The sequence below is a fragment of the Streptomyces sp. NPDC003077 genome (assembly GCF_040611095.1).
Classification (GTDB): Bacteria; Actinomycetota; Actinomycetes; order Streptomycetales; family Streptomycetaceae; genus Streptomyces.
In genome coordinates, this window is the sequence record NZ_JBEXNM010000039.1 from 1 (window position 1) to 56908 (window position 56908).

The following is a 56908-nucleotide window of genomic DNA, read 5'->3' on the forward strand; positions in this document are numbered from 1 at the left end:
CGGCCGGGGCGCGTTCCGTAGGCGCCCCGGCCGCGGTACCGCCCGTACGGCCCGCACCGATGGGCGGCGGGCCGGGCAAAACAAGCCTGTCTGGCCCGCACCGATGGGCGGCAGGCCGGGCAAAACAAGCCTGTCTGGCCCGCACCGATGGGCGGCAGGCCGGGCAAAATCAAGCCCGTCCGGCCTGCGCTGTTGGGTGGCGGGCCCGGCAAAAACAAGCCCGTCCGGCGATTGAGGACAACGCCCCCGGCGTTCACCGGTTCCAGGAATCACCCGCCACCCACCCCGATCCCGTACCCGCGCTCACCGGGGGTCCGCAAACGCCGGACGAGCTGGAACGGACCGCCGTGCCGACGTCGCCACGATGTGGGCGTCACCACGATGTGGGCGTCACCACGATGTGGGCGTCACCACGATGCGGGCGTCGCCACGATGCGGGCGTCGCCACCTGAGCGGGCCTCCGCGCATGGAGTGGCCGGTGAGACGTCAAGCGGCCGTCAAGGAACGCCGGTCCACCGCAAAGTGCACGTATGTGTCACGTCCACGCAGCACGCGCTTAACACGGGACCGGCACAGTGAAGGAGTGCGGCGATACGGACCTCCGGAGCGGCTCCCGGACTCCCACGGTCGCCCGGACGCGTTCGACCGGCCCTGACACGGTCCGCGTCCCGTGCGGGGACCGCCGTCGTCCCGACTCCGGCCACGGCCGGGGTACGGCGGTCCCCGCCACCTTTTGGCCGGACTTTTGGCCGGACGGGGCGCGGTCCCCGGGCGGCACGGCATGTTCCCGGCGCATGTTCCGCGCGCGGTCCGCTCCGGCGCACTTCCCGCTCCCGCGCGCGGCGCGCTCCGGGCACACTCTCCTTCCGGCCGAATGCTCTTCGTTCAAGGCTGGAACACCACCGCGCGTCGGCCCACGATGCCTTCATGGACACCAACACGACGATGGCGGGCCCCGTCCATCTCCGGCTCCCCGACGAGGAGCCGCGGCCGGAGGCGGGGTGTGAGGTGTGCGCGGCCCTCGCCGAGGAGCGCGCCGCGGCCCGTACGGCGGGCGATCTGGCGAAGGTGACCGACTGCAACGTGCGGATGCGACGCCATCCGCACGCGGCGGCGAAGGAGAGCTGAGGGGCCGAGGGGCTGAGGGGCCGACGGGCCGGGGAGGCGTCACGACCGGCCGGCGGGCAGCGAACCGCCGCGGCGGGGCAGCGGGCCGCCCTGCCCGGGCGGCGGGGCCCGCCCCGCTCACGGCCGGGGCGCATGCTCGCTCACCTCCGGAGTGCCCGGGCGCTCACCGCCGGCCGGTCGCGCGCGTACCGCCTGGCGCCCGCATACCGCCGGGGCCGGTGCTCACTTCCACTCGTCCCTGTCCCCGCCCCCGTCCCCGGAGCCCGTACGCCGCCAGGGGAGGACGTGGGACGCCTGGACCACGTTGACGCCGAGGATTCCCGCCCACGTCACCAGCAGGCCGACGAGGCCCTCGTTGCCCGCCGCTATCGCGGACAGCGGTATGGCCAGGACCAGCGAGAGTCCGGCGAAGCCGAACCGTTCGCCGAAGCCGCGCCCGCCCGCCGATGTCTTGGGCGGACGGTATGTGCCGCGGGCCACCTGCATCTGGCGTTCGGCGAGTTGCCGGCGCACGCGTTGGTCGACGGCCGTGTCAAGTTTATCCAAAAAGGACTCCACCAATTCGGATTCGTACTCCTCACCCAGCTCTTTACGGGTCTGGAGGGTCGCGTCGAGTTCTTTCTTCAGTTCCGGGTCGTGGGTCGCCATATTCGCGAGATTACGGAGTTCCGGCCCGGCGGTCAGTAGGGATAGCCCCCGGATCGTCGCCGTCCGCCCGGCCCCCGGTCGGGTCGGTCGGGTCGGTCGGGTCGTGGGGAACGGCGGCCGGTGTGGTGGCCGGGAGGCGGGCGGTGTCGCGGCGGGTGACGGCCCAGTACAGGACGGCGGGCACGGCCAGGCCGACGATCCAGGAGACGTCGGCGCCCCCGAGCGGGGCGACCAGGGGGCCCGTGTAGAAGTGCGTCGCGAGGAAGGGGAGTTGGGCCAGTACGCCGAGGACGTAGACGGCCAGGGTCCGGATGTTCCAGGCGCCGTAACGGCCGTGCGGGTCGCTGAGGGCCGGAATGTCGTACCGCTCTTTGGAGATCAGGTAGTAATCGACGAGATTGATCGCCGACCAGGGCGTGAAAAAGGTCAGCAGGAAGAGCAGGAAATCCTTGAACGCGCTCAGGAAACCGTCTTTCCCCAGCAGCGCCACGGCGGTACCCGCCACCATGATTCCGGCGATGTAGGCGGCCCGCCCGGCCGGTGACAGCGTGCGCCGCCCGCGGAAACCGCTGACGCTGGTGACCAGCGACATGAAGCCGCCGTAGGTGTTGAGGATGTTGATCGTCAGCTTGCCCAGGGCGATGACGAAGTAGAGGGCCGAACCGATCAGTCCGGCGCCGCCCAGGCCGACCACGTACGCCACCTCGTGCCCGACGAAGGCGGCCGGGGCGGCAGCGGCGGCGAGCGCGCCGAAGGCCATCGACCACTGCGCGCCGAGGACCGAACCGGACAGCGTCCACCAGAAGGTGGCCCGGGCGGAGGTGTGCCGCGGCAGATAACGGGAGTAGTCCGCGACGTACGGGCCGAACGCGAGCTGCCAGGACGCGGAGAGCGAGACCGCCAGCAGGAACACCGGCAGCGCGAAGGAGCGGTCGTGCAGCAGCGCCCCCAGGTCCGCGCGCTCCAGCAGCCGGACGCCGAGATAGACGAAGGCCAGGGCGCACACGGCGCTCGCGATCCGCCCCAGGAGGTGGATCAGGCGGTAGCCGATCGCCGCCGCGAGGGCCGTCACCGCCGCGAAGATCACGATCCCGGCGGTGTCCCCCAGGTGCGTCAGCTCGCCCACCGCCTGCCCCGCCAGCACGCTCCCGCTGGCGAAGAACCCGACGTACATGACGATGACGAGCAGCAGCGGCACGGCCGCGCCCCGCACCCCGAACTGGGCGCGCGAGGAGATCATCTGCGGCAGCCCGAGCCGCGGCCCCTGCGCGGAGTGCAGCGCCATCACCGCGCCCCCGAGCAGGTTGCCGATCAGCAGGCCGATCAGCGCCCAGAAGGCGCCCGCCCCGAAGACCACGGCCAGGGCGCCGGTGACGACGGCGGTGATCTGGAGGTTGGCGCCCAGCCAGAGTGTGAACTGGCTGAAGGCGGTGCCGTGCCGTTCGGAGTCCGGGACGACGTCGATCGAGCGCTGTTCCATGAGTGCCGCCATCCGGGGCCTTCTTCCGGTAGTGCCTGCGTGGTCCATTCGTGCCGGGGTGCGGGGGGCGCCGATGTGCCTGCCTTGTGGGCCGGGGCGGCGCGCGGGTCGGGCTCCAGAGGCGCGGGTTCCCGGCGGGCGCCGCCAGGTGCCGCGCACGGTTCGGCGGGGGTGGTGCCACTCCGTGTCGGCTGTATGAATTCATGCAGGATCGGGTCTGCGTGAATGGAAGGTCAATACCTTGGGGTAAAAAGAGGGGACGGAAGCCCGGGGCAGGGCCGTGACGACCGGGACGGCGTACGGCGGCGCGCCCGGCGGTTCCGTACAGTCGAGCGATCGCGGCGGCAGGCCAGCGGTCGGGATGTCCCGAAGGCCGGGGCGTACGGGCAGCCGGGAGGGCACAGGGAATGAACGGGGACAGCGGGGACACCACGGACGGCGTCCGGAGCGGCGACGCCGCCGGCCCGCCGCACGCCGTGGGGACGGTGGAGGGGGCGGGGCATGGCCCTTCGGCAGGTGCTTCCTCCGTCGACGGCCCTGACGCCGAGGTCGCCGGTGCGGGCTCCGCGCCCGGCATCGCCGCGCGGCTCCAGAAGCTCTTCGAGGGCCACCGGCTGACGCCCACCCAGCGCCGCATCGCGCACTGCATGGTGCGCCGGGCCGCCGACGCGCCGTTCCTCTCCAGCGTGGAACTGGCCGAGCTGGCAGGGGTGAGCCAACCGTCCGTGACGCGGTTCGCGGTGGCGCTCGGCTTCGACGGTTACCCCGGACTGCGCAAGCACCTGAGGGAGGTCACCCCCGCCCCGGCCGTGCCCGCCGAAGGCTCGTACAACGCCTACCAGCAGGCCGTACAGGCGGAGATCGACAACCTGCGGCACCTCGCCGCCGCGCTGGCCGACCCGGAACCGGTCGCGCGCGCCGGACGCCTCTTCGCCGCCTCCCGCCCGCTGCCGGTGCTCGGGCTGCGGGCCGCCTCCGCGCAGGCGGCCGGGTTCGCGTACTTCGCGCGGAAGGTGCACCCGGACGTCCGGGTGCTGGACGAGGGCGGCACGATGCTCGCCGACCGCATCGACGCGGCGGTGCGCGCGGGCGCGACCGCGCTGCTGTGCTTCGCGCTGCCGCGCCACCCGCGCGAGGTCGTGGACGCGCTGGAGTACGCCCGCGCGGCCGGGCTGACCGTTGTCACCGTCGCGGACAGCGCCTTCGCGCCCGTCGCCCGGCACACGGACCTGCTGCTGCCCGCCCCGGTCGGCACCGGCCTGGCCTTCGACACCGTGTGCGCGCCGATGCTGCTGGGGCGGGTGTTGCTGGAGGCGATGTGCGACGCGCTGCCGGACGCGCAGGCGCGGCTGGAGGAGTTCGACGTCCGGGCGGCGGAACGCGGGCTGTTCGTGGAGTGAGTGCGGGGGCGCGTCCTGGAGTCGATCAGAGCCCGTCCAGCGCGTCCCGGTGTGCGCCGCCGCTCTCGGCCGTCAGCTCCTCCAGCGTCTGCGGCGTACGGATCACCGCGAACCGTGGCGCGTCCCCGTCCCCCGGCGCGTAGCCGTACACCCCGGGCCTCGGCAGGGAGTTGTAGGCGTAGTGGGTCGAGAAGTAGTACGCGCCGGTGTCCAGCAGGGCGACGTGGTCCCCGGCCCGGAGGAGGGGAAGCGGGCGGTTCTCGGCGACCAGGTCGCCCGCGAAGCAGCACGGACCGGCCACGTCCTGCGCGACGGGCGCGCCGCTCCTCGGCCGTCCCCCCTCGTCGTACGCCGTCACGCGCAGCGGCCAGGCGGCCGGGACGTAGACGGTCCGCGCGGCCACCTGCGCGCCCGCGTGGGTCACGGCGATCGGGCGGCCCCCGGCGGTCTTGGCGTATTCGACGCGGGCCAGCACCGTCCCGTGCTTGGCCAGCAGCGACCGGCCGAACTCCGTGACCAGCCCGTAGCGGCCGGAGAACAGCCCGGGGACGGTGGCGCGCAGCAGCGCCGCGTACTCCCGGTAGGTCGGCGTGACCTCGTCCGACGAGAAATTGACGGGCAGGCCGCCGCCGATGTCCAGCGTGGTGACCTGGGGGCGCCCGGCCTTCTCGTTGATCTCCTCGGCGAGTTCGTACAGCGCCTGCGCGCCCTGCGCCATGACGGAGGTCGGCATGCCCTGGGACCCGACGTGGCCGTGCAACCGGTTCAGCCACGGCCGGTCGAGGAACGCCTGCACGACCCAGTCGCGGGCCCCCTCGTCGCGCAGCGCCACGCCGAACTTCGAGGTTCGGGTGGCGGTGCTCGTCGCGTCGATGTCACCCCCGCCGAGCTGGGCGTTCACGCGCAGGCCGAGGGGTGAGGCGGTGCCAACGGACGCGCCGACCAACGCGTCCACACGGGCCAGTTCCTCCCGGTTGTCGACATTGACGGCGATGCCGAGGGCGAGCGCCGTGCGCAGCTCGTCCGGCGTCTTGGCGGGGGAGTCCAGCACGATCCGCTCCGGCCCGACCCCGGCCGCCCGCGCCAGCGCCAGTTCGCCCGGGCTCGCCACCTCGCACCCCAGCCCCTCGCGCGCGAGCAGCCGCAGGACGGGGACGAGGGAGGCGGCCTTGACGGCGAAGGCGTGCAGGACGGGGGTTCCCGGGGGCAGCAATTCGCGGAACGCGGCGTGCAGTTCGGCTACGGTCCGGCGAATCCCGGCGACGTCCAGGAGACCGATGACGGGTGCGTCGGGAGTGATCAGCCCTTGCTCGACGGCTGCTCGCACGGCGCGGTCGCGGTCTCCGGCCGAACGGGCGGCCGTGAGGGAGGAGGGGGCGGGGGAGGGAGCGGTGGACGCGGCTGACTCGGCAGGCGTGGGGCTCATGCTTGCCACTTCACCATTTTGGGCGGCCGGTACGCCATGGTCGCGGAGGAAGGGTCGGGGGCGGGCCCGGGGCGCGCTCAGCCCGTCGCCCACTCCGCCCAGATCTCCTTGCCGCCGGTCGTACGCCGGCCGTTGATGATCACGTAGTGACCCCAGTTGTCGGCACACATGCGCAGGAACCACAGGCCACGGCCGTGTTCCGCGTCGAGGCGGTCCGGGATGCGACCGGGGATGGGGACGGGGAGCTTCGGGTTGTCGTCCCAGACGGCGAGGCGCAAGAGGTGCTTGGTGGCGGTGTGACTGAGGTGCACATCGACGGGTCCGGAGGAGTGCTGGAGGGAGTTCGTCGTCAGCTCCGAGACCAGCAGTTCGGCGTTGTCGGTGATCGTGGTCGTGATGCCGTGGCGGCCGAGCACGGTGCGGACGTGCGCGCGGGCGATGCCCGGCCCGAAGGGGCGGCGGGCGATGCGGAGGGCGTACTCCCAGTCGTCGGAGGGGTCGGACGGGGACGGGGCGGGAATCGCAAGGGCGTGACCGGTCATGGCTGGCTCCTCGGAGGGGTTGCGGCGGTCGTGGGATGCCGGAGAACTGCGCACGAGAGGCCGACGCGATTTTTCGTCTACGGCCCCACTCGCGCACTGACAGGGAGTACGTTGACCGTCGCTCACCGTAAGTGAGGTGAGTACAGTGCTGCTACGACGTCGGGCAACAAACTGCTCTTTCGAGGGACGGTGAGCCAGGCGTTGACGGGAGGAGAAGACGTGCCGCCGAGGTCAACGGCAACCGCACGACAACAGCGACTCGGCGCCGAATTGCGCAAGTTGCGAGAACGCGCGGGCCTGTCCACGCGGGAAGCGGGCCAGAAGCTGGGCGTTGATCCGGCAAGGATCAGCAATATCGAATCGGGGCGCTTCGGCGTGAGCGCCGACCGGGTGCGGACTTTCGCGCTGGGGTACGACTGCACGGACAGCGTGTTCGTGGACGCGCTGGCGGAGATGGTGTCGGCGCGCGGTCGGAACTGGTGGGACGACTACCAAGGCGTGCTGCCTTCCGTACTCCTCGACCTGGCCGAAATGGAGCATCACGCCACGTCCATTCGGACCGCCCAATTCACGCACCTGCCGGGGCTGCTCCAGACTGCCGACTACGCTCGGCTGATTTTCCAGCAGAACGTGCCCACGCTTCCTCAACCGATGGTCGAGCACCGGGTGTCGCATCGGCTCAAGCGGCAGGGGGTGTTGTTTCGGGACGCTCCGGTGCCGTTCGCCACGATCATTCACGAAGCCGCGCTGCGGATGCGGTTCGGCGACCCGAAACTCATGCGTGACCAGCTCGCCTACATCGTCGAAATGAGTGAACGCCCCATGGTGGACGTGCTGGTGCTGCCCTTCGCCGCCGGGGTGTTTCCGGGAGCCGGGCAAACCGTTGTCTTCGCCACCGGGCCCGTGCGGCAGCTTGACACCGTCCAGTTGGACACCGAGCACGGTGGCGAATTTCTCCACGCGGAGGCGCAATTGGTGAAGTACCGCACCATCCTTGAGCGGTTTCAGGCGCTGTGCCTGGATGAGGAGGAGTCTCGTGCATTCGTCCGGCAAGTTATCGCGAGCCTATGAAAGGTCATGGGATGCCTGGTACGGCATGGCAGAAATCGTCATACAGCAGCGAGGCCAGTAGTTGCCTGGAAATCGCCGCCGCCCATGACGGCCTGCTCTGCTTCCGCGAGTCCGACATCCCGGACGTCATTCTGGTGGCAAGACCCGACGTGCTGAAGGGCTTACTCGCCACCTTGAAGATCGACGCCGTGCTGCCCTGATTCGAGCTATGGCGCCACGAAAGCCGAGTCCCCGTAACGTCATCCGTGAACTGTGAAAGGTATCCGACATGTCCCCCCTGATCTGGCAGAAGTCATCCCACAGCAGTGAAGGCAACAACTGCCTCGAAGTGGCCACGGCCCAAGACGACCGCACGCGACTGCTGCGCGAGTCCGACGCCCCGGCCACCGTCCTGACGGCAGGCCCGGCCGCTCTGGCCGCCCTGCTCGCCGCCGTGAAAGCCGGGGGCCTGCACCCCCGGTGAGCGCGGGTACGGGCTCGTGGGGGTGTGGCTGTTTTGGGACCGGTAAACGCCGGGGGCGTTGTCCTCAATCGCCGGACGGGCTTGAAATGGCGGACCCGCCGCCCATCAGCCGGGCTGGACGGGACCACCCGCAACCCACCCTCCCCACCTGTTGACTGACTGTATTCACCAACCCCAGTATGTGAATACATCGATCCAGTCGACAGTCAGGGAGGCACGGCCCATGTCAGGACCGCGACCCGTGCGGGCGCCGCGCGGTACGGAGCTGAGCGCGCTGGGGTGGCAGCAGGAAGCCGCGTTGCGGATGCTGCAGAACAACCTGGACCCGGAGGTGGCCGAGCACCCGGACCAGCTCGTCGTCTACGGCGGGACCGGCAAGGCGGCCCGGGACTGGCGGTCGTTCGACGCGATGGTGCGGACGCTGACGACGCTGCGGCAGGACGAGACGATGCTCGTCCAGTCGGGGCGGCCGGTCGGCGTCATGCAGACGCACGAGTGGGCGCCGCGCGTCCTGATCGCCAACTCCAACCTCGTGGGGGACTGGGCGAACTGGGAGGAGTTCCGGCGGCTGGAGGCGCTGGGGCTGACCATGTACGGGCAGATGACGGCCGGTTCGTGGATCTACATCGGGACGCAGGGCATCCTCCAGGGCACGTACGAGACGTTCGCGGCCGTCGCCGCGAAGCGGTTCGGCGGCACGCTCGCCGGGACGATCACGCTGACCGCCGGGCTCGGCGGCATGGGCGGCGCCCAGCCGCTCGCCGTCACCATGAACGACGGCGTGGCGATCTGTATCGACTGCGACCCGCGCGCCATCGAGCGCCGCATCGAGCACCGTTACCTGGACGTGCGGGCGGACAGCCTGGAGCACGCCCTCCAGCTCGCCACCGAGGCCCGGGACCAGCGCAAGCCGCTGTCCATCGGGCTCCTCGGCAACGCGGCCGAGCTGCTGCCCCGGATGCTGGCCGAGGGCGCCCCGATCGACATCGTCACGGACCAGACCTCCGCCCACGACCCGCTGAGCTACCTGCCGCTCGGCGTGGACTTCGCCGACATGGCCGCGTACGCCGCCGAGAAGCCCGCCGACTTCACGGCCCGGGCCCGGGAGTCGATGGCCCGGCACGTGGAGGCGATGGTGGGCTTCATGGACGCCGGGGCCGAGGTGTTCGACTACGGCAACTCGATCCGGGGCGAGGCGAAGCTCGCCGGGTACGAGCGGGCCTTCGCCTTCCCCGGCTTCGTACCGGCCTACATCCGGCCGCTGTTCGCCGAGGGCAAGGGCCCGTTCCGCTGGGCGGCGCTGTCCGGCGACCCGAAGGACATCGCGGCGACCGACAAGGCGATCCTCGACCTCTTCCCGGAGAACGCCTCGCTGGCCCGCTGGATCAAGCTCGCCGGAGAGCGGGTGCACTTCCAGGGGCTGCCGGCCCGCATCTGCTGGCTCGGGTACGGCGAGCGCGACAAGGCGGGCGAGCGGTTCAACGAGATGGTCGCCGACGGCACGCTTCAGGCGCCGCTGGCCATCGGCCGCGACCACCTCGACTGCGGCTCGGTGGCCTCCCCGTACCGCGAGACCGAGGCGATGCGCGACGGCTCGGACGCCATCGCGGACTGGCCGCTGCTCAACGCCATGGTCAACGTCGCCTCCGGCGCGTCCTGGGTGTCCATCCACCACGGCGGCGGCGTCGGGATGGGCCGCTCCCTGCACGCGGGCCAGGTCACCGTCGCGGACGGCACGCCGCTGGCCGGCGAGAAGATCCGCCGGGTGCTGACGAACGACCCGGGCATGGGCGTCATCCGCCACGTCGACGCCGGGTACGAGCGGGCCGAGGAGGTGGCGGCCGAGCGCGGCGTGCGGGTGCCGATGCGCGAGGGGGAGCCGGGCACGGACGGCCGGACCGAGGGCGGGCACGCGTGAGCCGCTCGTTCCACGAGATGTGGGCGGAGCTGCGGCCGATCGGCCGCGCCGCCTGCTCCGGCGGATACCGCCGGTTCGCCTGGACGGGCGCGGACGCCGACTGCCGCGCGTGGTTCGAGGACCAGGCGCGCTCGCGCAACCTGGCGTACGAGGTGGACCGCAACGGCAACCAGTGGGCCTGGCTCGGGGCCACGTCGTACCAGGACGTGGCGCCTGGAGAGGCGGTCGTCACCGGCTCGCACCTGGACTCCGTGCCGGACGGCGGAGCCTTCGACGGCCCGCTCGGCGTCGTCTCCTCCTTCGCCGCGCTGGACGAGCTGCGCGAGCGGGGCGCGCGGCCCGGCAAGCCGCTGGCCGTCGTCAACTTCGGTGACGAGGAGGGCGCCCGCTTCGGCCTGGCCTGCGTCGGCTCCCGGCTCACCGCCGGGCACCTGACCCCCGAGCAGGCGCACGACCTGCGCGACGCGGACGGCGTGTCGCTGCCGCAGGCGATGGAGCGCGCCGGATACGACCCGGAGGCCATCGGGCCCGACCCGGACCGGCTGGCCCGCATCGGCGCGTTCGTCGAACTGCACGTCGAGCAGGGACGGGCGCTGGCGCTGACCGACGACCCGGTGGGCATCGCGTCCGCCATCTGGCCGCACGGCCGGTGGCGGTTCGACTTCCACGGACAGGCCAACCACGCGGGCACCACCCGTCTCGTGGACCGCCGCGACCCCATGCTCACGTACGCGGCGACGGTGCTCGCCGCCCGGGAGCGCGCGGCGGCGGCGGGCGCCCTGGCGACCTTCGGCAAGGTCGCCGTGGAGCCGAACGGCGTCAACGCCATCCCCTCCCTGGTGCGCGGCTGGCTGGACTCCCGCGCGCCCGACCAGGACACCCTGGACGCCGTGGTGACCGCGATCGAGGCGGCGGCGCGGGAGCGCGGCGGACACGACGGTGTGGAGGTCGTGCTCACCCGGGAGTCCTTCACCCCGGTGGTGGAGTTCGGGCATGCGCTGCGGAACGAGCTGGGCCGCATCCTGGCGGGCGGGGAGCCGGAGGACGGGCTCGTGGGCGCGCCGGAGGACGAGCTCGCGGGCGCGGCGTCCGGCGAGCGCCCGGGTGGCGGTGTGGTGCGGGGCGACCGGCGCGCCGTGCCCGTCCTGGGCACCGGCGCCGGACACGACGCGGGTATTTTGTCGGGAAGCGTCCCCACCGCGATGTTGTTCGTCCGCAACCCCACCGGCGTCTCGCACTCGCCCGCCGAAGCGGCCACCGAGGACGACTGCGTGGCCGGAGTGACCGCACTCGCCGACGTACTGGAGGGCCTGGCGTGCAGGTAACGCCGAAGGGAACGGCACAGCCCACGACACGGCCCGGCACCGCGCCCGGGGAGGCGGGGGCCACGCCGGACGGGGCGCCCGCACGGCCGGTCGCCGCCGTGCCGGATGACGTGCCGGATGACGTGGCGGGGCCGGTCGTGCACGCCGCGACCGATCCGAGCGCCGAGGGAAGCCCGGCCGGTGGCGACGGCCCGTCTGGTGGTGAAAGCCGGTCCGGTGGTGACAGGTCGTCCGGCGCCCCCGGAAAGTTCGTCCCCCGGCTCGCCTCCCGCCCGCGCGCGACGGTCGGCCCGGGCGAATCCGCCCGGCACCCCGCACCGCCGACCCCGGACCATGCGCGCCAGGACGCTCCGCCGCCCGGCCGCGAGCTGACGTACTGGCTGGAGCACGCCTGGCTCGACCCGGCCGTCGAACCGGGCGTGGTCGTCACCGTCGACCGGGACCGGGGCCGGATCACGGCCGTGCGGAAGGACGTGCCCGACCCGCCCCCCGGGGCCGTCGTGCTGCGCGGCCTGACCGTTCCCGGCCTGGCGAACGCCCACTCGCACGCCTTCCACCGCGCGCTGCGCGGCACCGTGCAGGTCGGCTCCGGCACCTTCTGGACGTGGCGCGAGCACATGTACCAGGTCTCGGCGGCGCTCACCCCGGAGTCGTACTACACGCTCGCGCGGGCCGTGTACGCCGAGATGGCGCTCGCCGGGATCACCTGCGTCGGGGAGTTCCACTACCTGCACCACGGCCCGGGCGGCACCCGCTACGACGACCCGAACGCGATGGGCCAGGCGCTGACCGAGGCCGCCGCCGACGCGGGCATCCGCATCACCCTCCTGGACACCGCCTACCTCTCCTCCGGCTTCGGCGCCCCGCCCAACCACCACCAGCTCCGCTTCTCCGACGGCACCGCGGACGCCTGGGCCGAGCGGGCGTCGGCCCTGAAGGAGAGCGGGCACGTCCGGATCGGCGCGGCCGTCCACTCCGTACGGGCCGTGCCCGCCGCCCAGTTGGGCACCGTGGCGGCCTGGGCCCGGGAGCGGCGGGCCCCGCTGCACGTCCACCTCTCGGAGCAGACCGCCGAGAACGACGCCTGCCTGGAAGCGCACGGCCGCACCCCGACCCAGCTCCTCGCCGACCACGGCGTGCTGGGCCGCCGCACGACCGCCGTGCACGCCACCCACCTCACGGACACCGACATCGGCCTCCTGGGCGGCTCCACCACCGGCGTGTGCATGTGCCCCACCACCGAACGCGACCTGGCGGACGGCATCGGGCCGGCGACCCAACTGGACGCGGCGGGAAGCCCCTTGTCGCTGGGCAGCGACAGCCACGCGGTGATCGACCTGCTCGAAGAGGCCCGCGCCATGGAACTCGACGAGCGGCTGCGCACCCGCACCCGCGGCCACTGGACGGCGGCGGCGCTGCTGCGCGCCGCGACCGCCGACGGACACGCGGCCCTGGGCTGGCCCGAAGCCGGGCGGCTGGAGACCGGCGCCCTCGCCGACTTCACCACCGTCGCCCTGGACTCGGTGCGCACCGCGGGGCCGCTGCCCCGGCTCGGCGTCGAGACCGCCGTCTTCGCGGGGACCAGCGCGGACATCCGGCACACCGTCGTGGCCGGCCGCCACGTCGTCCGGGACGGCGCGCACACCCTCGTCCCCGATGTCCCGGCCGCCCTCGGTGACGCCATCGCGGCGCTGCGTCCCTGACGGCACCCTGGCCGACGCGGCGCCCCGCACCCGTCGGCCCCGCGGCGAGCCCCGGCTCCGGGCGGCCGGGGCCCCGCCGCCCCGCGTCCGTCCCCATCCCAGAGGCGAGCCCCGCACCCGCAGCACACGCCATCCCCGAAGCGAGCCCCGGCGCCCGGCCGGGAATCCGCCCTCGTCCCCCTCCTCCCCGTCCCTGTTCCCGCTCCTGCCCCCGTCCTCGTCCCTGCTCCCGCCCCCATCCCCGGAGAACGCCGAGAACACCATGGCCACCACCCTCATCAGCAACATCAGCAGCCTGGTCACCAACGACCCCTCCCTCGGTGCGGGCCCCCTCGGTCTGATCCAGGACGCGGCCGTCGTCCTCGACGGCGACCGCGTCGCCTGGATCGGTACGAACAGCAAAGCACCGACCACTGACAGTCACGTCGACGCCGAGGGCCGGGCCGGGCTCCCCGGCTTCGTCGACTCCCATTCCCACCTCGTCTTCGCCGGTGACCGCACCGCGGAATTCGCCGCCCGGATGTCCGGCCGCGCGTACGAGGCGGGCGGCATCCGCACCACCGTCGCCGCCACCCGCGCCGCCACCGACGAGGAACTGCACGCCAACGTCGCCCGCTACACCGCCGAGGCGCTGCGGCAGGGCACGACCACCCTGGAGACCAAGTCCGGTTACGGGCTGACCGTCGAGGACGAGGCCCGCGCGCTGCGCGTCGCCGCCGCCCACACCGACGAGGTGACCTACCTCGGCGCGCACATCGTCTCCCCCGACTACGCCGACGACCCCGCCGCCTACGTGGACCTGGTCACCGGCCCCATGCTGGACGCCTGCGCGCCGCACGCCCGCTGGATCGACGTGTTCTGCGAGCGCGGCGCCTTCGACGGCGACCAGGCCCGTACGATCCTGGCCGCCGGCAAGGCCAGGGGCCTGCTGCCGCGCGTCCACGCCAACCAGCTCACCCACGGCCCCGGCGTCCAGCTGGCCGTCGAACTGGACGCGGCCTCCGCCGACCACTGCACCCACCTCACCGACGCGGACGTGGACGCCCTCGCCAACTCCGCGACGGTGGCCACCCTCCTGCCGGGCGCGGAGTTCTCCACCCGCGCGCAGTGGCCCGACGCCCGCCGTCTGCTGGACGCCGGGGTGACCGTCGCCCTGTCCACGGACTGCAACCCGGGCTCGTCCTTCACCAGCTCGATGTCCTTCTGCATCGCCCTCGCCGTACGGGACATGCGGATGACGCCCGACGAGGCCGTGTGGTCCGCGACCGCGGGCGGCGCGCGGGCGCTGCGCCGCACCGACGTCGGTCGGCTCACCCCTGGGGCCCGCGCCGACCTCGTCCTCCTGGACGCCCCCTCGCACGTCCACCTCGCCTACCGCCCGGGCGTCCCGTTGGTCAGCGCCGTGTGGCGGGCGGGCGTGCGCGTCTGAGGGACGCGGACGAAAACGGGGCAAGGCGCACCAGCCCGCGATAACCGGCCCATGACCGCCGAACGGCGAATACCGGCCGGAAACAGCCGGCCCGCGAAAACCGGCCCCGGAAGAGCGACCGGAAACGTCCCCGGAAACACCCCGGAGACGCCCCCGGAAACACCCCCGAGACGCCCCGCGAACGAGCCCGGAAAGAAGCCGGAAAAGAAGGCCGAAGAAACACCGGGGAAAGGCCGAAAACCGCCCCGTAAAGCCCCCGCACCCCACCACGCGAAAAGGGACTGTCCCGGCCGCACGGGCCGGGACAGTCCCTTCTTCACTCGGCGAAGGCCGGAGGTGGCGGCGGCCCAAGGAAGAAGCCGCCCGAGTGACCCGACGATCGGGTCACTCCTCCACCATCAGCCCCTTGCGCAGCCGTGCCAGCGTCCGGGACAGCAGCCGTGAGACGTGCATCTGCGAGATGTTCAGCTCCTCGCCGATCTCGGACTGCGTCATGTTGGCGACGAAGCGCAGCGAGAGGATCTTGCGGTCGCGCGGCGGCAGTTCGGCGATCAGGGGCTTGAGCGATTCGACGTACTCGATGCCCTCAAGGCCGTGGTCCTCGTAGCCGATGCGGTCGGCGAGGGCGCCCTCGGTGTCGTCCTCCTCGGGCTGGGCGTCCAGCGAGCTCGCCGTGTAGGCGTTGCTCGCGGCCATTCCCTCGACGACCTCTTCCTTGGTGATGCCGAGCCGCTCGGCGAGTTCGCCGACGGTGGGTGAGCGGTCCAGCTTCTGCGCCAGCTCGTCACCGGCCTTGGCGAGGTCCAGGCGCAGTTCCTGCAGCCGCCTGGGAACGCGCACCGACCAGCTGGTGTCGCGGAAGAAACGCTTGATCTCGCCGACGATGGTCGGCATGGCGAACGTCGGGAACTCGACGCCGCGGCCCAGTTCGAAGCGGTCGATCGCCTTGATCAGGCCGATGGTGCCGACCTGGACGATGTCCTCCATCGGTTCGCTGCGGGAGCGGAACCGGGAGGCCGCGAACTTCACCAGCGCGAGGTTGAGCTCGACCAGGGTGTTGCGGACGTACGCGTATTCGTGGGTGCCCTCCTCCAGCGACTCCAGCCGCTCGAAGAGGGTCTTGGACAGCGCCCGCGCGTCCAGCGGCGCGACCTCGTCGAAGGGCGGGATCTCGGGCAGCCCGTCGATCTCGGGGACGGTCGGCGGTGCCGGGGCGTGGGCCGTGGTTTCGTGCGCGTCCGCGGTGTGCGTGCCGTGCGGGGCCGGCGGCTGCGTCGCGGTGGCGGACGCTTCGGTGCGGGCGAGCTGGGTCGGGACGCGTCCGGAGGGAGCGGATGGCGCCGGGGGCGCGGGCGTTCCGGACGTCTCTGACGGGAAAGTCGACGACGCGGTGTTCCGGGGGTATTCGGTGCGCAATTCGTCGAGCCGGGGTGACATGGTCTCCTCCATCGTTCTCGGCATATGGCTGCCGATGCCTCCATGTGAAGCTGCGGTGTGCGGCGCCTCCAAAGCCGGCTGTTTCGAACGTGTCCCTCTACGCCTACCCGCCATCACCGGAATATGGCAAGTGCATATTGTCCATGTTTGACACAATATGCGCGACCTTTGGCTACCCGTGTGCGAAGTGAGGGCGTAGGGTTCGAGGGCGCAGTCGTAAGCAATCAGACGCCGAGACACAAGCAAGAGGGGTGCGCACGCATGGACCGTGGGACGGTCGGCAGTGCAAGCCGGGGGCGGCTTCAAGTGGCCGTCAGGCATCACGGCACCAGCGCGGTCGTGACCGCCGCCGGTGAGCTGGATCACCACACCGCGGATCTGTTGAGCGAAGCTCTGGAGAGTTGTGTGGACGGCGGGTGCAAGCGCCTCGTCGTGGACTGCTCCGCTTTGGAGTTCATGGACTCCACCGGCCTGAACGTGCTGCTCGGGGCGCGCATCAAGGTGGAGGCGCAAGGCGGCGGGGTGCACCTGGCCGCGATGCAGCCCGTCGTGGCCCGGGTCTTCGAGATCACCGGCGCCGACGCGGTGTTCACCGTGCACCAGTCCCTCGACGCCGCGCTGACCGACTGACCGGCCAGCCGCGGTGACCTACCGACCCCGCGCGATGATCGACCGGCCTGGTGCCGTGATCGACCGACCCGGTGCGGTGACCGACCGACCTGGTGCGGTGATCGACCGCCCCGGGGCGCCGACGGCGCGGGGGTGGCGCACGAGCGGCGCGCGGAAGGTCGCACTCCGGTCACGTTGTCCGATTCACAGTTTCCGCGCGTCAAAAGTGGGTGTTCTCACGAGCCCTCCGGGCAGGAGACATCTGAATCTTTCGAATCTGTCCAGTACCCGTTTCCGTGAAATGGCGAATCGGTGAGGTGAAGCGCTGATGAGCACCACCCGGCCATACCCGCCGGGCGATCTCGGCCCGGAGCCGGGCGACGCCGGCGCCCCCTCCGCCTCTCCGGCAGGACAGATCCGCAGACTGCGACTGGCCGGCGCGGGCGGGGCGGTCGCCCGGGCCCGCGACTTCGCCCGGCAGGCGCTGCACGACTGGGGCTGGCTGCCGGCCGCCACGGCCGACCAGCGGGCCGCGGCCGAGGACGTTCTACTCGTCGTCTCGGAACTGGTCACCAACGCCTGCCTGCACGCGGAGGGCCCCGAGGAACTGCGGCTGCGCGGCGGCAAGAAGGTGCTCCGGCTGGAGGTCGCCGACCTCGGCGCCGGCCACCCCGCCCCCCGCACCCCGCACCGCGCGGGCCGCCCCGGCGGACACGGCATGTTCATCGTGCAGCGCCTGTGCCTGGACTGGGGCGTCGTCCGCAACCCCGACGGCACCGGCAAGACGGTGTGGGCGGAGCTGGCAGCTCCGGCGTAGGGAGGCCGCGTTCCTGGCTGCCCCGACACCACCTCTCCCACCTCCCGAAAACCCGAAAGGGCCCGGCACGAGTGCCGGGCCCTTCCTCACGTCTACGCGACGCGTACCGATGTCCTGCGGACGGTAGACAGTGTCAGCGCACGTCGCCCATCAGCTTCTGCACCCGCTTGCGGGTCAGGACGAAGATGACACCGGCCAGCGCGGCCACGACGCCCTGGATGGCGAAGGACGTCTTCGACATGAAGGAGTCGCCGACGATGAGCTGGGTGATCGCCGCCATGCAGTCGCCCGCGGTGGTCGCGAGGAACCACAGGCCCATCATCTGGCTGGCGTACTTCTGCGGCGCCAGCTTGGTGGTGACCGACAGGCCGACCGGGGAGACGCACAGCTCCGCGACCGTCTGGATCAGGTAGACCAGCGCCAGCCACAGCGGGGTGACCTTGGCGCCACCGGAGGCGGCGGCCATGGCGAGCATCATGACGCCGAAGGAGACGCCGATACCGATCAGACCCATGCCGAACTTGACCGTCGTGCTCGGGTTCTTCGACCGCAGCTTCACCCACAGCGCGGCGATCACGGGGGCGAGCGCCATGACGTACAGCGGGTTCAGCGACTGGAACGCGGTGGTCGGGAAGTCGATGCCGAACAGCGTCTTCTCGGTGTTGTTCTCCGCGAACAGGTTCAGCGTGGAGCCGGACTGGTCGTAGATCATCCAGAAGATGGCGGCCACGATGAAGAAGCCGACGTAGCTGCTGACCCGCGACTTCTCGTCGCTCGTCAGGTCCTTGTCGCTACGGATGCGGATGAAGTAGAACGCCGGCAGCGCGATGCCCAGCAGCGACAGCGGCCACAGCACCCAGTCCACGCCGAAGTTCCCGGTGCCCGCGACGATGCCGTAGAAGACCGCGGCGGCCAGCAGCCACAGCAGGCCCTTCTTCAGCAGCGAGGCGCGCTCCGCGGCCGACAGCGGCGACGGGACGACGCTGGAGGTCGGGGAGAGGTTCTTGTTCGTCAGCAGGTACATGATGACGCCGAGCGCCATACCCACACCGGCGAGGCCGAAGCCCAGGTGCCAGTTGATCTCCTTGCCGACGAAACCGACGGTCAGCGGGGCGGCGAAGGAGCCGATGTTGATGCCGATGTAGAAGATCGTGAACGCGGCGTCCCGGCGCGCGTCGTTGCGGTCCGGGTACAGGTGGCCGACCATCGTCGAGATGTTGGCCTTCAGCAGACCCGACCCGATGGCGATGACCACGAGGCCGACGAAGAAGCTCGCGCTGAATGGCACGGCCAGCAGGAAGTGGCCGACCATGATGACGCAGCCGGCGATGCCGACCGTCTTCCGTGGGCCCCACAGGCGGTCGCCGAACCATCCGCCCGGCATCGCCAGCAGGTAGACCGCGGCGTTGTAGACGGAGTAGATGGCCGCGCCGGTGGCGGCATCGAAGCCCAGTCCGCCCTCGGAGGCCGGAGCCACGAGGTAGAGGACCAGGAGCGCCCGCATGCCGTAGAAGCTGTAACGCTCCCACATCTCGGTCGCGAAGAGAGTGGCCAGTCCGCGGGGGTGGCCGAAGAAGGTCCAACCGCCTGATGCAGGGGTGTCCTGCTTGGCGGCATCCTTCGTCAGGCTGGACGCCATGGTGGTTCCTTGTGTGCTCGGGACGCGCATCAGAACCGTCGCGCGCCCGGGTCGGCTGACCGGCACCGGCGTATCGCTGCCCGCCCCCACGTCCGAGGGGTTCGAGACCACATGAAAGAGGAATCGGCAGGACAGTCCCACACCGGGATCCACGCCCCCGTGCTTCCTTGCGCGGCGGACCCGGTCTACAGGTCATTCACTGTGTTCAGAACTGGTGATGCCAGTCCTGCACACAACTGGGGCCGCTGACATCCTTTGAGGGTCATGGTCCCGGGGTTGTGCGATGGACGTTCCGACACCATACGTCCCGTACCGGCACCTGTGGGGCGACTGAGACAACGCTCACACCCCTTGACGGGAACCGTCCGCCCCCCTTCCCGGCGTCCCGCACCCGTGCGCGCGCTCGCCCGCACGCAGGGCTCCGAGCAGCCGGAGCACACGTGTGCACCCGGGTCCGGCCCGGCTCTCCGTACCACTTCGGCGGACTACCATCGGCCCATGACCCGTGTACTGCTCGCCGAGGATGACGCGTCCATCTCGGAGCCGCTCGCCCGCGCCCTGCGCCGCGAGGGTTACGAGGTCGAGGTGCGCGAGGACGGCCCCACGGCGCTCGACGCCGGGCTCCAGGGCAACGTCGACCTGCTCGTCCTCGACCTTGGCCTGCCCGGCATGGACGGCCTGGAGGTCGCCCGCCGGCTGCGCAACGACGGCCACTCCTTCCCCATCCTGGTCCTCACCGCCCGCGCGGACGAGGTCGACACCGTGGTCGGCCTGGACGCGGGCGCGGACGACTACGTCACCAAGCCCTTCCGCCTCGCCGAGCTGCTGGCGCGGGTGCGGGCCCTGCTGCGGCGCGGCTCCGCCGCCGAGCACCAGCCCCCCGCCACCCACGGCGTGCGCATCGACGTCGAGTCGCACCGCGCGTGGATGGGCGAGGAGGAGCTCCAGCTCACGGCGAAGGAGTTCGACCTGCTGCGGGTGCTGGTACGGGACGCGGGCCGGGTCGTCACCCGCGACCAGCTCATGCGCGAGGTGTGGGACACCACCTGGTGGTCCTCCACCAAGACGCTCGACATGCACATCTCGTGGCTGCGCAAGAAGCTCGGCGACGACGCGGCCAACCCCCGGTACATCGCCACCGTCCGCGGCGTCGGCTTCCGCTTCGAGAAGAGCTGAGGGCCCCGCGGGGACTCCCATGCGGGTACGCACGAGAGACTTCCCCGCGTGCGCGTACGAGGACGGTACGAGTACGCGCACGAAGGCTCCGACGACGAAGACCGGGAACCCGGCGCGGAGGCGCGGGCCCCTGCCGCGGGCGCACGCGCCGTTCCCGGCCCGGGAGCCCGCGAGGAACCACCGACCACCCGCCCGGAGGGCACCGTGCGCCGCCGCCTGATCAATTCCACGCTCGCCGTGGTGCTCGTCGTGATCGCCGTCTTCGGGCTCTCGCTGGTCATCGTGGAGACCCGCACGATCCAGTCGGGGGCACAGGAGAGCGTCGCCTCCGAGGCCGTCCGGCTCGTCGGCATCGTGGAGAGCCGCCTCGGTGGCGGCGAGAAACTGACCCCCGACGTGCTGTCGCAGCAGGTGGCGGCCAAGCGGTACGCCGTCGTCAAGGTGCCCGGCAAGCCCCCCATAGAGCTGGGCAAACGGCCGTCCGGGGACGTCATCGAATCGACCGTGCGGGGCGACCGCGGCGAATCCGTCACCGTCCAGGAACCGCGCTCCGAGGTCAGCTCCGAGATCGGCCGGACGCTGCTGGTGATCCTGGCCGTCGCGGTCCTGGCGGTGCTCGCCGCCGTGGTGCTGGCCATCCGGCAGGCCCGCCGCCTGACCGCCCCGCTGACCGACCTCGCCGAGACCGCCGAACGCCTCGGCTCCGGCGACCCCCGCCCCCGCCACCGGCGCTACGGCGTGCAGGAACTGGACCGGGTCGCTGACGTCCTCGACGCCAGCGCCGAACGCATCGCGCGGATGCTCACCGCCGAACGCCGGCTGGCCGCGGACGCCTCCCACCAGCTCCGCACGCCGCTGACCGCGCTGTCCATGCGGCTGGAGGAGATCACCGTCACCGACGACCCGGACACCGTCAAGGAAGAAGCCACCATCGCGCTCACTCAGGTGGAGCGGCTCACCGACGTGGTCCAGCGGCTGCTGACGAACTCGCGCGACCCGCGCACCGGCTCCGCCGTCGCCTTCGACCTCGACGAGGTCGTCAAGCAGCAGATCGAGGAGTGGCGCCCGGCATACCGCAGCGCGGGCCGGGCGATCGTCCGCTCCGGCAAGAAGGGCCTGCGGGCCGTCGGCACCCCGGGCGCGGTCGCCCAGGTGCTCGCCACACTGATCGAGAACTCCCTCATGCACGGCTCCGGCACCGTCGCCCTGCGCACCCGCGTGACCGGCAACCAAGCCGTCGTGGAAGTCACCGACGCGGGCCCCGGCGTCCCACCCGACCTCGGCTCCCGGGTCTTCGAACGCACCGTCTCCGGCCGCAACTCCACCGGCCTAGGCCTGGCCGTGGCCCGCGACCTCGCCGAGGCCGACGGCGGACGCCTGGAACTCCTCCAACAGCAGCCCCCGGTCTTCGCCCTCTTCCTGGCCCGAGAGGCAGACCACGCCGGGCCGCCCGGGGGCTGAGCGGGACGCGCTGGGGGGCGGGCTCAGCGGCGGCCGGGTGGGGGGCGGATTCCCGATTTCGGCCTGTCCGGTGTTTGGGGACGTCGTTTTCGGGGGTTCGCTGGGTGCTCTGTCCCGGTGTCCTGGGCTCGGTCTTGAGGTTCGGCTGGGCGGCGTGCGGCGCATTCCAGCCTGTCCGGTGTTTGAGGACGTCGTTCTCGGGTGTTCGCCGGGTGCCCTGTCCCGGTGTCCAGGGTTCGGTTTTGACGTTCGGCTGGGCGGCGTACCGCACATTCCAGCCTGTCCGGTGTTTGAGAACGTCGTTCTCGGGTGTTCGCCGGGTGCTCTGCTCCGGTGTCCATGGGCTCGGCTTTGGGGTTCGGCAGGGCGGTGTGCGGCGCATTCCAGCCTGTCCGGTGCTTGAGACGTCCTTGCGGGTGTCCGCTGGGGTGCTCTGCTCCGGTGTCCATGGGCTCGGCTTTGGGGTTCGGCTGGGCGGCGTACCGCACATTCCAGCCTGTCCGGCATTTGAGGACATCGTCTCCGGGGGTTCGCCGGGGTGCCCTGTCCCGGTGTCCAGGGTTCGGCCTTGACGTTCGGCAGGGCGGCGTACGGCACGTTCCAGCCTGTCCGGCGTTTGAGGACGTCCTTTTCGGGTGTTCGCCGGGGTGCTCTGCTCCGGTGTCCCGGGCTCGGCTGTGACGCTCGGCAGGGCGGCGTCCCGCACATTCCAGCCCGTCCGGCGTTTGAGGACATCGTCTCCGGGCGTTCACCGGGTGCTCTGCTCCGGTGTCCCGGGCTCGGCTGTGACGCTCGGCAGGGCGGCGTCCCGCACATTCCAGCCCGTCCGGCGTTTGAGGACAACGCCCCCGGCGTTCACCGGGCTTCAAGAGCACCCACCCACCCCAGGGCACCCACCCCAGGACGGCCCCGGCCGACGCGCTATCGCGCCCGCACGGGCGGCGGCGCCCCCGCCCGACTCGCCGCCTCCCCAGCATGCACAGCCGCGTCGGCCACAGACGCATCGGCCCGCACGGCCGCATCGGCCGCAGACGCATCGCCCCCCGCGGACTCACCCACCGGCAACGCCCGAAAGACCCACGTCCGGTAGGACCAGAACCGGAACAGCGTGGCCAGCGCGATGCCGAGGAACTTGAACACGTTGCTCTGCAGCGGACTGCCCCAGCCGAAGCCGTACGTCGCCACGTACAGCACACCGTTCTCGATCACCAGGCCGATCACGCTGAACAGCAGGAAGAGCGTCAGCTCCCGGGTGCGCCCGCTCTTCTCGCGGTCGCGGTAGGTGAAGTAGCGGTACCCGAGGTAGTTGGTGCCGGTGGCCACCACCGTGGCCACGACGCTGGCCCGGACGACGGGGAGCCCCGTCAGGTGCCGCACGAGGTTGAAGACGAGGAAGTTCACGACGACGCCCGCGCCGCCGACGGCGCCGAACTTCACGATCTCCTGGGCCAGCCCGCTCAGCCTGGCCCGCAGCGCGCCGTTTTCACTCATAGTGATCGGTCCGCTCCTGTGGTGGGCGCCGGTGGGCGTCGTCGTGTGGGTCGTCGCGCGGCCCGTCCGGGTTGAGCCGGAGGCCGCGCCCTCATGCTAACCAGCGGACTTCGGCCGCCGCGCCCCGCCCGCCGAGAACGGTGGGAGCGGTTCCGGCGGAACGGGCCACCGTCACTCCACCACCACACGGAAGGTGACACGTTTGGCGTCGCGCTGGTCGGCCCCCTCCGTCCCGCACCGGAAGCAGCGCCGCAACTCGATCCGCGTCCGGCCGCTGCCGGTCGCCACGAAGTCCAGGTACCGGGTGCCACCTGGGTCGGCCGTTATGCGTTCGGTCGCGTCGTAGTGGCCGCCGACGCTCCGGAGAACGGCCGGATCCGGCCTCGGGTCGGCGAGGACCCAGCGGTAGCCGGTGGCCGGGTTCTCCGCGAGCTGTACCGAGAACCGGTCGCCCGCCGAAACCGTGATCTTCGTGTCGCCCTCCCCGAAGACGAGGGGCGCCGAGAGGAGGGTGAGGATCGCGAACACCGCCGCGACCAGCGCCGCCACCGCCACCACGATCCCGGCCGCCCTGGCGGGCCGTGATCCGTCCGTCCCGGGCCGCCCGCGGCCCGTGCCCCGTATGCCGTCGTCGTCCAGGTCCACGTCCACGCGTCGACCTCCTCCCCCGTCCCCGTCCCGCCATCCGGCCGGGAGGCGGAAGAGCGGTGACGGCGCCCCGTCGTCCGCTGCCCCGCCCGCGCCTCCCCGCCCCCACGGTCATCCCGTCGATCCACCCGCGTCCCCGGGCCCCGACGGTGACCCCGTCGTCCCACCCGCGTCGTTCCCCACCCTGCCCGATCACGGCCTTCACGTGCCGGTCGTTCGCGGACATCCCCCGCCCCGCCGCCCCCGCGGTCCGGCGAGCGTAGGGCCGACGGTGCCGGCGTACCCAGAGGGCGGGGCGGCGCACCCACCGACTTCGGCCACGGTGTCGCTTGGAGCTTCCTCCAAGGGTGCTGATCGGGGTCGGACAGGCGGGCGGATACTCTGAGGGGGTGACGTTCCCGGTAGTCGGCATGGTCGGTGGCGGTCAGCTCGCCCGTATGACCCACGAGGCGGGCATCCCCCTCGGCATCAAGTTCAAGCTCCTCAGCGACACTCCGCAGGACTCGGCGGCCCAGGTGGTCAGCGATGTCGTCATCGGCGACTACCGCGACCTGGACACGCTGCGCGCGTTCGCCCGTGGCTGTGACGTGATCACTTTCGATCACGAGCACGTTCCCACCGAGCATTTGCGGGCGCTGGAGGCCGACGGCATCCCCGTCCGCCCCGGCCCGCACGCGCTGGTGCACGCGCAGGACAAGGGGGTGATGCGTGCCCGGCTCGACGAGATCGGCGCCCCCTCCCCCCGCCACCGGCTGGTGAGCGACCCCGAGGACGTGGCGCGGTTCGCCGCCGAGGGGAACGGCTTCCCGGTGATCCTCAAGACGGTCCGCGGCGGCTACGACGGCAAGGGCGTGTGGGTCGTACGATCCTCCAAGGAGGCCGCCGAACCGTTCCGCGCCGGTGTGCCCGTCCTGGCCGAGGAGAAGGTCGACTTCGTTCGCGAACTGGCCGCCAACATCGTCCGCTCGCCGCACGGCCAGGCCGTCGCCTACCCGGTCGTGGAGTCGATCCAGGTGGACGGTGTCTGCGACACGGTGATCGCGCCCGCGCCCGGGCTGTCGGAGGACCTGTCCGCGCAGGCCCAGGAGCTGGCGCTGCGGATCGCCAAGGAGCTGGACGTCGTCGGGCACCTCGCGGTCGAGCTGTTCGAGACCCGGGACGCGGACGGCACCCCGCGCATCCTCGTCAACGAACTGGCGATGCGCCCGCACAACTCCGGCCACTGGACCCAGGACGGCGCGATCACCTCGCAGTTCGCCAACCACGTCCGGGCCGTGCTGGACCTCCCGCTCGGCGACCCGCGCCCGCGCGCCAAGTGGACGGTCATGGCCAACGTCCTGGGCGGCGACTACCCCGACATGTACTACGCGTACCTGCATTGCATGGCGCGGGACCCCGGCCTGAAGATTCACATGTACGGAAAGGACGTGAAGCCCGGCCGCAAGGTCGGCCACGTCAACACCTACGGCGACGACCTGGCCGACGTGCGTGAGCGCGCCGCGCACGCCGCCGGCTACCTGCGAGGAACGATCACCGAATGACTTCCCGTCCGCCCGTCGTCGGCATCGTCATGGGCTCCGACTCCGACTGGCCCGTCATGGAGGCCGCCGCCCAGGCGCTGGCCGAGTTCGAGGTCCCGTACGAGGTCGACGTGGTGTCCGCGCACCGGATGCCGCACGAGATGATCGCGTACGGCGAGAACGCGGCGGACCGCGGCCTGAAGGTGATCATCGCGGGGGCGGGCGGCGCGGCCCACCTCCCCGGGATGCTGGCGTCCGTCACCCCGCTCCCGGTCATCGGCGTCCCGGTGCCGCTGAAGTACCTGGACGGCATGGACTCCCTGCTCTCGATCGTGCAGATGCCGGCCGGCGTCCCCGTCGCCACGGTCTCGATCGGCGGCGCCCGCAACGCCGGGCTGCTCGCGGCCCGCATCCTGGCGGCCCACGACCCGGACCTCCTGCACCGGATGCGCGACTTCCAGCACGACCTGAACGAGCAGGCCACCGAGAAGGGCAAGCGGCTGCGCAACAAGGTCGCCTCCCCGGCCGGCTTCGGTTTCGGGAGCAAGCGGTGACGCGGCGGCCGGACGGGACGGAGGGTGCCGGCGACACCCAGCCGGCCTCCGAGATCCCGCCGCTCGGCGAGACCCGGACCGGGCCCGTCACCTCGGTGTCCGTCACCGACCCCCGCGTCGCCGAGCTGCTGGCCGCCCACCCCGTCGTCGACGGCCACAACGACCTGCCCTGGGCGCTGCGCGAGCAGGTCCGCTACGACCTGGACCGGCGCGACATCGCCACCGACCAGTCCGCGCACCTGCACACCGACATCCCCCGGCTGCGGGCCGGCGGCGTGGGCGCCCAGTTCTGGTCGGTGTACGTCGCCACCGAGCTGGCGGGCGACCACGCGGTCAGCGCCACCCTCGAACAGATCGACGTGGTGCGCCAGTTGGTGGCCCGCTACCCCGCCGATCTGCGGTTGGCGCTGACGGCCGACGACATGGAGGCGGCGCGGGCGGAGGGCCGGATCGCCTCCCTCATGGGCGCCGAGGGCGGCCACTCCATCGACAACTCCCTCGCCACCCTGCGCGCCCTGTACGACCTGGGCGTGCGCTACATGACGCTCACCCACAACGACAACACCCCGTGGGCCGACTCCGCGACCGACGAGCCGCGCGCCGGCGGCCTGACCGCGTTCGGCCGCGAGGTCGTCCGGGAGATGAACCGCTGCGGGATGCTCGTCGACCTCTCGCACGTCTCCGCCGACACCATGCGCGACGCGCTCCGCACGAGCGAGGCGCCGGTGATCTTCTCGCACTCGTCCTCGCGCGCGGTGTGCGACCACCCTCGCAACATCCCCGACGACGTCCTGGCCGAACTCCCCGCCAACGGCGGTATCGCCATGGCCACCTTCGTCCCGAAGTTCGTCCTCCCGGCGGCCGTGGACTGGACCCGGCGCGCGGACGAGAACCTGCGCGCGCACGGCTTCCACCACCTGGACACCACCCCCGAGGCGATGGCCGTGCACCGCGCCTTCGAGGCGGCCCATCCGCGCCCCCTCGCCACCGCCGCGACCATCGCCGACCACCTCGACCACATGCGCGAGGTCGCCGGCATCGACCACCTCGGCATCGGCGGCGACTACGACGGCACCGCCTTCACGCCTGCCGGCCTCGCCGACGTGGCGGGCTACCCGCACCTGATCGCCGAACTGCTGGACCGCCGCTGGTCCGAGTCCGACCTCGCCAAGCTGACCTGGCGCAACGCGGTCCGGGTGCTGCGGGACGCGGAGGACGTGTCCCGGGTGCTGCGCGCCAAGAGGGGGCCGTCGAACGCGACGATCGAGGAGCTGGACGGGTAGGGAGCGGGTCGCGTTCCCGCGGCGCGCATACCGCCAGGGGAGGGCCGCGTTCCCGCGGAGCCCGGAGCGCATACCCCAGGGGGCGGGCCACCGGATCGGTGGCCCGCCCCCTTCACGTCACGTCTGCCGACGCTCGCGTCGCGGCGTCCTACGTGGTCCCGCGCGGTCCTACGCGTTCGGACGCCCCAGCGCCCGGTACGTCCACCCCGCCTTGCGCCACAGCTCCGCGTCCAGCGCGTTGCGGCCGTCCAGGATGCGCGGCTCGGCGGCCACGTCGGCCAGCCGGGCCGGGTCCAGCTCGCGGAACTCGCGCCACTCGGTCAGGTGCAGGACGACGTGGGCGCCGCGTACCGCCTCCAGCGCCGTCGGCGCGTAGTTGAGCGTGGGGAACAGGCGGCGGGCGTTGTCCATGCCCTTGGGGTCGTAGACGGTGACCTGGCCGCCCTGGAGGTGGATCTGCCCGGCGACGTTCAGGGCGGGGGAGTCGCGGACGTCGTCCGAGTCGGGCTTGAAGGTCGCGCCCAGGACGGTGACGACCTTGCCGAGGAAGGAACCGCCGACCGCCTCCCGGGCCAGCTCGACCATGTGGCCGCGGCGCCGCATGTTGATGGAGTCGACCTCGCGGAGGAAGGTGAGCGCCTGGTCGGCGCCGAGTTCGCCGGCGCGGGCCATGAAGGCGCGGATGTCCTTGGGCAGGCAGCCGCCGCCGAAGCCGATGCCGGCGCGCAGGAACTTCCGGCCGATCCGCTCGTCGTGCCCGATCGCCTCGGCCAGCTTGACCACGTCGCCGCCGGCCGCCTCGCACACCTCGGCCATGGCGTTGATGAAGGAGATCTTCGTGGCGAGGAAGGAGTTGGCGGCGGTCTTGACCAGTTCGGCGGTGGGGAAGTCGGCCACGACGAACGGGGACCCCTCCGCGATCGGCGTCGCGTAGACCTCGCGCAGCAGTTCCTCGGCCCGCTCGCTCGCCACGCCGACCACGATCCGGTCCGGGTGCAGGGTGTCGTCCACGGCGAACCCCTCGCGCAGGAACTCCGGGTTCCAGGCCAGCTCCACCTGCTCGCCCGCGGGCGCCAGCTTCGCCAGCCGCTCGGCGAGCCGGGCCGCGCTGCCCACCGGGACGGTGGACTTGCCGACGACCAGCGCGGGCCCGTGCAACTGCGGCGCCAGCGCCTCGAAGGCGGCGTCCACGTACGACATGTCGCAGGCGTACTCGCCGTGCTTCTGCGGTGTGTTGACGCAGACGAAGTGGACGTCGCCGAAGGCGCCGACCTCCTCCCAGGAGGTGGTGAAGCGCAGCCGCCCGCTCGACCCCTCGATCCCGGCGACGTGCCGGCGCAGCAGGTCCTCCAGGCCGGGCTCGTACATCGGCACCTCGCCCCGCTGGAGCAGCGCGATCTTGTCCGGGTCGATGTCCAGTCCCAGAACTTCGAAGCCGAGTTCCGCCATGGCCGCGGCGTGGGTCGCCCCCAGGTAGCCGGTGCCGATCACGGTGATCTTTAGGGCCATGGATGCTCCTGACACGTATGGGAAAGGGCTGCTCATCCGAGCATAGACCGGGGCCCACTGGCGTAGACCAGGCACCGGCCCGGCGTTGTCGGCAAGCTCACGTATACGGCGCGTTACCCGGAGTCCTAGAATCTTGCTGTTCCACTCGGTTACTTAACGGTAGTTAGCAAGGCGGCCGGGCTCGTGCCGGCGCCGCTCGCACGGCCGGTCGGGGGCGGTCGGTTCCGATCTGCGTCGGTTGGCGGCGGTCGGTTCCGGTCCGTGATGGGTCGGGGGCGGTCGGTTCCGGTTCGCGACGGGGCGGGGGAGCCGATGCCGGTTCGTACGAAGGCCGGCAGCCGATCCCGTTCGTATCTCGCACCTCGTACCTCGTACCTCGCGTACTTCGTACGAGGGGTCGGGGTGGCGGCAGCCGGTTCCGCCCGGCTTTCCGGGCACTTTTCAAGGACACCTATCAAGGGAGTGAGAAACCTTGGCGTCAGCGGGAAACAACTCGGCCGCCGATTTCGACCTGTTCCGGCCGTCCGAGGAGCACGACATGCTCCGTGAGTCGGTGCGCGCACTCGCCGAGGCGAAGATCGCGCCGTTCGCCGCCGAGGTGGACGAGGAGGCGCGCTTCCCGCAGGAGGCGCTGGAGGCGCTGGTCGCCAACGACCTGCACGCCGTGCACGTACCGGAGGCTTACGGCGGCGCGGGCGCGGACGCGCTGGCGACCGTCATCGTCATCGAAGAGGTCGCGCGGGTCTGCGCCTCCTCCTCGCTGATCCCGGCCGTCAACAAGCTGGGCTCGCTGCCCGTCATCCTCTCCGGCTCCGAGGACCTGAAGAAGCGTTACCTCGCGCCGGTGGCCAAGGGCGAGGCGATGTTCTCGTACTGCCTGAGCGAGCCGGACGCGGGCTCGGACGCCGCCGGCATGAAGACGAAGGCGGTCCGCGACGGCGACCACTACATCCTCAACGGCGTGAAGCGCTGGATCACCAACGCCGGCGTCTCCGACTACTACACGGTCATGGCCGTCACCGACCCGGAGAAGCGCTCCAAGGGCATCAGCGCCTTCGTGGTGGAGAAGTCCGACGAGGGCGTGTCCTTCGGCGCCCCCGAGAAGAAGCTCGGCATCAAGGGCTCGCCGACCCGCGAGGTCTACCTCGACAACGTCCGCATCCCCGCCGACCGGATGATCGGCGACGAGGGCACCGGCTTCGCCACCGCCATGAAGACCCTGGACCACACCCGCATCACCATCGCGGCCCAGGCGCTCGGCATCGCCCAGGGCGCCCTGGACTACGTCAAGGGCTACGTCCAGGAGCGCAAGCAGTTCGGCAAGCCGATCGGCGACTTCCAGGGCGTCCAGTTCATGATCGCCGACATGGCCATGAAGCTGGAGGCCGCCCGCCAGCTCACCTACGCCGCCGCCGCCCGCTCCGAACGCGCCTCCCTCGGCAGCTCCAAGGAAGACCTCACCTTCTTCGGCGCCGCCGCCAAGTGCTACGCCTCCGACGCCGCCATGGAGATCACCACGGACGCCGTCCAACTCCTGGGCGGCTACGGCTACACCCGGGACTACCCGGTGGAGCGCATGATGCGGGACGCGAAGATCACGCAGATTTACGAGGGGACGAATCAGGTGCAGCGGATTGTCATGGCGCGGAATCTGCCGTAGCAGGGTTTTCCGTAGGTGAGGGCGTTTTCGGTGGCGTGGGGGTCGGTTACGGCTCCTGGGCCGTGCATGCTCTGAGCCTGAGAACAGACCAAGGAACGCCCTGCCGTATTCGGCGGGGCGTTCCTTCGCTTGGTCAGCCGCGACTCACGCGAGGCTGACACCGGCCTGAGCCCTGATGTCGACAGCTTCTTGAGTGAGCCGGGTCAGGCGGACCACGGTCCACCTGCTGCCCTTGCGCGTGATCACGGTGTTACCGTCCCTGGTGCGCCCGGCCTGGACGAAAGCGTGGTCGCGTCGTAGATCTTTCGCCAGGTTCTCGCCGCGGATCACCGGGTGCATCTCCCTTCGGGGTCGTCGCGCGAAGCCGGGCACGTCAGCTTCCCGATACCCTCGGCCGTCATCGTCAGTGCCCCGGATGCCTCCGGAGGAAGACGTTGCAGTCGGTGACGGTGGTCATGTCGCCACCTGCCCAAGCCCGCTGCCGTACGTTGGCCGGCTCCGCGCAACCGGCGCACCCCTGCACCGGTACAGGCTCAAGTTCCATGTTCAGCGGCAGTTCTATCGGCTGGCTTGGATAGGTTCTCGGCTCGCTCATGCCGGTACCCCTTTGCGTTGGATGCCTGGCCGCAACGCTAGGAAGGGCGGCGAATCGACCCCTGGCGGTTTGCGTGAGATCGCGCTTGCTCGCCTCTACATGCCAGCGGGCTCCAGAATGAGATCCCTTGCCTTCCGGCCGTAGACAGCCATGGTGGACAATTGCTCGAATGCCCGTAGGTAGAGGGCGACTTCGTGGGGGCTCTTGATATTGATGTTCGCCGAAAGAGTCTCAACCTGGACTTGTGAGTCGTCGAAGATGAGGAACCCTTCGAGCGTCCACATGGTGCGTGTCACCGCCCGAGGAATGATCCCGAAAGAGACGTTGGGCAGAGACATGATCTCCAACAGGTGACAACGCTGCTCGGCCATGGTCTCGGCGTCACCGTATTTGTAGTACAGAACGTCCTCTTCGATAAGCAGGGCGAATCGTTTGCGTCCCTCACGGATCACTTGTGATCGCTCAAGCCTGGACTTCGCTGCAGAGACAGAGTCGTTCGGCACTTCGCGGAACGCCGCGATCGTCTCAAGAAGCCGTTGGGCGTATCCCTGAGTCTGTGCCAGGCCGGGTATGACGTTCGAACAGTAGACCTTCATGCGCTGGGTCCGCTTGTAGAGCGGAATGTGAGCAACTTGCCCCTGTCGCAAGCCGGATCGATGCACCAGCCGCCATTCCCGGTACAGGGACTCGGCATCACGCGCTGTCATGATGATGTCCGGCGCCTGATCGTCCGCGCCGCACGCGAGGCACCAGTCGCGGATGTCCCGCTCGGACGGGCGGGTTTTGGCGTTTTCGATCCGGGAAACCTTCGCGGGATGCCAACCGCAGCGCTGAGCCAGGGCACGACCATTCAAATCGGCGTCCAAGCGCAGGTCTCTCAGACGTCGAGCGATGGCTTTGCGGGCCTCCTGAACGCTGGAAGACGGAGATGACATATGTGGGAAACCGCCGCCCGATGTGTTCCGTCCCGCTTAGAGCCGGTACGCGTCATGGGGAATGCCGCGCTCCCAAACTGCTTCGAAGGCATCGGCGCACAAGGCGGCGACCTTCGGGTCTTCGGTGTACTGAGGATCGGTGATCTTTCCGTCACCCGAGAACAGGTTGAAGCGCACAGTCTTACCGTCGATCAGCCAGAAGTCGTTCCCCGGAAGCGCGAGGTCACTGGCCCGGTCGCGCGGAAGCCAGCGGACTTGTTCTCCCGCTCTGATGATCCACGGCGTTCCCGCATGCTCGTACCGGATGTACTCCGTCACGGGTTCCGAGACGACCCGGGCACGGCGTACGGTCACGCCGCGCGCCACAAGTCCTGAAATGAGGTCCACCCACGGCTTCCAGTACGCAGCGGCACGTTCGTCGTTACGTCGGCTTCCGGTCTTCTTCCAATATCGATACTCCTCGGATTCCGTATCGGCCTCGTAGACATCCCTCAATTCCAGGTGCACCGCTGAACGCTCGGCAGCGTTCAGGAGATCTTCGAAGTTAGGAACCCATGGCTTCATCGCACGCCTTCCTGATGAGTTCGAGCATGCGGTACGGAAGCCTGACGATGCCCTCGGCGTCGGGTAGGGGACTGTCCGCGGCGCAGACCGCCTCCGTCTCCTCATCCGGCTTCCAGCCCTGGAAGACGACTTCCTTCTTCTCGTCATCGAGCCAAACGGCAGGGCAGTTCCCTTGGTCTGTGCTGGGGTCGATTCCGATGAACCGTAGCGCCATGTCGACCTCCGCTGTCGAGCGCGTTTCAGCCCGTCGCACGACCCTGGCGGCCTGTGCATGGGGCCGTCAAGGGGGCGGGATGAGAGGTTTGAACGGGGAGATCCGCCAGCCACGTAGCTGCGCAGGAAGATTGCGGGCCCCGGACCCCGCTTTTGTGAATGCCCCAGCCGTTCTCCTTTCCTCGGCAGGGGCATTCATACGCGTGAGGGCTCGCGTCCGCCGATCAGCGACGAAGGCCCCGGAACTTTTCGAGCATCAGCAGCGCCGGCATGAGAGTCGGCCGGTGGCCGGGACAGCGCCGCTCGATCGGTACGGACCAGACGTCCCAGCACGACAGGCAACGGATGACGCCGGGATGTTCCGGGTCGTTTGCCGTGCTGCCACCACATCGCGGGCATTGCTGCATGACGGGTTCCTTACGCTGTCACGTCGAACTCGCCCAGCTTGGCACCGTCCAGAAAAGCGGTCCACTCGACGGTCGTGAAGGCGATCGTCTGGCCCATCGCGGAGTTGCGCACCGCGACCTTGCCGGGAATGTTGGTGGCGACCTCGACGCAGCGTGGGTTGTCGTTGTCGTACTTGCAAGTCGTGGACGTGCGGAAAGCGAACTCGGAGACCGCTGTCATGGGGGTGCCTCTCTCTGTGGGGGCGGGCTGCCATTGAGGCTAGAGAGGCAGGAAAGCCCCGGTCCATGAAGTTGCATGGACTTGCAGGGCACTGCCTGAGGAGTCCAGCGCAGGCGCGTGTGGTGCCTTCCCGCCCATGAGGCGGGGAGGCACCACACGCCGGTGAAGGGCGGGCCGGCTCAACGATCCGCGCTGACGGTGACCTTGTCGTCGTTCTTCAGTTGCTGGACGAGTTGCTGGACCTTGGCCTTGTCCCACTGGAGGGAGCCCTGCGGGGCGCTGCCGGAGAGCGGCATGTTCATGGACTTGCCGTCGCCGCCCATGACGCCCTTCATCGCGAAGAACATCTGGCCCAGGTCCCACAGGCTCATGTCCTTGTCGACGATGAGCGTGTCCAGGCCGGCGCTCATCGTCGGGTAGAGCTTGAAGGGGTTCAGGACCGTGCCGGGGGTGGCGGTCTGGCTCGCCAGCGCGGCCAGGAACTTCTGCTGGTTCTTCGTCCGGTCCAGGTCGCTGTTGGCGAACGCGTAACGGGTGCGGACGAACGCCAGCGCCTGCTCGCCGTTCAGGGTCTGGGTGCCCGCCTGGAAGTCGGCGCCGGACTTCTTGTCCTTGAACGCCTTGGGGATGTTCATCTCGACGCCGCCGATCGCGTCCACGATGTTGGCGAAGCCGGCGAACCCGATCTCCACGTAGTGGTCGATGTGCAGGCCGGTGTTGTACTCGATGGTGCGGACGAGGAGTTCGGCGCCGTCCATGGCGTAGGCGGCGTTCAGCTTGCTGCTGCCACGGGCCGCGAACATCTTTCCGGACTGCGAGCCCTTGAAGCTGGGGATGGTCACCCACGAGTCGCGGGGCAGGGAGATCAGCGTCGGCCCGTTCGACCCATCGTGCAGGATCATCATCGAGTCGGTGCGCTTGCCCTCGGCGGAGCCGGTGTGCAGCTTCTTCTTCTGCTCGTCGGTCATGCCCTCGCGACTGTCCGAGCCCACGATCAGGTAGTTCGTGCCGGAGCCTGCTTCGGGGCGCTCGATGACCTTGCTCAGGTCGACCTCGCCGCGCAGCTTGCTGTTGGCCCAGAAGTAGGTGCCCACCGAGGTCACCAGGAAGACGATCACCAGCGTCAGTGCGGTGATCTTGATGCGGCGGCGCCAGTCGACGGGCGTCGGGCGGGGGCCGCGCGGCCCTTGGCCGCCGCCGCGTCCGCCGTGGTCCCGGCCGCCGCCGCCCCCGCCGCCGTAGACCTGGCCGGTGTTGTAGCCGCTGTCGTAACCGCCGTCGTCGTACGGCCCGCTCCCGTACTGCGGCTGGTCACGGCCGTACGGGTCGTGGCCCGGGGCGTGCTGCGGCGGAACGGGCGGGGCCTGCGGCGGAACGGCACCCCGACGCGGCGCGTACGGCTGCGGCGGCTGGGGCTGCCGCGAGCCGCGGCCGGAACCGCGTCGCACCTGCGGCATGGCACGCGCGCTCTCCGGCTCGGCGCTGCCGCTTCCGCGTCCGTACCGGTTCCTGTCGTCGTGGGACCACCCGTCGGGCCAGTCGTTCATATGGGAAGTGTGCATGGCGGGGGAATCAGCTCCCAGAGCGGGTACGGAATCAGGCCTTGGCTGTTGCAGAGCTGATGCAAAGAGACGGGGTGCGGGGGGCGCGCGACGGAGCGGGCGGGGCGGATGGCGCCGGAGTGCGCGCCGGGGCGGGGGCGGCAAGGCGGTTTCGGCGGGGATCGCGGGGAGTTCGGGTGAGGCAGTCGCGGCAGGGGGCGGGCGCCGGTGGGTGGGCCCGGGAACAAGGGTGCGCGGGGCCTGCATAGGCTGGACGCATGAGCGATCTCGTCACCAGCGGCCGGGAGGGCGACCTTCCCGGCAAGCCCACGTCCGTATCGCGTACGACACTGAGCCACATCATGACGGCGAGCGACACCAACCTGCTCGGCACAGTCCACGGTGGCGTGATCATGAAACTGGTCGACGACGCCGCCGGAGCGGTGGCCGGACGCCACTCGGGCGGACCGGCGGTCACCGCCTCCATGGACGAAATGGTCTTCCTCGAACCGGTACGGGTCGGCGACCTCGTGCACGTCCGCGCCCAGTGCAACTGGACCGGCCGCTCGTCGATGGAGATCGGCGTCCGCGTCATGGCCGAGCGCTGGAACGAGTCCACCCCGGCCCAGCAGGTCGGCTCCGCGTACCTGGTCTTCGCCGCGGTCGACGAACACGGCAAGCCGCGCCCGGTGCCGCCGGTCATCCCGGAGACCGAACGCGACAAGCGCCGCTACCAGGAGGCCCAGATCCGGCGCACCCACCGCCTGGCCCGACGCCGCGCCATCAAGGAGCTGCGGCAGCAGCGGGAGGCGGAAGGGATCAGGGACGGGGATCTGTAGGGGGTAGCGGGTTCGTAGGGGCCCGGTTTTGTGACAGCACCTGTAGGGGGCGGTCTTGGTGACGCGTGCCTGTAGGGGCGCGTCTGGGTGTCGCACGCCTATAGGGACGGTCCGGGTGTCGCGCACCTGTAGGCGCGATCTTCGCGACGAGCGTCTGTAGGACCGTCCTTTGTGACGAGTGCCTGTAGGACCCGTTCTTTGCGACGAGCGTCTGTAGGGGCCGTCGCCGACCTATAGGTGCGGTCGCGGGCCCGTAGGGGCGGCCTTGGTGTCGCGCACCTGTGGGGACGGTCCTTGCGGCAAGCGCCTATAGGACCGTTCTTTACGGCGGTGACCTCAAGGGCTGGTCTTCGCCACTGGCCGTAAGCGCCGCCCCTTATCGGCGGGTCTTGGGAGGTGCCGGTTTTCGGGTGCGGCGTCGGGGGCTTCGTGGGGAGCTGTGGCCATCAGGTGCGGCCTTGCCGTTCCGCTCGTTCCGCGGGGTGCGTTCCTTCCGCCCCTTCTGGCCCTCCCATGGCGCCTCGGCGATCAGGCGGGCGTCGCGCAGGTGCTGGATGAGGGCTGCGACGTCCGTGCCGGCGCGGTCGGTGGCGGAGGGGTGGGCGGCGGTCAGCCGGGCGGCGGCCTCCTCGGGCGTGGCGCCGTCCAGGAGGGCGTGCAGGACCAGCGTGGCGGTCGGGTTCATCTGCCAGTAGTGGCCGGAGCGCTGGTCGAGCAGGACGGCGCCGTGAGCGGTCGTCGCGGCCGATACGTGCGGGTTCAGGGTGAAACAGGGGGCGGTCGTCATGAGGTGTCGGTCGCCTTTCGGGGATTCGGGATGCCGGACGGGTACGGGGGCGGTGCCCCGTCGGAGGAAGCCGGGTCGGGGACGGGCGGGGGCGAGCCGTCCGGATCTGGGGACGTGGCCGCTGTGGGGGAGCCGGGGCCCGGGGCCGTCGGGTCCGGGGGTGACGCGGGCGCGCGGTCGGGCGGTTGCCGGCCGGGTGACGTGGCCGGGGCGCGCGGCTCGGGGGGCGGCGGTGGCGGGCGCCGGTCGGCGAGGTCGGGGAGCCGGTGCGGGGCGGTGGGCAGCGGCGGCGGGGCCAGTGCCGCGCGCAACCAGAGTTCGCAGGCCAGCGTGGCGTCCAGGGCGGCCAGGGTCGCCGCGGTCGGGTGCGGGTCGAGCAGCGCGGCGCGCAGGGCGGCGGCGTCGACGAGGCCGTGCCGGGCCAGCTCCGAGGCGTCGCACAGGCCGAGCAGGTCGGCGCGGTGCTGGCGCAGGCCGAGGTGGGCATCGGCCCGGAACTCGTTCTTGGTCGCGCGGTCCAGCAACGGATCCGGCACCATCGGGCGCATGGCCGCCGCCAGCAGCGGTTTGTACGCCCAGGGGCTGATCCGGTCCTCCGCGCGGACGGACAGGACCGCGTACAGCACCTGGTCGTCGAGGAACGGCACGGCGAACCGCACCCCGTGCCGGCTGCCGATCCGGTCGGCCTGACCCGCCGAGACGCCGGTGAACCGGGCCAGCGTCAGGGCCTGGTGCTGCGCGCGCCAGCGGGAGTGCGGGGCGACCGCTTCGGAGGCCGTCCGGAGCAGCAGGGCGCGGGCGGCGGCCACCGCGTCGCCGGTGGCCCACGGGGGCATCCGCAAGGGGGGCGACCAGCCGGTGTCCGGCGGGTGGGGGAGAGGCGGCGGGCCGGTCAGCGCGTCGGCGAGGGCGGCGAGCTCACGGGCCGGGGAGCGGCTCCCGACCAGCGCGCGCAGCAGCGGCTGCCACCCGGAGCGCGCCGGCGCGCGGTACGCGCGGGCCTGCCGGAGGGCCGTCAGCGGGTGGCGGCGCCGCACGTCGGCGAGGTGCGGGCCAGCGACCGGCCGGAACAGCTCGTCCCCGCCGTGCCCGGTCAGGTGCACGCGTGCGCCCTCGTGGGCCATGGTCCGCGCGAGCTGATCGACGCGCGCCCGGCTCCGTACCCAGGCGAACGGCTCGTCGGGGTCGGCCGGGACGGCGTCGGGGGAGAGGCCGGCGAACAGGGGCGTCACCTGGCCGAGGCAATCCCGTACATGGCGGGCCCCCGGCAGCCCTTCGGCGGCGAGCGCCGCATGGTGCGCGTCATCGTCGGCCCCGTCGTAACCGCCCCACCTGTAGGTCACCACCTCGGCGGGGCCGCGCGCGGCGAGGAAGGCCACACAGGCGGAGTCCACGCCCCCGGAGAGGTCCGTGCCGACGGTGCCGCCCGCCGCCGTCCGCGCGTCCACCGCCGCCGTCAGCGCCTCGCGCACCAGGGGCGCGCCCTCGGACGACGGGAGCACCGGCTCCGGTGGCATCCAGCGGCGCGGCTCGACCGAGCCGCCGTCCGGGTCCAGCCGCAACCAGTGGTCGCCGGGCACCTCGCGCACCCCGCGCCACAGCGTCGCCCGCTCGAACGGGAACGGCGCGGTGGCGCCCGTCAGCCGCAAGGCCAGGCCCTCCGCGTCCCAGCCGGCGCCGACCAGCCGGGCCAGCACGTCCGCCCGGTCGGCCGCCACCACGGCGTCGCCGATCCGCGTGGCGAACACCCGTCGCGTCCCGGACACCGTCCCCTGCACCCGCACCCGGCCACCGGCCGAGACGACCAGGTGGAACGCGCCCGGGACGGCGGCGGCCGGCGGGTCCGCCTCGTCCACCGAGCGGGTGCGGGCCAGTGCGGCGGCCAGGGAACCGGCGGTGGCCGGGTGCTGCCCGGCCACCGCCACCCGTGCCGCGCCCGCCGACGCGACCGTCAGCGCACCGTCCGGCCAGTGGCCCATCAGCCACGGCCGCCCCGAGTGGTGCGCGACGACCCGTCCGGCCAGCGGGCGCAGGACACGCGCCGCGGCGAGGCCGGGCATGCCGTCCGGGAGGACGGCGAACCACGCCTCGCCGGTCATCATCCGGGGAAGAGGGTGAAACCGTCGTCGTACGGGAGGAAGGGGCGCGGCCCGAAGGTCGCCTTCGTGGACCCTCCCAGGTGCGCCAGCGCCCGGGGTTCGTACACCGTCTCGCGCCGTTCCGTCATGTTCCCTCGCCTCTCGCTCACAGGGTGCGGTGCCGTCCGCGGGCTGTGGGGTGGTGCTCACGGGCCCGGTGTCGTCCGCGGGCTGTTCGTCGTGCTTGCCGGGGCCGGTGTCTGCGTCGGCCGCGGCTTGATCGTGTCTGCGGTCGGCACGATCTCGTCCGCGTGGGCTGTGTGCGCTTCGGTACGGACGGGTTACGGGCTCGCTCATACCGATCGACTCGGACGGACGACCGACTTCCTCACAGCAGCGTGGGGTGTCACTCCCGCACCGGGAAGCACCACGGGTGAAGGTGGCGGCACAAACCGCCCTGGAGAGCGAATCGGAAGCGCGCGCCGGTCGAGTGCGCTCCAGGCGGTCTCCCCCCGTGCTCACGGCGTGCGCCCTAGGCCCCCGCCTGAGCTGCGCTGTTGCGCCGACACGCGCACCAGCGCTCCAGGTACGCGCATCGGCACGCCCCGGCGTCGCTCCCGGAGCCGGGTCGGTGACGGTTGACGGGGGTGAGTCGGAGGGCGCTGCGGTTGACGTGGCGAGGCGACGAGGGTGACTTGAAGGGCGCGTGATTGACGCGGTGGGGTGTCAGAGGTGAGTTGAAAGGGGTGACGGTTGACGCGGCAAGGTGACGAGGGTGAGTCGAAGAGTGTGACGGTTGACGCGCTGGGGTGACGCCGGCCTGTGGGGGCGGGCGACGCCGGGCGGTACGAGAGAGACGACGCCCCGCGCCCGCCGCACCCCCTATGTGCACTCCGCCTGATCCCCCGTGAACGTCCGGAAGCCCGTCGCCGTCCCCAACGAGTCGTCCCACCGCACCGGGTGCACGGCCCGGAACTCCGCGCCCAGCATGACCCGCATCCGTGGGCCCTGGCCCGGCGTCGGTTGCAGTCGTGCGCCCGGCAGCGCGGCGGCGAGGGAGTGTGCCGAGCGGTCCCACCGCGGGTCGTAGGTGATCACCGTCCGCGGCGTGTACAGCGGCGCGCTCCCGGCCTTGCCCGTCGTGGCGAACCCCACCGTGCGCAGCGCCTTGTCCACCGCGTTGCCCAGCCCCTTGTGGTGCGTTCCGTTGTCCACCTGGACGCGAACGGTGCGCGGGTCCACGTCCACGGCCGTCGCCGCGCGGTCGTGGGTGCGCTTGCCCTTCCGGTGGACGGCCAGCGGGCGGTCCTCCCTGATGGCGCGGAAGAGGGCGCGGGCCTTGGCCTCGTTCCACTTCACGGTCGAGCCGAAGTTCCGGACGCCGTAATCCATGTCCGCGATCGGTACGGAGACGAACTCCGAGGACGCGGGGGTGAAGTCGTGCATCGCGCGTCCGATGGCGAGCAGGTCGGCGGCGTCGAGGTCCTTGTCGGCCCGCACGGACTCCAGGAGGGTGGTGCTGATCTTCTTGAGCCCCGCCGGGTCCGTCAGCATGCCCGAGGTACTGATCTTGTGGACCAGGGCGGCCAGGAAACGCTGCTGGCGGTGCATCCGGCTCAGGTCGGAGGCGCCGTCGATGTGCCGGGACCGCACGTACTGCAACGCCTGACCGCCGTTGAGCCGGGAACCACCGGCCGGCAGGTCCAGCCCCGTGTGGTCGTCCTTCATCGGCCGGCTGGTGCACACCCGCACGCCACCGACCGCGTCCACGGTCTTCATGAAGCTGGTGAAGTCCACCTCCAGGTAGTGGTCGATGTGCACGCCCGTCATGTGCTCGACGGTCCGCACGGTCAGGCCGGGCCCGCCCTCCGCGTACGCCGCGTTCAGCCGCATGGCGTGGGCGCGGTGCTTCCTGCCGGTGATCCGGTCGGTGTGGCCGGGGGCCTCGGCGTACGAGTCGCGGGGCAGGCTGACGACGCTGGCGCGCTCGCGGTCGGCACTGAGGTGCACGAGCATGACCGTGTCCGTGCAGTGGCAGGGCGCGCCGCCCAAGTGGTACTCGCGCCGCTGGCCGCGGGTCAGCCGGTCGCGGGCGTCGGTGCCCACGACGAGGAAGTTCAGGCTCTCGCCGGCGGCGTTGGGGCGGTTGTTCATGCCCGAGAAGGGGTCCACCCGCGCGATGCCGTCCGTGAACCCGGCGACCAGGGCGTGCCCGACGCCTCCCGCGGTCAGCAGTATCAGCGACACGCCGGCGGTGACGCGCAGGCCCCACCGGGGGCGCGGCGGACGGCGGTGCTTGTTCCGGGTGGACCGGCCGTTCCGGGCGGACCGGCGCCCGGCCGGAGCGGCGGGGGAGTGCGGGAGGGGACGGGTCGGTGCGGTCACGGGGAACACCTCCGCGGCGGGGCCTGCGGGTCGCTGTAGGACGGACGGGGGCGCGGACGGCGTACGGGAGGGGGAACGGCTTCTCGAACGGCGAACGGGACGCGGGGACGGCCAGGGAGCGGGCCGTGGGGCGGGGGAAGGGATGGTCCGTGGGGCGGCGGATGAAGGAGTGTTCCGTGGGGCGGAGGTGGCGGCATCGGGCGGTGACACCGTAGGCCCATACGATCGGATGCAAAGCGCCACACGCCGGGCACCGGACCCCGGGCCACCCGGCTGCCGTCGGGCCCCGTCCCCCACACGCGGTAACGTGACCGGCGATACCGCAGCCTTCAGGGAGGCGACCACCGCTCCGATCCGGCCAGGCGCCCCGCTCCGGCGTGCGCGCCCCGTTCGGGAGGGACGCGCCCCGTTCCGGCGGGACGCCCCGGTTCCGGCGGTGGCGCCCCCGGAATCACCGAGGAACCATGCCCCAGCAGCAGCCCCCGGCCGTCTCCGTGATCATGCCGGTGCTCAATGAGGAACGTCATCTGCGCGACTCGGTCCGGCACATCCTGGCGCAGGAGTACGCCGGCGAGATGGAGGTCGTGATCGCCCTCGGCCCCTCCACGGACCGCACGGACGAGATCGCCGCCGAGCTCGTCGCCGAGGACCCCCGGGTGCACACCGTGCCCAATCCCACCGGCCGGACGCCGGCCGCGCTCAACGCCGCGATCAAGGCGTCCCGGCACCCCATCGTGGTGCGGGTGGACGGTCACGGGATGCTGTCGCCCGACTACATCGCCACCGCCGTGCGCCTCCTGGAGGAGACCGGCGCCCAGAACGTCGGCGGCATCATGCACGCCGAGGGCGAGAACGCCTGGGAGCAGGCGGTCGCCGCCGCGATGACCTCGAAGATCGGCGTGGGCAACGCCGCCTTCCATACAGGGGGCGAGGCAGGTCCGGCCGACACGGTGTACCTGGGCGTCTTCCGGCGCGAGGCGCTGGAACAGCAGGGCGGCTACAACGAGGAGTTCATCCGCGCCCAGGACTGGGAGCTGAACTTCCGCATCCGCGAGGCGGGCGGCGCCATCTGGTTCTCACCGGAGCTGCGGGTGAAGTACCGGCCGCGGCCGACCGTGCGCGCGCTCGCCAAGCAGTACAAGGACTACGGCCGGTGGCGGCACGTCGTCTCCCGCTACCACGCGGGCTCGATCAACCTGCGCTACCTCGCGCCGCCGACCGCGGTGTGCGCCATCGCTGCCGGCACGGTCGTGGGCGCGGCGGTCAACCGCTGGGGCTTCCTCGTCCCGGCCGGCTACCTGGCGGCCATCGCGGCGGGCTCCGTCCCGGCGGGCAAGGGGCTGCCCCTGAAGGCGCGCGCCCAGATCCCGGTGGCGCTCGCGACCATGCACATGTCGTGGGGCTGGGGCTTCCTGACCAGCCCGCGTTCGCTGGCCCGGAAGGTCATCGCCAGCCGCCGTCCCGCGGTGCTGCCGGGCACGGCGACCGGGGCCGAGCGCGCGGGGGCGTCGGCCCGGTAGCCCCTGGGCCCGGTGGCATCGGTGCGCCTGATGCCGGGCTCCGCGAAGTGGCCGGCCAGTAGGCACTCGCCTCACACCTGGCCGGCCACCACCGCGTCCGCCTTCCCAACGGGGCGGCTGCCGCGTTCGTCCCACCAGTGGGCGGGTTGCAACGGCGCACCAGTAGGCGGGTCGCAACAGCGCGCCTAAAGGTGGGCCGCATCAGCGCACGAGTAGACGAGCCGCACCAGCACAGCGCATCAGTGGGCGGGTCGAAGCAGCGCACCTGAAGACGGGCGACTCCTGCGCACCAGTGGGCGGGTCGCACCAGCGCGCCTAAAAGGCGGGCCGCCCCAGCGCACCTGAAGACGGGTCGTCGCACCAGCGCACCAGTAGGCGGGTCGAAGCAGCCCACCTGAAGGTGGGCGACACCTGCGCACCCGTAGGCGGGCCGCACCAGCCCACCTGAAGGCAGACCAGCGCACAGCACCTGAAGGCAGGCCAACGGCAAACGCCCCCTCAGAACGAGTACGCCGGGTTCACCTTCATGCACGCCTTGTCGTCCTCGCCGTTGAGCGCGTCCGCGCTGTCGGGCGCCTTGTCCTCGCTCTTCTGCTGGGCCGCGGGCTTGGGGTAGGCCCCCTTCGTCCGCCAGTCGTTGCCGATGACCAGCCGCAGCGTGTCGCTCGTCCGCGACTCCTTGACCTGGCCCTTGGGCAGGCCGAGTGCCTTGGCCAGGGCGAGCGCGTCCCCCTGCTTCCCGTGCGGGTAGGTGAGGGTGGTGTCGGCCTGAGTGGTGAGGCTGGAGTCCACCCGCGTGTTCGTGTAGCCGAGGCCGACGAGCTGGTTGTAGCCGACGCTCGCCCGGCCCCGTACGGGCCCGTAGATCGTGCTGTTGGTGCCGTTCTGCACGACGAGGTCCACGTTCTCCTTGGGCGTGGTGGGCTTCGGCTCGGGTGCCGGCTTCTTCCGCTTGTCCTTGCCGTCGAGGGCGGTGTCGTTGCGGATGAGCGAGAACGTCTGCTCCGCCTCGCCCGGCTTGGGCAGCACGTACTTCTCCCCGGGCCCGTAGACCCACGGCATGGTGACCATGGTGATGCGCTTGGTCGGGACGCGCTGGAGGTCGCCTCCGAGGTCGTAGAGGCGCTTGACGGACCCCAGGTCCTCGTCGACGGTCAGCGCCTTGGTGGCGGCCTCGGCCAGGTCGCGCAGCGCGACCGGGTTGGTGAGCCGGGCGTTGGCCTTGAGCTGGCGCACCATGGAGTTCATGTACATGTGCTGGGCCTTGGCCCGGCCGATGTCGGTGTTGTCCCCGAAGCCGTAACGGGTGCGCAGCCACTGGAGGGCCTGGACGCCCTGCACCGGGTGGGTGCCCGCCTCCATCCGCAGACCGCTGCCGCGGCCCTTCTTGTCGTGCGAGTAGATGTTCCTGTCGACGCATACGGGGACGCCGCCGATGGCGTCCGCCATGTCCACCACACCGGCGAAGTCGACCATCATGAAGTGGTCGATGTAGATGCCGGTCAGTTCCTTCCAGGTGGCGACCGTGCAGCCCGGGCCGCCGTGCTGGAGGGAGACGTTGATGGCTGCGGTGGTCTGCGGGTAGACCTTGCCGTCGTCCGGGTCCTTGCACTCGGGGATCGCCACGCGGGTGTCACGCGGGATCGAGACGACCGAGATGTTGCTCCGGTCGGCCGACACGTGCAGCAGCATCTGCACGTCGGCGAGCGGCTTGCGGTCCGCGTCCTGGCGGGCGCCGCCGAGCTTGATGTTCTCCTCGCTGTTCCGGCCGTCGGAGCCCAGCAGCAGGATGTTCAGCGGGGTCTGCCCGAAGGCGTTGGGCTCGGGCTTCCGGAGGCCGCCGTTGCCCAGGTCGAGGGCGTCCTTACGGAGGTTGCTGTTGAGGTGCTCGTAATACAGGTAACCGCCACCGGCTGCACCCGCTATCAGGACGGCCAGCGTGATGGCGCTCCAGCGCAGGACGCGGCGCCCTTTACGGGGCGGCCGGGACCGCCGACGCCGCCCCCCTCCGGACCGTCCGGACCCTCCGGCTCCTCCCGAACCCGCACCGGCCGGGGCGCCAACCGCCTCCGTCCCCGTCTCCGGGACCCCGTTCCCCAGCGCCATACCGCTCGATCCCGGCACTCCCCCGGGGCCGTGTGCGCCGCCCCCGTCGTACAGGCTCTCGTCCCATCCCAGCTCCTGGGCATTGGGCCGGCGCCGACGTGGTCTCTCACCACGCACACTGCTCTGCCGCATGGGTCTCTCCCCGTTGGTCGGTGGTGCGCTCGGCGGCCTGGCAGGGCGGCCGGTACTCGCTGTCGTCAGGTGCTGTCGTCAGGTGTTGCCGTCAGGTCTTCGTCCGGCGGGCTCGTACGGCCCCGGGGAGCCCTGCGAAGCCGCGGCCCGGCGCGGAGCCGGTCCCGGATGCCCGTCCCCGTCCGTTGCGAGGCCGGTACATGGGGACGGACCGTGGGGATGGACCACGGGCCGGGGCCGACCGCTGGGGCCGAGCCGTCGGCGTGGAGCCGTCGTGCACCACGGAATCGTCCGTTGGTACAAAACTCACGTTCGGTACGGTGCTACCGCTCGGTGCGCTTCCTTCCTCACTACTGAGCGGCTACTTGGCGCAGAGGTTCTTGTCGTCCGCGTTGACGTGCTGCACTCCGGCCGGGGTTTCGGTGGGGGCCGCGATCGGCACGCCCGGCGCCTCGAAGTCGCGGCCGAGGATCAGTTTCATGGGCACCCGGGGCCCGGCGTCCGCGGTGGTCTTCTTCAGCGCGCTCTTGGGCAGGCCCATCCACGCGGCCAGCGTCGCGGCCTGGTCCGCCTGGTTGGGGGCGAACTCCAGCCGGGTGGCTTCGAGCTTCGGGAAGGTGTTGCCGACGTTCGTGGAGAGCTTGGCGCCCTTGGCGTTCTGGAGCCAGTCGACGGTCTCCTGGGCGGCGCCGAAGGGCCCGCCCCCGTTGGTGACGTCGACGCGGACCTTGTCCGCCGGGGCCTTGGCCACCGGTTTGCCCTCGTCCTTCCCCTTGCCCTTGCCCTTCGCGTCGTCCTTCTTCTTCGTCTTCGTCAGTGAATGATCAGCGGCGATCATCTTGAACAGCGGCTCGGCCTGCGACTCGTTCATGATGACGGTGGCCTTGTCGGCCGGGTTGTCCACCACCGGGACGGTCGCGAAGGTGATGTTCTTGATGTCGACCCGGCGCAGGTCCTGGGCCAGGTCCACGAGCTTCTTGGCGCTGCCGATGCCGGTGTCGACGGTCAGCGCCTTGGTGGCGGCGTTGCTCAGGTCCCACAGCTTGACGGGGTCCTTGAGGATGTCGTCCGACTTCATCTTGCGCATCATCGAGCCGAGGAACTGCTGCTGGAGCTGGATCCGGCTCAGGTCGCTGCCGTACCCCACCGAGTGCCGGGTCCGGACGAACGCCAGTGCCTGCTCGCCCTTGACGATGTGCTTGCCCTTGGCGAGCTTCAGATGCGACTTCGGATCGTCGATGTCCTTCGTTGTGCACACCTCGACGCCGTCGACCGCCTCGGACAGCTCCTTGACGGCGTTGAAGTCGGCCATCATGAAGTGGTTGATCTTCAGGCCGGTCAGCTTCTCGACGGTCCGCCAGGTGCAGCCGGGGTCCCGGCCCTCCTGGCCCAGGCTCTCGTTGAAGCGGACGCCCTGCTGCGCCGGGATGACCTTGGTGGTGCCGTCCGGCTGCTTGGTCGGGCACTCCGGGATGTCGGTGATCATGTCGCGCGGAATGCTGAGGGCCGTCGCGTTGGTGCGGTCCTCGGAGACGTGCATCAGGATCGTGGTGTCGGCGTGCCCGACGCTGCCCGCGTCGCCGTACCCCTGGTTGCCCTTGCCGTCCCGCCGGTCGGTGCCGATGACGAGGATGTTGACCGGGCCGTCGATGACCGCGTCGTTGTAGACGCCGACGTCCACTTTGGAAATGTTGCCGTCGAGCTGCCGGTAGATGACGTACGCGCCACCGCATCCGGCAACGATGACGAACCCCACCACGCCGGCGGTCCAGTGCAGCGCCTTCTTCTTGCCGCTCTTGGGCGGCTTGGGCTTGCGGCGGCCGGCCGGGGCCGTCCCGCCGGCCCGGCGGCGGCCGTCCTTGCCGCGCGCGGAGCGCCGCGACCCTCCGGAGGACCTTCCGGACGACCTCCCGGAGGACCTTTCGGCGCGGGGGACCGGCTGGACGGTGGACAGCTCCCGGGTGTCGGTGTCCGCACCCTGGTCCTGGTCGCGGCCCCCCGGACCGCGGCCCGTGAGTCCCCGGCCCGGCCGCCCCTCGTCCGGCCGGTCTCCGTCCGCCGGAGCGCGTCCGGGCGCGGAGTCGTCACGGGCGTCGGACGGGGAGGGCGGCGCCGTATGACCGGCGGGGTCCAGCCGCAGCTCGTAATTACCGGTGCTGGGGTTGAACACCCATTGATCGGCGGGATCGATGTCGTCCGGCCCACGGCCTTGCGCGTCCACGGTGTTGTGTGTCCTCCGTCGGTGCCACGCGGCGCCTCCCCCTCAAGGCGCTCGGTCGGTCGGGTGTGCCCTTCGCGGTCGGCCATTTCTGCGGACCGGGTCGCTCAGACTATCCGCCTAGTTCAGCGCCGGACGACGCCCGTGACAAATTGCACGTCCCTACAAGCGGGCAATCCACCTCATTCTTTCTGGTCCTTTCGAGTCGGATAGCGGACCTTTGCGGTCCCTTTATCGGCAGGTTCCGCCGTCCGCGGTCGTTCCCCGGAAGGCCGGGACGGTGTGGATGCCGCTGCCGGACGACGCGCCACCGGACGCGCCGGGGGACGGCGTGCCGTCGGCGGAAGCGCTCGGCGACGCCCCGGCGGACGGCGTGGCACCGGCGGAAGCGCTCGGCGACGCGCCCGTGGGCGGTGTGCCGCTCGCCGGCGCGTCCGCACGGGCGGGCGACGCCGGGTCGCGCGCCGGGTCGTCGTACTCGGCGGTGTTGTCCGGGTCGTGCGCGCCGTCCGTGGGCGCCGGGCGCACCGAGACCGGGCGATCCGCGCGCAGCTCCTGGAAGAGGCGGTCGGCGGCCGGCTGGACGAGTTCGTCGCGGTCCGTGTCGAGCCGGTACGCCTGCCGCGGAACGGTCAGGAACTGCACCTTGTCGACCGGAATGTCGCGCATACTGCTCACCAGCTCGTAGAGATCCGGCAGCGACGCCAACCCGTCGTCCGTCGTCAGGGAACTCGTCGCCGCGTCGAGCAGGGGATAGAGCCGCGCCGGATTCAGCAGGACACCGTTGCTCCGCACTTTCTTCACCAAAGCGCCGAGGAACTGCTGCTGCCGCTCTATCCGCTGGGTGTCGCTCCCGTTCCCGAGGCTTTTACGGGCCCGTACGTAACCGAGCGCGTCCTCCCCGCGCAGCGTCTGCCGCCCGGCCGGCAGCACCAAATGCGCGTCCGTGTCGTTCACCGGCTTCTTCAGGCAGACCTCGACCCCGTCCACCGCGTCCACCATCTTCTTGAACCCGACGAAATCCACGATCATGTGGTGGTCGATGCGGATTCCCGTCATCTTCTCGACGGTGCGAATGGTGCAGGCGGCCCCACCGAACTCGAACGCCCAGTTGAACTGGACGTACCGGGGCCTGGTGAGTTTCCCGCTGGGCCGGGTGCAGGCGGGCACCTGCGCCATCAGGTCGCGCGGGATGCTCACCGCCGTCGCACTTTTCCGGTCTGCGGCCAGGTGCAGCAGGATCGTGGTGTCCGACCGCTGGGTGCCGCCCTCGCCGCCGTACTCGCTGTTCTCGCCGTCCCGCGAGTCCGACCCCAGGAGCAGGATGTTCTCCGCGTCCGTGGGCTCCTCGGGGGGCCGCTGCGCCTCGTACTTCCGCAGCTCCTCGCGCGTGCCGGTGTCCGTACGGATATTGCCGTCCAGCTTGGTGTAGAGCGCCCAGCCGGCCCCGGCCGTGGCCAGGACGAGGACGGCGGCCCCCAGAGCCACCCAGCGCAGCCAGCGCCGCTTGCGGCGGGGCGGTACGTCCGTGACCGGGTCGGCCTGGGCGGTGACCACGGTGGCGAGTTCGGCGGGGGCGGGATCGGGATCGGGGTCGGCGGGGGGTTCGGGGGTGGGTTCCGGGGCTTCGGGGTCCGGTTCGGGTGCCGGTGCGGGTTTCGCGTCAGGCGCCGGTGCGGTCTTCGCCGGTGCCGCGTCCGACGCCGGCTCCGGTCCCGCCGACGAATCGGACGGCGCGTCAGCCGCCTTCCCGGGCCGTGACTCGGCGGGTGAGTCGGCCGGCGGTGTATCGGACGTCGCGTCAGCGCCCGCCGCTGACGGTCGTTCAGGTGTCGACGACGCGCCCGCTCGCGCGGACGGCTTCGGCCCCGCCTCGGGCCGGGCGGCCGGAGGCGGGGCCGGTATGGATGCCCCATCGGAATTCTTCGGCGGGTTCGACGGTGGCGTGTCGTCGGTGGAGCTCGATCCTTCGGGGTCGGAAGGAGTCTCCGGGGTTTCGGTCACGTATGCGTCCATCCCTCGCGGAGCCGGCGTCGCGCGCGCACGGGATCTCCGGTCTAACAGGCAGAGTCGAACAGGCAGACGTGTAAACCGGGCGCATGGTTGTGTACGAAACCCAAGATCGTGTGCCGGGGTGCGCGGGGCGGCTCTTCACGGCCCTGATGCCGCCTGTGAGGCCCTGGGGCGGGGCGGTGTCCCATAGGGGCGGTGACGGTCCCTATAGGAGGCGATGGCGGTCCCTATAGGAGGCGGTGGCGGTCCCTGTAGGGGGACCGCCATACCGACCCGCCACCTGGGCGCGCCGTTTTCGTGGCCGGATCGTCCTCGTGGACCGGAACGCCCTAGTAGCCGTGACCGGGCCGCCCTGAGGGACGAGCCGGGGGCGTCCTCGTCACCGTGACCGGGCTGTCCTGAGGAACGGGCCGGAGGCGTCCTCGTCCCCGGCTCCGGCGCGCGCGACGGGATCGTCCTCGTGACCGCCCGTCACACCTCACGCCGTCGTGTGCGTGACCCTCTCGCTCTCCACCCGCTGCGCCAGGCCCGTGGCGTCCAGCCGGTCGAGGTTGCGGCACAGCACCACCGAACCGTCCGCCGCGAGCGGCGCCAGCAGACCGGCCGACAGGCCCTCCCAGGTGTCGTACGGCAGCGCGGACAGCGAGCGGGAGCCGCTCGACAGCGCCCGCTCCCGCGCGTCGGCGGACGCGCGCGCCACGACCTGTTCCCCCGTCAGTTCCTCGCCGCCGACGACCAGGGCGGGCGCCTGGGGATCGACCGGGGCGAACGGCGCGAACCGGTCGCCCTGGCTCGGCACCTCCACCGCGTAGTCGGCGAACCCGGCCGGCGCCTGCGGGAACCGGCCGCCCAACGGGCGCAGCGCCAGCGCCACCCGCTCGCCGGAGCAGGCGCGCGCCTCCTCCAACGTGTCCGGGCCGCTGACGACGAGATCCGCGCCGGCCGGGTTCCCGCCCACCTCCGCGACCACGCCGACCGATGAGCAGGCCAGCAGCCACACCGCGGTCTGCCAGTGGGCGGGCAGCAGCAGCGCGAGCCGGTCACCGGGCGCGGCGGCCAGGTCGCCCTGAAGGTAGTTGGCGGTCTTGGCCACCCAATTGGCGAAGGTGGCGACGGAAAGTTCCACCCGTTCGCCGGTGGCGTCGTCGTAAAAGGTCACCAGCGGTCGGGACGGGTCCGCGGCGAGCGCGGAACGCAACAAGTCGGCGGGTGTGCGGTCGATGGCGTTCATCGGCGTCACCTTACGCGCCGGTGAGGCGATGCGAGGGGCGGGCCGGGCGACCGCGGATTCCGACACACCGTCAGGTCACAAAGAGCCATTTGCCCGGCAATATGCTCAAAATGCATTTTATGCGTCCCTTCATCGCAACTTCGCTCGGCGTCGCGTGCACCGCCGCCCTCACCCTGCCGCTCGTGCTCCCCGCCGGAGCGAACGCCACCGGGGCCGCCCTCCCTGCCACCGCCGCCTCTCAGAGGCGATCGGTGTCCGACGACCCCGCCGCCTCCCGATCCGCTCCCGCCGCGCCGCCGGACGGGATTCCGGGCGCCACCCACTCCCTGCCGCTGGTGCGCCTGGCCGCGTCGGGCCGTGCGGCGAGCGGCGCCGTGCGCGGGCTGCCCGCCCGCAAGGTCGCGCCGTTCTCGCTGGTCGGCGTCGTCTGGAAGGACCCGTACGAGGAACTGCGCGGGCGCGTGCAGGTGCGCACCCGCGCCACGGGCACGGGCACCTGGTCCGGTTGGCAGGAGGTGCAGGCCCACGACGACGACGCGCCCGACCCCGGCGCGGAGGAACTGCGCGGCCGGACCGTCCGCGGCGGCACGGCGCCCCTGTGGGTGGGCGACTCCGACGCCGTCCAACTGCGGGTCACCCCCGAGCGCGCGGGCCGTCGGGCGCCGGCGCCGCTCCCGGAGGGCCTGCGCCTGGAACTCGTCGATCCGGGGCGGTCGGACGCCGATGGGGAGACGGCGGGCCAGGAGGGAGCCGGACCGAGGGCTTCCGGGCAGGAGGGCCAAGAGAGCGCCGGTCAGGAGCACGCCCCGGCGGCCCGGAGGGCCAGCCCCGCTCCCTACGAGTCGCAGGAGTCGCAGCGGCCGGGCGAGTCGCCGGACCCGGAAGCCGCCGCGAGCTCCGCCGTCAACGCCCAGCTTGCGCAGCTCGGCGCCGCCGTCATCCCGGCGCTGGACAAGCCGGCGTCCGAAGGCGACCTGGCCGCGGCGGACGACGAAGGGCGGGGCCCGGACGCCCGGCGGCACGTCGGCCCGCGACCGCGCATCGTCACCCGGGCCGGCTGGGGAGCCGACGAGAAGCTGCGCGAGAAGGACTTCGCCTACACCAAGACCGTGCGCGCCGCGTTCGTCCACCACAGTGCCACCGGCAACAACTACCGGTGCGCGCAGGCCCCTTCGGTCGTCCGCGGCATCTACCGCTACCACGTGCGCAGCAGTGGCTGGCGCGATCTGGGTTACAACTTCCTCGTCGACAAGTGCGGCACGATCTACGAAGGCCGGGCAGGCGGCGTTGCCAAGCCGGTCATGGGCGCGCACACTCTCGGTTTCAACACCGACAGCATGGGTGTCGCCGTCCTGGGCTCCTTCGGGAGGGCCAACCCGACGCGGTCCGCCGTCGACGCGCTCGCCCGGCTGACGGCCTGGAAGCTCGGGCTGTACGGCGCCGACCCGAGCGGTACGACCTACCTGGTGTCCGGAGGAGGCAACAAGTTCAAGAAGGGCCGCAAAGTCAGGATGCGCGTCATCGCGGGCCATCGGGACGGCTTCACGACCGAGTGCCCCGGACGCCGCCTCTACCGGAAGCTCGGCGCCGCCCGCACCGCGGCGGCCCGTCTACAGGGCCGCTGAATGTCCATTTGAACCGATCTGCCTACACTGGTCCGCCGATTCGGCCGACCCCAGCAGGAAGCAGAGACGACACGGTGACTGAAGCGATCCTCCTGGTCGGCGGCAAGGGCACGAGGCTGCGCCCGCTGACGGTGCACACGCCCAAGCCGATGGTTCCGGCGGCCGGTGTGCCCTTCCTGACCCACCAGTTGGCCCGTGCCCGCGCGGCCGGCGTCGAGCACGTCGTCCTCGCCACGTCCTACCTGGCCGAGGTGTTCGAGCCATATTTCGGTGACGGGTCCTCCTTGGGGCTGCACTTGGAATACGTCACCGAGGAGGAACCGCTCGGCACCGGCGGCGCCCTCCGCAACGTCGCCTCCCGGCTGCACGCGGCCCCCGGAGACCCGGTGCTGGTCTTCAACGGTGACGTCCTGACGGGCCTGGACATCGCGTCCCTGGTGGACACCCACCGCACCACGGGCGCCGATGTGTCCCTGCACCTCACCCGGGTCGCCGACCCGCGCGCGTACGGGCTGGTGCCCACCGACGAGGCCGGACGGGTGACGGCCTTCCTCGAAAAGCCGCAGACCCCCGAGGAGATCGTCACCGACCAGATCAACGCCGGCGCGTACGTCTTCACCCGCTCGGTCATCGACACCATCCCGAACGACCGGCCGGTCTCCGTCGAACGCGAGACCTTCCCCGGGCTGCTCGCCGACGGCGCCCACCTCCAGGGCCTGCTCGACTCCACCTACTGGCTCGACCTCGGCACCCCGCACGCCTTCGTCCGCGGCTCCGCCGACCTGGTGCTGGGCCGCGCGCCCTCCCCGGCCGTGCCCGGCCCCCGGGGCGAGTACCTCGTCCTGGACACCGCCGACGTGGCCCCGGACGCCAAGCTGGCCGGCGGCACCGTCATAGGGGCCCGCGCCCGCGTCGGCTCGGGGGCGGAGGTCACCGGCAGCACCGTGCTGGACGGCGCTGTCGTCGAGCCGGGCGCCCAGGTCCGCGACTCCCTGATCGGCACGGGCGCGCGCGTCGGGGCCCGGACGGTCCTGGAGGGCGCCGTCATCGGCGACCACGCGGCGGTCGGGCCGGACAACGAGCTGCGGGACGGCGTCCGGATCTGGTGCGACTCGCGGATACCGGCGGGTGCGGTGCGGTTCTCGTCGGATCAGTGAGGGGGAGGGGCGTGGGGGCCCGATCGGGGGTCGGGCCCTGAGGTGACGGCCTGGGGGCGGGGTGCCCTATGGCGGCCACTGTGTGCGGTCCTGGGCGCCGTGATCAGTGATCGGTTTCTTCTGTCCGTGAGAAGCCGCCGGATGGCGCCCGGTGATCGGCTCTCCGTCCCGCCCAGGACGGATGACGGCCGGAGCGTGTGCGGTGCCCCACACCGCGCTCCATGATCCGTTACCCGTCCCGCCGTGCCACCAGGCCACACGCACCCGTGACGCCTCACGAGCCTCCCCCGCCCGCTTCGGCTCACCCGTCACCTCCACCCCGGATTGCTTACCCTGTCCGGATGTCCGCCACCCGCACCTGGGCCCCGCCCGGCCCGTACGACCTGCGCGGCAACCTGGGCGTCCTGGGACGTGGGCCCGGCGACCCGGCGTTCGCCGTGCACGGCGGTGCCGTCTGGCGGGCCAGCCGTACGCCGGAGGGGCCGGCCACGCTGCGCGTGCGGCCCCGCGCGGGCGAGGGGCTGATCGAGGCCGAGGCGTGGGGCCCGGGCGCGACCTGGATGCTGGACGGGCTCCCCGCGCTGCTCGGCGCGGCGGACGACCCCACGGCCTTCGCACCCCGCCACCGCCTCCTCCACGAGGCGCACCGCCGCAACCCGGGCCTGAGGCTCGTCCGTACCGGGCTGGTCATGGAGTCACTGGTCCCGGCCATCCTGGAGCAGAAGGTCACCGCCCACGAGGCGTACCGCGCCTGGCGGCTGCTCCTCCAGCGGCACGGCGAGCCCGCGCCCGGCCCGTGGGAGCGGCTGCGCGTGGCACCCGACCCGCACGGCTGGGCGCTGATCCCCTCCTGGGAATGGCACCGGGCGGGCGTGGACCTCAAACGCTCCGCCACCATCATCCGCGCCGCCCGCGTGGCCCGCCGCCTCGAAGAGGCCGCCACGATGGACCTGCCCCGGGCGAGCGCACGGCTCCAGGCGGTGCCGGGCATCGGCCCCTGGACCGCCGCCGAGACCCTCCAGCGCTCCAACGGCGCCCCTGACGCGGTCACCGTCGGCGACCTCCACCTGCCGGGCATCGTGGGCTACGCGCTCACGGGACGCCGCGGGGCCACCGACGCGGAGATGCTCGAACTCCTCACCCCGTACGCGGGGCAGCGGTACCGCGCCACACGGCTGATCCTCCTGTCGGGCCGCGTCCCGCCCCGCCGCGCCCCGCGCTTCCCGATCGGGAACATCGCGGCACTGTGAGACCGGGCGGGCGACTCACCGCGTCCGGCAGGCACGGCGCCCTCCAAGGCGCGGGCGGACGCGCGGGAGAGGCCCGTCCGGACGTGCAGGGAACCCGTTCGGGCGCATACGGAAGCCGTTCAGACGCATACGGAAACGCACCCGGGCGCATACGGAAGCCCTCGTCCGTCCGGATGTGCACGGGAACCCCGGCCGGACGCATACGGAATCCGTTCAGGCGCATACGGAAACACGCCCGGGCGCATACGGAAGCCCCCGTCCGTCCGGATGTGCACGGAAACCCAGCCCGGACACATACGGAACCCATTCGGGCGCATACGGAAACGCACCCGGACTCATACGGAAGCCCCCGTCCGTTCGGACATGCGGGGAAACCCCCATCCAGACCCAAACGGAGCGCCTCCAGACACATACGGAAACCCGCCCGGACGCATACGGACACCCCGCTCCGCCCGCACACCCCCGTCAGCGCACCACCACGAAGTCCTCCGCGTCCCGGGCCGGGCGCTCCTTGGGTGGCGCGGCCGGATGGCCGACGGCCACCGCGCCCATCGGGTCCCATTCCGCCGGCAGGCCGAGCACGTCCCGTACGACCTCGCGGCAGAACATCGTCGAGGAGATCCACGCCGAGCCCAGCCGCTCCCCGGCCAAGGCGATCAGGAAGTTCTGGATGCCCGCGCCGTTCGCGACCACGAACATCTCGCGCTCGGACGCGTTGCGCCGCGCGTCCGGGTAGGTGTGCGAGCCCGTCATGACCAGGCAGGGCACCACCAGGTAGGGCGCCTTGCGGAGCACGTCGCCGCGCCGCACCCGTTTGGCGATGCTCTCCTCGCTGAAACCGTCGCCGCGCAGATCGGCGATCCACGCGTCCCGCATGGCGTCCAGCAGCCGCAGCCGGGTCTCCGCGGACTCCAGGAGGACGAAGCGCCAGGGCGTCGTGTGATGCGGCGCGGGGGCGGTGACGGCCGCCGCGACCGCCCGCCGCACGGCTCCGCCGTCCACCGGCTCGTCGGTGAACTCCCGCACCGTCCGCCGCAACGTGACGGCCTCCCGCACGGCCTCGGAGGTGCCCAGCCGGAACATGTCGTCCGCGGCGGTACGGATCAGCGCCCGCGCCCCGGCCCCGTCGTCCGGCCCCGGGCCGGTCGTCACCCGGCGCAGACCGCGCACCACCGCGACCGGCAGCCCGTTCGCCTTGCCCTTGACGAGGTCGCCGGCGGCGGCCAGCTCGTCCGCCGTGGCGACCACCGTCGTCGCCAGCGGGTTGCCGTGCGTGTCCACGCCGCCGCGCAGGTCGTCCAGGACCCGCAGCCCGGCCGCGCCGATCGCGATGTCGGTCACCCCGGTCCGCCACGGCCGACCGAACGTGTCGGTGACGAGCACGCCGACGTCCACGCCCAGCGCCGCGCGCAGCCCGTCGCGGATGGCGCGGGCCGACGCGTCCGGGTCCTCGGGGAGCAGCAGCACCGTCCCGGCGGGGGTGTTGGAGGCGTCGACGCCCGCGGCGGCGCTGATGAGGCCGAGGCGGTTCTCCACGATGCGCAGCGTCCCGCGCCGGGCCACCACGCGCACGGTCTCCTGGTCGATGGCCCGTTCCCGGTCCTCGGCCTGGAGGACGCGGCCCTCCGCCTTGCTGACGATCTTGGACGTGACCACCAGCACGTCACCGTCGGCGAGCCCGGGCGCCCCACCGCCGGTCACCGCCTGGGCGATCAGTTTGCCGAGGTTGTCCCCGGGCCGGACCTCGGGCAGGCCCGGCAGCGCCCATACCTGGTACGCGGGAACGGCGGCCTCTCGGGCCGTGTCCGAATCGGCCGGCTGGGCGGCGGTGCCTGGAGGAGCGCCGTTCGTACCGGCCTGCCAGAGAGGAGCGTCGGTTTCCTGCGGCGGCGAAACGGTTCCGTTCACCGCGGTGAACGCGCCGGACCCGGCGTCACCCCCGGGCGCTTCCCCGGCGGCTTCCGGTCCCCCCGTGGCGCCCGGCTCCGGCGTGGGCGGGGTCTGGCTCATCCGCGGACCTCCTCGGCCAGCGCCAGCGCCTCGGCCGCCATCGCGGAGGTGGCTTGAGGGTCCGTCATCAGCAGCGGCACGGCCCGGCAGCGGATGCCCGCGGCCTCGACCTCGTCCACCGCGCCCGCGTCCACCGTGTCCACGAGCCAGCCGTCCAGCAGCCCGGAACCGTAGTGCCGGGCCACCGCCGCCGCCGTGCTCTCGACGCCCACCGCGGCCAGCACCTTGTCCGCCATGCCGCGCACCGGCGCGTTCCCGACGATCGGCGACAGCCCGACCACCGGCACCCCGGCGTCCGCGATGGCCTCCCGAATGCCGGGAACCGCCAGGATCGTCCCCACGCTCACCACCGGGTTGGACGGCGGGAAGAGCACCACGTCCGCCGCGCCGATCGCCTCCAGCACCCCGGGCGCCGGCTTGGCCTGCTCGGCGCCGACCGGCACGACCGCGTGCGCGGGCTGCCCGGCGCGCAGCCGCACCCAGTACTCCTGGAAGTGGATGGCCTTGCGCTCGCCGTCGATGTCCACCGCCACGTGGGTCTCCACCCGGTCGTCGGACATCGGCAGCAGCCGCACGCCCGGCTTCCAGCGCGCGCACAGCGCCTCGGTCACCGCGCTGAGCGGGTAACCGGCGGCCATCATCTGCGTACGGACGATGTGGGTGGCGAAATCCCGGTCGCCGAGCCCGAACCACTCGGGCCCGACGCCGTACGCCGCCAGCTCCTCCTTCACGCGGAAGCTCTCGT

General features: G+C 71.7%; 48 protein-coding genes (1 of these 48 cut by a window edge). 22 read left to right on the top strand and 26 right to left on the bottom strand.

Translation table 11 applies throughout. The features are described from left to right. Positions 1-927 precede the first annotated feature (927 nt). Positions 928-1128, top strand: a complete 201-nt coding sequence (locus ABZX96_RS23790) for a hypothetical protein (RefSeq protein ID WP_355547818.1) — start codon at positions 928-930, stop codon at positions 1126-1128. A gap of 222 nt (positions 1129-1350) precedes the next feature. Here ABZX96_RS23790 and ABZX96_RS23795 read toward each other — a convergent pair whose 3' ends face one another. Further along, complete coding sequence (locus ABZX96_RS23795) at positions 1351-1776, bottom strand: hypothetical protein (RefSeq protein WP_355547821.1); 426 nt, start codon at positions 1774-1776, stop codon at positions 1351-1353. A 10-nt stretch (positions 1777-1786) separates the two neighbouring features. Next, complete coding sequence (locus ABZX96_RS23800; RefSeq protein WP_355547824.1) at positions 1787-3268, bottom strand: cytosine permease; 1482 nt, start codon at positions 3266-3268, stop codon at positions 1787-1789. A gap of 395 nt (positions 3269-3663) precedes the next feature. Here ABZX96_RS23800 and ABZX96_RS23805 point away from each other — a divergent pair, with 395 nt between their 5' ends. Then, positions 3664-4656, top strand: a complete 993-nt coding sequence (locus ABZX96_RS23805; RefSeq protein ID WP_355547827.1) for a MurR/RpiR family transcriptional regulator — start codon at positions 3664-3666, stop codon at positions 4654-4656. A 25-nt stretch (positions 4657-4681) separates the two neighbouring features. On the opposite strand, the gene ABZX96_RS23810 is transcribed toward ABZX96_RS23805, so the two are convergent. Both ABZX96_RS23810 and ABZX96_RS23815 read right to left on the bottom strand, forming a co-directional pair. Further along, positions 4682-6082 carry a diaminopimelate decarboxylase gene (locus ABZX96_RS23810; RefSeq protein WP_355547830.1) on the bottom strand — a complete coding sequence of 467 codons (1401 nt, stop codon included), beginning with the start codon at positions 6080-6082 and terminating at the stop codon, positions 4682-4684. A 77-nt stretch (positions 6083-6159) separates the two neighbouring features. Then, complete coding sequence (locus ABZX96_RS23815) at positions 6160-6624, bottom strand: ATP-binding protein (RefSeq protein WP_355547833.1); 465 nt, start codon at positions 6622-6624, stop codon at positions 6160-6162. A gap of 189 nt (positions 6625-6813) precedes the next feature. On the opposite strand from ABZX96_RS23815, the gene ABZX96_RS23820 reads away from it, so the two are divergent. The 7 genes from ABZX96_RS23820 to hutI all read left to right on the top strand — a co-directional run bounded on the left by ABZX96_RS23820 (position 6814) and on the right by hutI (position 14533). After that, entirely contained in the window at positions 6814-7695 is an 882-nt protein-coding gene (locus ABZX96_RS23820) for a helix-turn-helix transcriptional regulator (RefSeq protein WP_355547835.1), read from the top strand. Between the two features lie 11 nt (positions 7696-7706). Continuing rightward, positions 7707-7895 (top strand): DUF397 domain-containing protein, encoded by a 189-nt coding sequence (locus ABZX96_RS23825; protein ID WP_355547838.1) that lies wholly within the window; start codon positions 7707-7709, stop codon positions 7893-7895. A 68-nt stretch (positions 7896-7963) separates the two neighbouring features. Continuing rightward, the gene (locus ABZX96_RS23830; protein WP_355547841.1) at positions 7964-8158 is read left to right on the top strand and encodes a DUF397 domain-containing protein; all 195 of its coding nucleotides are present in this window, start codon (positions 7964-7966) and stop codon (positions 8156-8158) included. A gap of 223 nt (positions 8159-8381) precedes the next feature. Then, the gene (gene hutU / locus ABZX96_RS23835; protein WP_355547844.1) at positions 8382-10076 is read left to right on the top strand and encodes a urocanate hydratase; all 1695 of its coding nucleotides are present in this window, start codon (positions 8382-8384) and stop codon (positions 10074-10076) included. A 17-nt stretch (positions 10077-10093) separates the two neighbouring features. Then, on the top strand, positions 10094-11401 hold the full coding sequence (locus ABZX96_RS23840; protein WP_355547995.1) for an allantoate amidohydrolase: 1308 nt from the start codon (positions 10094-10096) through the stop codon (positions 11399-11401). Between the two features lie 368 nt (positions 11402-11769). After that, positions 11770-13104 carry a formimidoylglutamate deiminase gene (locus tag ABZX96_RS23845; RefSeq protein ID WP_355547998.1) on the top strand — a complete coding sequence of 445 codons (1335 nt, stop codon included), beginning with the start codon at positions 11770-11772 and terminating at the stop codon, positions 13102-13104. Between the two features lie 262 nt (positions 13105-13366). After that, positions 13367-14533, top strand: a complete 1167-nt coding sequence (gene hutI, locus ABZX96_RS23850) for an imidazolonepropionase (protein WP_355547847.1) — start codon at positions 13367-13369, stop codon at positions 14531-14533. Between the two features lie 384 nt (positions 14534-14917). On the opposite strand, the gene ABZX96_RS23855 is transcribed toward hutI, so the two are convergent. After that, positions 14918-15970 (bottom strand): RNA polymerase sigma factor SigF, encoded by a 1053-nt coding sequence (locus ABZX96_RS23855; protein ID WP_355547850.1) that lies wholly within the window; start codon positions 15968-15970, stop codon positions 14918-14920. Positions 15971-16231: 261 nt separating this feature from the next. On the opposite strand from ABZX96_RS23855, the gene ABZX96_RS23860 reads away from it, so the two are divergent. Further along, positions 16232-16600, top strand: coding sequence for an STAS domain-containing protein (locus tag ABZX96_RS23860; RefSeq protein WP_355547853.1), 369 nt, complete (start codon positions 16232-16234; stop codon positions 16598-16600). Between the two features lie 307 nt (positions 16601-16907). Beyond that, positions 16908-17396 carry an ATP-binding protein gene (locus tag ABZX96_RS23865; protein ID WP_355547856.1) on the top strand — a complete coding sequence of 163 codons (489 nt, stop codon included), beginning with the start codon at positions 16908-16910 and terminating at the stop codon, positions 17394-17396. Positions 17397-17529: 133 nt separating this feature from the next. On the opposite strand, the gene ABZX96_RS23870 is transcribed toward ABZX96_RS23865, so the two are convergent. Continuing rightward, positions 17530-19035, bottom strand: a complete 1506-nt coding sequence (locus ABZX96_RS23870; protein ID WP_355547859.1) for an oligopeptide:H+ symporter — start codon at positions 19033-19035, stop codon at positions 17530-17532. Between the two features lie 498 nt (positions 19036-19533). On the opposite strand from ABZX96_RS23870, the gene ABZX96_RS23875 reads away from it, so the two are divergent. Together ABZX96_RS23875 and ABZX96_RS23880 are read left to right on the top strand one after the other, a co-directional pair. After that, positions 19534-20211, top strand: a complete 678-nt coding sequence (locus ABZX96_RS23875; RefSeq protein ID WP_355547862.1) for a response regulator transcription factor — start codon at positions 19534-19536, stop codon at positions 20209-20211. Positions 20212-20415: 204 nt separating this feature from the next. Further along, positions 20416-21672: an ATP-binding protein gene (locus ABZX96_RS23880; RefSeq protein ID WP_355548001.1), complete on the top strand. Its 1257-nt coding sequence runs from the start codon at positions 20416-20418 to the stop codon at positions 21670-21672. A 921-nt stretch (positions 21673-22593) separates the two neighbouring features. Here ABZX96_RS23880 and ABZX96_RS23885 read toward each other — a convergent pair. Further along, positions 22594-23163 carry a GtrA family protein gene (locus ABZX96_RS23885; protein ID WP_355547865.1) on the bottom strand — a complete coding sequence of 190 codons (570 nt, stop codon included), beginning with the start codon at positions 23161-23163 and terminating at the stop codon, positions 22594-22596. Between the two features lie 171 nt (positions 23164-23334). After that, positions 23335-23814 carry a protease inhibitor I42 family protein gene (locus ABZX96_RS23890; protein WP_355547868.1) on the bottom strand — a complete coding sequence of 160 codons (480 nt, stop codon included), beginning with the start codon at positions 23812-23814 and terminating at the stop codon, positions 23335-23337. Positions 23815-24200: 386 nt separating this feature from the next. Here ABZX96_RS23890 and ABZX96_RS23895 point away from each other — a divergent pair, with 386 nt between their 5' ends. The 3 genes from ABZX96_RS23895 to ABZX96_RS23905 all read left to right on the top strand — a co-directional run bounded on the left by ABZX96_RS23895 (position 24201) and on the right by ABZX96_RS23905 (position 27168). Continuing rightward, a complete protein-coding gene (locus ABZX96_RS23895) occupies positions 24201-25352 on the top strand; it encodes a 5-(carboxyamino)imidazole ribonucleotide synthase (RefSeq protein ID WP_355547871.1) in 1152 nt (383 codons plus the stop codon). Further along, the gene (purE, locus tag ABZX96_RS23900; RefSeq protein WP_355547874.1) at positions 25349-25885 is read left to right on the top strand and encodes a 5-(carboxyamino)imidazole ribonucleotide mutase; all 537 of its coding nucleotides are present in this window, start codon (positions 25349-25351) and stop codon (positions 25883-25885) included. Before ABZX96_RS23895 ends, purE begins: the two co-directional genes overlap by 4 nt. Positions 25886-25980: 95 nt before the next feature. After that, complete coding sequence (locus tag ABZX96_RS23905) at positions 25981-27168, top strand: dipeptidase (protein WP_355548004.1); 1188 nt, start codon at positions 25981-25983, stop codon at positions 27166-27168. A 168-nt stretch (positions 27169-27336) separates the two neighbouring features. On the opposite strand, the gene ABZX96_RS23910 is transcribed toward ABZX96_RS23905, so the two are convergent. Continuing rightward, positions 27337-28677 carry a UDP-glucose/GDP-mannose dehydrogenase family protein gene (locus ABZX96_RS23910; RefSeq protein WP_355547877.1) on the bottom strand — a complete coding sequence of 447 codons (1341 nt, stop codon included), beginning with the start codon at positions 28675-28677 and terminating at the stop codon, positions 27337-27339. A 472-nt stretch (positions 28678-29149) separates the two neighbouring features. Here ABZX96_RS23910 and ABZX96_RS23915 point away from each other — a divergent pair, with 472 nt between their 5' ends. Then, entirely contained in the window at positions 29150-30337 is a 1188-nt protein-coding gene (locus ABZX96_RS23915; RefSeq protein ID WP_355547880.1) for an acyl-CoA dehydrogenase family protein, read from the top strand. A gap of 144 nt (positions 30338-30481) precedes the next feature. Here the strand turns inward: ABZX96_RS23915 and ABZX96_RS23920 are convergent, their stop codons facing one another. The 7 genes from ABZX96_RS23920 to ABZX96_RS23950 form a co-directional block, all read right to left on the bottom strand. Next, the gene (locus ABZX96_RS23920) at positions 30482-30676 is read right to left on the bottom strand and encodes a hypothetical protein (RefSeq protein WP_355547883.1); all 195 of its coding nucleotides are present in this window, start codon (positions 30674-30676) and stop codon (positions 30482-30484) included. Positions 30677-30740: 64 nt separating this feature from the next. After that, complete coding sequence (locus tag ABZX96_RS23925; protein WP_355547886.1) at positions 30741-30932, bottom strand: hypothetical protein; 192 nt, start codon at positions 30930-30932, stop codon at positions 30741-30743. Positions 30933-31027: 95 nt separating this feature from the next. Next, positions 31028-31867 (bottom strand): helix-turn-helix transcriptional regulator, encoded by an 840-nt coding sequence (locus ABZX96_RS23930; protein ID WP_355547890.1) that lies wholly within the window; start codon positions 31865-31867, stop codon positions 31028-31030. Positions 31868-31903: 36 nt separating this feature from the next. Continuing rightward, on the bottom strand, positions 31904-32431 hold the full coding sequence (locus ABZX96_RS23935) for a DUF6879 family protein (RefSeq protein ID WP_355547893.1): 528 nt from the start codon (positions 32429-32431) through the stop codon (positions 31904-31906). Further along, the gene (locus ABZX96_RS23940) at positions 32412-32645 is read right to left on the bottom strand and encodes a hypothetical protein (RefSeq protein ID WP_355547895.1); all 234 of its coding nucleotides are present in this window, start codon (positions 32643-32645) and stop codon (positions 32412-32414) included. Before ABZX96_RS23940 ends, ABZX96_RS23935 begins: the two co-directional genes overlap by 20 nt. A gap of 416 nt (positions 32646-33061) precedes the next feature. Then, a complete protein-coding gene (locus ABZX96_RS23945) occupies positions 33062-33271 on the bottom strand; it encodes a DUF397 domain-containing protein (protein ID WP_355547898.1) in 210 nt (69 codons plus the stop codon). Between the two features lie 179 nt (positions 33272-33450). Further along, positions 33451-34818: an LCP family protein gene (locus tag ABZX96_RS23950; protein WP_355547901.1), complete on the bottom strand. Its 1368-nt coding sequence runs from the start codon at positions 34816-34818 to the stop codon at positions 33451-33453. 272 nt (positions 34819-35090) lie between these two features. Between ABZX96_RS23950 and ABZX96_RS23955 the strand changes: the two genes are divergently transcribed. Further along, a complete protein-coding gene (locus tag ABZX96_RS23955; RefSeq protein ID WP_355547904.1) occupies positions 35091-35651 on the top strand; it encodes an acyl-CoA thioesterase in 561 nt (186 codons plus the stop codon). Positions 35652-36027: 376 nt separating this feature from the next. Here ABZX96_RS23955 and ABZX96_RS23960 read toward each other — a convergent pair whose 3' ends face one another. The 4 genes from ABZX96_RS23960 to ABZX96_RS23975 all read right to left on the bottom strand — a co-directional run bounded on the left by ABZX96_RS23960 (position 36028) and on the right by ABZX96_RS23975 (position 40901). Continuing rightward, complete coding sequence (locus ABZX96_RS23960; RefSeq protein WP_355547907.1) at positions 36028-36438, bottom strand: lasso peptide biosynthesis PqqD family chaperone; 411 nt, start codon at positions 36436-36438, stop codon at positions 36028-36030. Continuing rightward, entirely contained in the window at positions 36435-38540 is a 2106-nt protein-coding gene (locus ABZX96_RS23965) for an asparagine synthase-related protein (RefSeq protein WP_355547910.1), read from the bottom strand. Before ABZX96_RS23965 ends, ABZX96_RS23960 begins: the two co-directional genes overlap by 4 nt. Next, positions 38537-38665 carry a hypothetical protein gene (locus tag ABZX96_RS23970; RefSeq protein ID WP_355547913.1) on the bottom strand — a complete coding sequence of 43 codons (129 nt, stop codon included), beginning with the start codon at positions 38663-38665 and terminating at the stop codon, positions 38537-38539. Before ABZX96_RS23970 ends, ABZX96_RS23965 begins: the two co-directional genes overlap by 4 nt. 733 nt (positions 38666-39398) lie before the next feature. After that, positions 39399-40901 carry an LCP family protein gene (locus ABZX96_RS23975; protein ID WP_355547916.1) on the bottom strand — a complete coding sequence of 501 codons (1503 nt, stop codon included), beginning with the start codon at positions 40899-40901 and terminating at the stop codon, positions 39399-39401. A gap of 464 nt (positions 40902-41365) precedes the next feature. On the opposite strand from ABZX96_RS23975, the gene ABZX96_RS23980 reads away from it, so the two are divergent. Next, complete coding sequence (locus ABZX96_RS23980) at positions 41366-42421, top strand: glycosyltransferase family 2 protein (RefSeq protein ID WP_355547919.1); 1056 nt, start codon at positions 41366-41368, stop codon at positions 42419-42421. Between the two features lie 498 nt (positions 42422-42919). On the opposite strand, the gene ABZX96_RS23985 is transcribed toward ABZX96_RS23980, so the two are convergent. The 4 genes from ABZX96_RS23985 to ABZX96_RS24000 form a co-directional block, all read right to left on the bottom strand. Continuing rightward, entirely contained in the window at positions 42920-44659 is a 1740-nt protein-coding gene (locus tag ABZX96_RS23985; protein WP_355547922.1) for an LCP family protein, read from the bottom strand. A gap of 361 nt (positions 44660-45020) precedes the next feature. Further along, complete coding sequence (locus ABZX96_RS23990) at positions 45021-46880, bottom strand: LCP family protein (RefSeq protein ID WP_355547925.1); 1860 nt, start codon at positions 46878-46880, stop codon at positions 45021-45023. Between the two features lie 228 nt (positions 46881-47108). Beyond that, positions 47109-48434 (bottom strand): LCP family protein, encoded by a 1326-nt coding sequence (locus ABZX96_RS23995; RefSeq protein WP_355547928.1) that lies wholly within the window; start codon positions 48432-48434, stop codon positions 47109-47111. Between the two features lie 934 nt (positions 48435-49368). Next, complete coding sequence (locus tag ABZX96_RS24000; RefSeq protein ID WP_355547931.1) at positions 49369-50121, bottom strand: TIGR03089 family protein; 753 nt, start codon at positions 50119-50121, stop codon at positions 49369-49371. A gap of 119 nt (positions 50122-50240) precedes the next feature. Here ABZX96_RS24000 and ABZX96_RS24005 point away from each other — a divergent pair, with 119 nt between their 5' ends. The 3 genes from ABZX96_RS24005 (at position 50241) to ABZX96_RS24015 (ending at position 54153) form a co-directional block, all read left to right on the top strand. Further along, positions 50241-51746: a peptidoglycan recognition protein gene (locus tag ABZX96_RS24005; RefSeq protein ID WP_355547934.1), complete on the top strand. Its 1506-nt coding sequence runs from the start codon at positions 50241-50243 to the stop codon at positions 51744-51746. A 74-nt stretch (positions 51747-51820) separates the two neighbouring features. Continuing rightward, positions 51821-52903, top strand: a complete 1083-nt coding sequence (locus ABZX96_RS24010) for an NDP-sugar synthase (RefSeq protein ID WP_355547937.1) — start codon at positions 51821-51823, stop codon at positions 52901-52903. 341 nt (positions 52904-53244) lie between these two features. Beyond that, entirely contained in the window at positions 53245-54153 is a 909-nt protein-coding gene (locus tag ABZX96_RS24015; RefSeq protein WP_355547939.1) for a DNA-3-methyladenine glycosylase 2 family protein, read from the top strand. 465 nt (positions 54154-54618) lie between these two features. Here ABZX96_RS24015 and ABZX96_RS24020 read toward each other — a convergent pair whose 3' ends face one another. Further along, positions 54619-56163 (bottom strand): coenzyme F420-0:L-glutamate ligase, encoded by a 1545-nt coding sequence (locus ABZX96_RS24020; RefSeq protein ID WP_355547942.1) that lies wholly within the window; start codon positions 56161-56163, stop codon positions 54619-54621. Then, positions 56160-56908, bottom strand: partial view of a 2-phospho-L-lactate transferase gene (gene cofD / locus ABZX96_RS24025; protein ID WP_355547945.1) — the 3' portion only. It continues 208 nt past the right edge of the window; 749 of the gene's 957 nt are visible here — the last part of the coding sequence; the start codon falls outside the window, past its right edge; its stop codon occupies positions 56160-56162. The genes ABZX96_RS24020 and cofD overlap by 4 nt, the downstream gene beginning before the upstream one ends.

What these genes read in the sequence shown, in the direction of transcription:
- ABZX96_RS23790 (WP_355547818.1), top strand. Translation starts at nt 928, where the DNA reads ATGGACACCAACACGACGATGGCGGGCCCCGTCCATCTCCGGCTCCCC.
- ABZX96_RS23795 (WP_355547821.1), bottom strand. Translation starts at nt 1,776, where the DNA reads ATGGCGACCCACGACCCGGAACTGAAGAAAGAACTCGACGCGACCCTC.
- ABZX96_RS23800 (WP_355547824.1), bottom strand. Translation starts at nt 3,268, where the DNA reads ATGGCGGCACTCATGGAACAGCGCTCGATCGACGTCGTCCCGGACTCC.
- ABZX96_RS23805 (WP_355547827.1), top strand. Translation starts at nt 3,664, where the DNA reads ATGAACGGGGACAGCGGGGACACCACGGACGGCGTCCGGAGCGGCGAC.
- ABZX96_RS23810 (WP_355547830.1), bottom strand. Translation starts at nt 6,082, where the DNA reads ATGAGCCCCACGCCTGCCGAGTCAGCCGCGTCCACCGCTCCCTCCCCC.
- ABZX96_RS23815 (WP_355547833.1), bottom strand. Translation starts at nt 6,624, where the DNA reads ATGACCGGTCACGCCCTTGCGATTCCCGCCCCGTCCCCGTCCGACCCC.
- ABZX96_RS23825 (WP_355547838.1), top strand. Translation starts at nt 7,707, where the DNA reads ATGCCTGGTACGGCATGGCAGAAATCGTCATACAGCAGCGAGGCCAGT.
- ABZX96_RS23830 (WP_355547841.1), top strand. Translation starts at nt 7,964, where the DNA reads ATGTCCCCCCTGATCTGGCAGAAGTCATCCCACAGCAGTGAAGGCAAC.
- hutU (WP_355547844.1), top strand. Translation starts at nt 8,382, where the DNA reads ATGTCAGGACCGCGACCCGTGCGGGCGCCGCGCGGTACGGAGCTGAGC.
- ABZX96_RS23840 (WP_355547995.1), top strand. Translation starts at nt 10,094, where the DNA reads ATGTGGGCGGAGCTGCGGCCGATCGGCCGCGCCGCCTGCTCCGGCGGA.
- hutI (WP_355547847.1), top strand. Translation starts at nt 13,367, where the DNA reads ATGGCCACCACCCTCATCAGCAACATCAGCAGCCTGGTCACCAACGAC.
- ABZX96_RS23855 (WP_355547850.1), bottom strand. Translation starts at nt 15,970, where the DNA reads ATGTCACCCCGGCTCGACGAATTGCGCACCGAATACCCCCGGAACACC.
- ABZX96_RS23860 (WP_355547853.1), top strand. Translation starts at nt 16,232, where the DNA reads ATGGACCGTGGGACGGTCGGCAGTGCAAGCCGGGGGCGGCTTCAAGTG.
- ABZX96_RS23865 (WP_355547856.1), top strand. Translation starts at nt 16,908, where the DNA reads ATGAGCACCACCCGGCCATACCCGCCGGGCGATCTCGGCCCGGAGCCG.
- ABZX96_RS23870 (WP_355547859.1), bottom strand. Translation starts at nt 19,035, where the DNA reads ATGGCGTCCAGCCTGACGAAGGATGCCGCCAAGCAGGACACCCCTGCA.
- ABZX96_RS23875 (WP_355547862.1), top strand. Translation starts at nt 19,534, where the DNA reads ATGACCCGTGTACTGCTCGCCGAGGATGACGCGTCCATCTCGGAGCCG.
- ABZX96_RS23885 (WP_355547865.1), bottom strand. Translation starts at nt 23,163, where the DNA reads ATGAGTGAAAACGGCGCGCTGCGGGCCAGGCTGAGCGGGCTGGCCCAG.
- purE (WP_355547874.1), top strand. Translation starts at nt 25,349, where the DNA reads ATGACTTCCCGTCCGCCCGTCGTCGGCATCGTCATGGGCTCCGACTCC.
- ABZX96_RS23910 (WP_355547877.1), bottom strand. Translation starts at nt 28,677, where the DNA reads ATGGCCCTAAAGATCACCGTGATCGGCACCGGCTACCTGGGGGCGACC.
- ABZX96_RS23920 (WP_355547883.1), bottom strand. Translation starts at nt 30,676, where the DNA reads ATGCACCCGGTGATCCGCGGCGAGAACCTGGCGAAAGATCTACGACGC.
- ABZX96_RS23925 (WP_355547886.1), bottom strand. Translation starts at nt 30,932, where the DNA reads ATGAGCGAGCCGAGAACCTATCCAAGCCAGCCGATAGAACTGCCGCTG.
- ABZX96_RS23930 (WP_355547890.1), bottom strand. Translation starts at nt 31,867, where the DNA reads ATGTCATCTCCGTCTTCCAGCGTTCAGGAGGCCCGCAAAGCCATCGCT.
- ABZX96_RS23935 (WP_355547893.1), bottom strand. Translation starts at nt 32,431, where the DNA reads ATGAAGCCATGGGTTCCTAACTTCGAAGATCTCCTGAACGCTGCCGAG.
- ABZX96_RS23940 (WP_355547895.1), bottom strand. Translation starts at nt 32,645, where the DNA reads ATGGCGCTACGGTTCATCGGAATCGACCCCAGCACAGACCAAGGGAAC.
- ABZX96_RS23945 (WP_355547898.1), bottom strand. Translation starts at nt 33,271, where the DNA reads ATGACAGCGGTCTCCGAGTTCGCTTTCCGCACGTCCACGACTTGCAAG.
- ABZX96_RS23950 (WP_355547901.1), bottom strand. Translation starts at nt 34,818, where the DNA reads ATGAACGACTGGCCCGACGGGTGGTCCCACGACGACAGGAACCGGTAC.
- ABZX96_RS23955 (WP_355547904.1), top strand. Translation starts at nt 35,091, where the DNA reads ATGAGCGATCTCGTCACCAGCGGCCGGGAGGGCGACCTTCCCGGCAAG.
- ABZX96_RS23960 (WP_355547907.1), bottom strand. Translation starts at nt 36,438, where the DNA reads ATGACGACCGCCCCCTGTTTCACCCTGAACCCGCACGTATCGGCCGCG.
- ABZX96_RS23965 (WP_355547910.1), bottom strand. Translation starts at nt 38,540, where the DNA reads ATGATGACCGGCGAGGCGTGGTTCGCCGTCCTCCCGGACGGCATGCCC.
- ABZX96_RS23970 (WP_355547913.1), bottom strand. Translation starts at nt 38,665, where the DNA reads ATGACGGAACGGCGCGAGACGGTGTACGAACCCCGGGCGCTGGCGCAC.
- ABZX96_RS23980 (WP_355547919.1), top strand. Translation starts at nt 41,366, where the DNA reads ATGCCCCAGCAGCAGCCCCCGGCCGTCTCCGTGATCATGCCGGTGCTC.
- ABZX96_RS23985 (WP_355547922.1), bottom strand. Translation starts at nt 44,659, where the DNA reads ATGCGGCAGAGCAGTGTGCGTGGTGAGAGACCACGTCGGCGCCGGCCC.
- ABZX96_RS24000 (WP_355547931.1), bottom strand. Translation starts at nt 50,121, where the DNA reads ATGAACGCCATCGACCGCACACCCGCCGACTTGTTGCGTTCCGCGCTC.
- ABZX96_RS24005 (WP_355547934.1), top strand. Translation starts at nt 50,241, where the DNA reads ATGCGTCCCTTCATCGCAACTTCGCTCGGCGTCGCGTGCACCGCCGCC.
- ABZX96_RS24015 (WP_355547939.1), top strand. Translation starts at nt 53,245, where the DNA reads ATGTCCGCCACCCGCACCTGGGCCCCGCCCGGCCCGTACGACCTGCGC.
- ABZX96_RS24020 (WP_355547942.1), bottom strand. Translation starts at nt 56,163, where the DNA reads ATGAGCCAGACCCCGCCCACGCCGGAGCCGGGCGCCACGGGGGGACCG.